Source organism: Caballeronia sp. TF1N1, from assembly GCF_022878925.1.
Lineage (GTDB): Bacteria > Pseudomonadota > Gammaproteobacteria > Burkholderiales > Burkholderiaceae > Caballeronia.
In genome coordinates this window covers 515,725-571,645 of sequence record NZ_CP084627.1, presented here as the reverse complement: position 1 = coordinate 571,645, position 55,921 = coordinate 515,725, and the positions used below count along the sequence as shown (strand labels likewise).

The following is a 55,921-nucleotide window of genomic DNA, read 5'->3' as shown; positions in this document are numbered from 1 at the left end:
GAACGCACGCAATGGTATTTCCAGCGCTACGTATCGCATCTTCCGGCAGGCGGCGAAATCGTTCTGTTCGATCGAAGCTGGTATAACCGCGCGGGAGTAGAACGCGTGATGAACTTCTGTACTGACGCCGAATACGAAGAGTTTTTCCGTTCCGTGCCCGAGTTCGAAAAGATGCTCGTGCGTAGCGGCGTTCAGATCATCAAGTACTGGTTTTCTATTACCGATGACGAACAGGAAGTGCGCTTCGAGGCGCGTATTGAAGATCCGCTAAAGCAGTGGAAGCTGAGTCCGATGGACCTCGAAAGCCGACGCCGCTGGGAAGCCTATACAGCCGCTAAGGAAGTCATGCTGCAGCGTTCGCACATTCCCGAAGCGCCGTGGTGGGTGGTTCAGGCCGTCGACAAGAAGCGTGCGCGGCTGAACTGCATGCATCATCTGTTGAGTCAGGTGCCGTATCACGAGATCGAGCACTCTGCGATCACGCTGCCCGAGCGCGTATTCAATCCGGATTATTTGCGGCAGCCCGTGCCGGAGACCATGTACGTCCCGGAGATTTACTAAAGCGCTTTAGCAGCAGTGACTGCACCCGATGTGTTCCTGACGGTGCAGCGTGCGGCGAATGGCAAACTGATACGCTTGCTGCGAACCCTTGAACACCATCACGAACATGACTTGCGCGAGGTTGAAGTCAAGGGTGACCATCAGGCGCATGAGTAGCAGCAGTGGCAGCACCACGGCTGGTTGATACAGTTGTCGGGCAATTAATGCTTTCATCTTTAGCTCCCATTTCCATATAAGAATTTTAGGGATTTGCAGGCCCGGGATAAATGGCCCGCGGATGAAGACATATGTTCCCCGATACGAACAATAAGGCCCTGCATTCTGCAGGGCCTTGAAGACACATTACTTCTGCGCGAGACTCGGCTCAGGCACCGGCGCGGGCATCGCATCGCCCCAGCCGCCGCCTAATGCACGTATCAAGTTGACTGTGGATACCGCCTGCGTTCCCGCAAGCTGCACCGAAGTACGCTGCGATTGCAGCACAGTGCGCTCCGCATCGATCACATCGAGATAATTGACCGCACCTTCCGTGTACTGCGTTCGCGAGAGTTGTGCCGCGCGCACCGAAGCCTTGACCGCATCTGATTGCGTAGCCGTCTGATCTTCGAGAATGCGCAAATCGGACAAATTGTCTTCTACCTCACGAAATGCAACGAGCACTTGTTGCCGATAATTCGCGGCGTCCTCTTCATAGATTGCACGTGCATTCGCGAGATTGCCCTTGCGACGGCCGCCATCGAAGATTGGAATATTCAGCGCCGTTCCCGCGAAAGGACCCAGCAGGAATGTTCTGCTCGACCATTTGAAGAGATCGCCAAGCGTTGCCGACTCGAAGCCGCCTGCGCCCGTCAACGTGAGCGAAGGGAAGAATGCAGCCTTCGCTACGCCTATGCGTGCATTTGCTGCGGCCATCGAACGTTCAGCAGCAGCAATGTCAGGACGACGTTCGAGCAAGGTTGAAGGCAAGCCCGGCGGCACGCGAACCGTCACTGGCTTGAGCGGATTCGCCGCCACGCTGAATTCAGCCGGCGTCTTGCCGAGCAGCACCGCAAGACTATGCTCGGACGATGCGCGCAGACGTTGCACGGTCATCGCATCCGAGCGCGCGGTCGCGAGCTCGGACTTGGCGCGCGCCACATCGAGTTCACTGATGTCGCCTTCATCGAAACGGCGCTGCACGAGTTTCAACGCTTGCTCGCGCAACGTCACCGTGCGCGTGAAGACATCGTTCTCCGCATCGAGCTCGCGCAGATTGAAGTAGTTCTGCGCGACGTCCGCTTGCAAGGCCAACTGCACCGAGCGGAAAAGCGCTTCGCCTTGTTGCGTGTCGGCGTTGGCGGCTTTGACGGAATCCGAAACGCGGCCGAACAGATCGACTTCATACGATGCGCTCGCCTGGGCACGCCACAACGTTTGTGCAGGCACGTTGGCATCCGCCGGCAGGAACTGCGATGCCGGCGAGAACTTCTCACGCGTCGGACCGAAGCCTGCATCGAGCGTCGGGAACAGACCCGCACGCGCAGTCTGGTTGATTGCGCGCGCTTCCTTCACGCGTGCCGCTGCTGCCTTGAGGTTCTGGTTCGCTTCCTGCGCCTGACGTTCGAGGTCGTTGAGCGCGGGATCATCGAACAAGGTCCACCACTCGCCGCGCATCATTTCTTCGGAAGGTTGAGCCGTTTTCCAGGTGCCCGTTTCCGAAGGAGCAAGCGCCCTCGTATCGCTGGTTCGTTGCGGCGTTTCCTTGTAAGCGGAAGGCGAATGCACATCCGGCTTTTCGTAAGTGGGCGCGAGCGAGCAGCCCGCGACCACCAGCAGCGCCGCCATCAAACTTGGAAGGCCCAGCCATCGTTTCATATGCAACTTGTTCATGTTTGACCTCATTGCGCCTCGTAAGAGCCGCCGATACCCCGCATCTGCGGATGCGAGCCGTGCTTGTCCGTCACATGCTCCGTGCGCGAGAGCTTGCGCAGGATCACGTAGAAGACCGGCGTCAGCATCAGACCGAAGAGCGTGACACCCAGCATGCCGAAGAACACCGCAACGCCCATTGCATGACGCATCTCCGAACCCGCACCCGAAGACAGTACGAGCGGGACCACGCCCATGATGAAGGCGATGGATGTCATCAGAATCGGGCGCAAGCGCAAGCGGCTTGCTTCGATCGCGGCCTGCACGATCGAGCGTCCCTGCATCTCCAGTTCGCGGGCGAACTCCACGATGAGAATCGCGTTCTTCGCCGACAAGCCCACCAGCACCATCAAACCAATCTGCGTGAAGATGTTGTTGTCGCCATCCGTAAGCCAAACACCGAGCAGCGCCGACAGAATGCTCATCGGTACGATCAGGATCACCGCGAGCGGCAGGGTCAGGCTTTCATACAACGCTGCAAGCACGAGGAACACGAGCAGCACGCTGATCGGGAACACCCACAAAGCCGCATTGCCCGCGAGAATCTGCTGATACGTGAGATCGGTCCATTCGAACTTGATCCCGCGCGGCAACACTTCTGCGGCGATTCGCTCCGCCGCTGCCTGCGCCTGACCCGATGAATAGCCAGGAGCCGGACCGCCGTTGATGTCAGCTGCCGTGTAGCCGTTGTAGCGCACCACCATTTCCGGACCATAGGTCGGCGTCACCCTGACGAGCGACGAGAGCGGCACCATGTCGCCATTCGCGTTGCGGGTCTTCAGCAAGCCGATATCTTCAGGGTTCGCGCGGAACGGGGCATCGGCCTGCACGCGCACTTGATACACGCGTCCGAAGCGGTTGAAGTCGTTCACGTAGAGCGAGCCGAGATACACCTGCATCGTGTCGAAAACATCTGTCACAGATACGCCAAGCTGCTTGGCCTTGACGCGATCCAGATCGACGTTCAGCTGCGGCACGTTGATCTGATAGCTCGAGAACGTCGGTCCGAGTTCAGGCGTCTGCGAGGCACGCTTGATGAACGCCTGCGTCGCATCCGCGAGCGCTGCGTAACCGAGCGCACCACGGTCCTCCAGTTGCATCTTGAAACCACCGAGCGTACCCAGCCCGAGAACCGGCGGCGGTGGGAACACGGCGATGAACGACCCCTTGATACCCGCATACTTCTGATTCAGCGCACCCGCGATCGCATTGGCGGAAAGTGCCTTGTCATTCACGCGGTTCTTGAAGGGCTTCAACGTCACGAACACGATCCCCGCGCTCGATGAGTTCGTAAAGCCGTTCACCGACAAGCCCGGAAATTCCACTGCGCTTTCCACGCCCGGTTGCTTGAGCGCGATGTCGCTCATCTGCCGAATCACGCCTTCGGTACGGTCGAGCGATGCGCCATTGGGCAATTGCGCGAAGCTGATCAGATATTCCTTGTCCTGCGCGGGCACGAAACCGCCCGGCACAATCTTGCCCATCAAAACCGCACCTGCAAGCAGCACCGCATACAGCACCATCATCACGGCCTTGCGGTTGATGACGCTCTTCACGCCCTTGCCGTAGGCATCCGAACCGCGATGAAAGACCTTGTTGAACTGACGGAAGAAGCCGCCGAACACACGGTCCATGCCACGGGTGAGCCAGTCCTTCGGTTCATCGTGACCCTTGAGCAACATCGCAGCCAGCGCGGGCGACAAGGTCAACGAGTTGAATGCGGAGATCACCGTTGAGATAGCGATGGTCATCGCGAACTGCTTGTAGAACTGACCCGTGAGGCCCGACATGAACGCGAGCGGCACGAACACGGCTACGAGCGTCAAGGCAATTGCGATGATTGGCCCGCTCACTTCGCGCATGGCCTGATACGTCGCCTCTCGGGCAGATAACCCCGCTTCGATATTACGTTCGACGTTCTCCACGACGACGATTGCATCGTCCACCACGATGCCAATCGCGAGGACCATCCCGAACAATGACAGCGCGTTGATAGAGAAGCCGAACGCAAGCAACAGCGAGAACGTGCCGACAATCGACACCGGCACCGCCAGCAACGGAATGATCGAAGCACGCCAAGTTTGCAGGAACACGATCACCACGAGCACGACCAAAGCGATGGCTTCTGCGAGCGTATGAATTACCGCTTCGATACTGGAGCGCACGAACTGCGTCGGGTCATAGACGATCTGATACTCGAGACCCGCAGGCATATCCGCCTGCAGTTCCTTCATCGTCTTGCGCACTTCATCGGAGATTTGCAGCGAATTTGCACCCGGCTGCTGATTGATTGCGATTGCAACCGCCGACTTGTTGTCGAGCAAGGAACGCAAGCCATATTCCGATGCCGCGAGTTCGACGCGCGCCACATCGCTCAGATGCGTGACTGCACCATCGGGCGATGTCTTCAGCACGATGTCGCGGAACTCGGACTCGTTCTGCAAGCGGCCGCGTGCATTCACGTTCAATTGCAGGGGCGTATTCGGCAGCGTGGGCGAACCACCGATCACGCCTGCCGCCACCTGCACGTTCTGTTCACGAATGGCATTGACCACGTCGGTCGCCGTCATGCCGCGTTGCGCGACCTTTTGCGGATCGAGCCATACGCGCATCGAATAATCGCCCGAACCCCACAGCTGCACTTCACCCACACCCGAGATGCGTTCGAGCCGATCCTTCACGTTGATCAGCGCATAGTTGCGCAGATACGTCATGTCGTAACGGTTGTTCGGCGAGTTCAGGTGAACCACCATCGTCAGCGTCGGCGAGGATTTGATGGTGGTCACGCCAAGCCGCTGCACGTCTTGCGGCAAGCGCGGCAAAGCCTGATTCACGCGGTTCTGAACGAGCTGCGTGTTCTTGTCCGGATCGGTGCCGAGCTTGAACGTGACCGTGGTCGTGAGGTTGCCGTCGCTATTCGCCTGCGACTGCATGTAGAGCATGTCCTCGACGCCGTTGATCTGCTCTTCGATCGGCGAGGCCACGGTCTCCGCGATCACCTTCGGATTCGCGCCCGGATACTGCGCGTGCACCACGACCGAAGGCGGTACGACTTCCGGGTACTCGGAGATCGGCAGCTTGAACATGGCGATGACGCCAGCCAGCAACACGATCACCGACAGCACGCCCGCAAAGATCGGACGGTCGATGAAAAATTTGGATATGTTCATGACGAGTTCTGTCTGTTCGAGATGCTTACGAAGCCGATGCCGTTTTCACAGGCGTCGCATTGGCGTTGCTGTCCATTGCGACGTTATTGGCCTTGATCACATCGTTGGGACGCACGCGCTGCAAGCCATTGACGACGATGCGTTCGCCCGGCTGCAATCCCTTCGTAATCACGCGCAGGCCTTCATGCGTGGCGCCTAACGTAACTTCGCGGTACTGCACGCGGTTGTCCTTGTCCACCACCATGACGTACTTCTTGTCCTGATCGGTGCCGACAGCCGCGTCATCCACGAGCACGGCCGGATGTGGCGTGCCACCGCCGACCTTGATGCGTGCATAGAGTCCCGGCAAGAGCGAGCCATCCGGATTGTTGAAGCGCGCACGCACGCGGATCGTGCCCGAGGTCGTATCGAGGCGGTTATCGACGGAATCGACCACGCCTTCGCGCGAGTAACCGTCTTCGTTTGCAAGACCCAGCGAAACAGGCACGCTGCTGCCCGTATCGCGGCCGAGATAGCGCAAGTACGTCTGTTCGTCGACATCGAACGAGGCATAGATCGGCGAGACCGAGACCAGCGTGGTCAGAAGCGGCGCATTCGCACCCGTCGAGACGATGTTGCCCACCGTGAGCTCTGCACGCGATACGCGCCCCGATACGGGCGCCACGATATGCGTGTAAGCAAGGTTGATCTTCGCCGTTTCGAGCGCAGCCTGCGCGGCCTTCAGGTTGGCGACGGCCTCGCGCGCGGCGTTCTGTTTCTCGTCGTAATCGCGCTTGGCGATGGCGTTATCGGTAAGCAAGCGCTCTGCACGCGCAGCGTCGGTGGACGTATAGCCGTTACGCGCTTGCGCCGATGCAACTTGCGCCGCGGCGCGTGCGACTTCCGCTTCGTACGGACGCGGGTCGATGGTAAAGAGCGCGTCACCCTTCTTCACGAGCGCGCCGTCCTTGAAGTGCACCGCGACGATCGTGCCGGGCACGAGCGGGCGAATGTCGACATGGTCCACCGCTTCGAGACGGCCCGAATAGCTCTGCCAGTCCGTGATGGTCTTCGAGACCACCGCGGCCACGTCCACTTCGGTGGCGGTCGGGCTATGCGCGGCGGCTTGCGCCTGGTTGATGGCGTCGCCGTGACCGCGCCAGGCGGTATAACCGCCCGCGCCAGCAATGACGATCACCGCGCCTAGCGCCGCGTAAATACGTTTGCGAGTGAAGAACATGGTGAAGCTCCGGTTGCGTTGAGATTGTTTTTTTATGGTGCGTGGCGCGCTTATTTGGGGCGCGCGAGGCGTTTCTTGAAGAACGCGACGACATCGGCAAGCGCGTCGGGATGCGCGGCCAGCGCTTGATGCGAGGTCTTGCAATGACGCGTCATTTCGGTCGGCACGCCTGCGTTGATCAATTCCGCCGCGTATTTTTCCGCCTCGATATGCAGGAGGTCATGCTCAGCGCTCGCGATCAGCGCCGGCGGCAAGCCATTGAGTCGCCGCGATTCGAGCGGCGCCGCATAGGGATGCAAACGTTGCGAAGGCACGGGCAGATACGCGCGATAGCAACGCGCGCAATCGCTCATTTCCAGATCGGGGCACAGCACTTTGCGTTCATCGGCGAGGCGCGTCATGCTCGGATCGAGCAATGGCGCAAGCAGCACTTGAGCGGACAGGCGCAAATCGCCGCGATCGCGCGCTATGGCTGCAACGCACGTCGCGAGGTTGCCGCCTGCGTCATGCCCCGCCACGCCGATGCGCAAAGGGTCTGCACGTTGCGCCCGAGCATGCGCAACCGCCCACTGTGCCGCGCGATATCCGTCTTCAGGCGCGGCGGGAAATGGAAATTCAGGCGCAAGCGAATAGCCGACCGAGATGACCCAAGCGGGCGTATCTCGTGCAATGACGCTTGCAGCCACATCGGCTTCGTCCAGACTTCCACGCACGAAACCGCCGCCGTGGAAATAAAGAACGATAGGCAACACGTTGCCATCCGACGCGGGGCGGTAACTGCGCAGCGTGATCGGCTGTACGTGTCCGGCGATACGCACATCTTCGATGCACAATCTCGGACGCGCCTCCAGATCCAACAATGTTGCCATGGTTATTTTTCGTGCGCGGCCTGAGAAATAAGGCCGTCACGCATAAGTTGCGATGCTGCGAATTCTGGATGCCACGCCTTTTTTAATAAATGCCTATAATCCGGCAACACAATTCGGACGCACCGAACAATCATCGTTAATACGCACATGACTGTTCTTAGCCAGGCGCTTAATTCCGTGCGCCGCTATGCTGGTGCCCTAAGCATCGAAGGTGAGGAAACATGGATCGGCTACAAGCAATGCAGGTCTTCACACGGGTTGTCGACACCAACAGTTTTTCGCGCGCAGCGGATACGCTCAATTTGCCGCGCGCGTCGGTCACGACGATCATTCAAAACCTGGAAGCGTTTCTCAACGTGCGACTGCTTCAGCGCACGACACGCAGGCTCAATCTGACGCCCGATGGCGCGGCCTACTACGAGCGCTGCGTGCGCATCCTTGCCGACATCGAGGAAGCCGAGGGCACATTCTCGAACAACGGCAAGGGTCCGCACGGCAAATTGCGGGTAGACATGCCGGGGGCCATTGGAAGGCTCATCGTGATGCCGCAGCTTTGCGACTTTCACACACGCTATCCGGAAATCGAACTCATGCTCGGCTTCGGCGACAAGCCAGTCGACCTCATCCAGGAAGGCGTCGACTGCGTGATTCGCGTTGGAACGCTGCAGGATTCGAGTCTGGTCGCGCGACGCATTGGCGTGTTTCAGGGCGTGACGGTCGCAAGTCCCCAATATCTCGAACGTCATGGCAAGCCGCAAACGCTTGAAGACCTTCAGGACCATGTGGCCGTAAATTATTTTTCGAGCCGCACAGGGCGTGTGATGGATATGGACTTCGTCGTCAACGACGAATCCATCGAAGTGAAGATGCGCGGCATGATCGCGGTGAACGACGCCGAGGCCTATCTCAGTTGCGGTCTCAAGGGCGTGGGTCTGATTCAAGCGCCGCGCTTCATGGCGTTGCCGTACTTGCGTTCAGGCGAGCTTGTCGAAGTGCTGCCGCAATGGAGCCCTTTGCCGATGCCTATTTCCGCCGTCTATCCGCACAATCGCCATCTTTCGCCAAAGGTGCGCGTGTTCGTGGACTGGGTCGCGGAGCTGTTCGAGCGTTGCCCGTTGCTGCAAGGTCAGAAGGACGCGGAGGAGCGTTGCCTGCCCACCAGCACTGCCGCGCCCACGGTCGTGCGTCACGGTACACCGGAAGTTTCGGGTACTGAGGATGTCGTTGTATAGCTAACTATTGGCTAGCTATTTCGCTGGCAAAGCAAAGGCGTGTCTTAGGCGACACGCCTTTTTTTCGTCCCTATCGATGCGATAGGGAAAAATGCCAGCACATGCAAGCGTCGCCACATGTCCGGTGGCTAAGGCTCTTAGCGATTATTCGCCGGAATCGACAAATCTATTCGCGCATCCGGCATTTATCTGCCCCTAGCGTGGCGACTACATTTCGACCTGTCGCGAAGCGCATGCAATCCTCTTCTTAGCCGATTGCATCCGCGTCGCATCCGAAGCACAGGAAACGGATCGAAAGGAGTTGCACGCATGAAAAGCTATCTCATCACGGGTTTCTCGCTCGCGGCTATCTCAGCCGTGGTTTCGAGCACGGCATTTGCCGACGGCGGTGAAGGCATTGGTCGCGCGGGAACGTATCAGACGCAAACGACTACGAGTGAAACGCCCAAGACGCGTGCGCAAGTGCGCGCTGAACTTGCCGCTGCCTATTCGAACGGTTCGTTGCCCGCGTTGAATCGCAATACGTATCCTGATCGCAGCATGTGGGGCGATGCGGTCGCTGCTCAAAGCGAAGCGCATGCTCGCGATGCCGCTCAAGCGGAAGCGCGCAATCGCCATATCGTGGAATATGCGAACGGTTCGGTCACGCGCTAAAGAATTGCAGAGGTCATCATGTTCGAAAATACTTCGCTTGAACAATATTCGGTTCTTGAAGAACTAGCCTCTGTGACGCCGGTGTGGCGCCCGTTTGTCGAATCTCGCTCGCAAGAGACCGAGCAGGACACGAGCGAGCACGGCGAGTAGCAAATCAATCAAACGCGTGTGCCTGCCGGGCACACGCGTTTGAGCTTCAGCCGCAAGCGCCTATTTCACCGCAAGCAGTGCAGAAGTCGCAACCGTCTTTCCGGATCACCGCATTCGCGCCACATGTCGGGCATTTGCGCCCATGCATCTGCGTGAGTGTATGCGGGTCGTTCGACAAGGCATCGTCGGACGAAAAATCCGTCACGTCCGCGTGTGCCACGGTCTCGTCTTCAGTCACTAGAGCGCGTGTATGGGTCACGTCGATATGCTTGCGGGCAAGTACGCGTGACGGCACCTGACTGCCTTCGGCATCGAGAAAACCGCGTCGATGAAGAATTTGCTGAATCGCAAAGGCAAGCGCGGCGACTTCCGAGTCATGCCAGCGTGGACTGCGGTGTCCATCTAAACGCTCGACATCGCCGAGACGCACCTGACCGCGATCCCACGATACCTTGCGCATGTCCTGCAGCGTACGCGCGGCAAAGCCTCCACGCGCCGCAAGCGACAATGAACGCATGGTCGCCGTGATCCATTGCTGCGATTCGTCGCTCTGCCCCGTCGGGATAAAGAATTCGATGGGTCGCTCGATGGTCACGTCATCGCCTGCAATACGCCCTGTCACTTCGATGAACGACACCGCAAGATAGAGCGACTTCTTTCCCGCCTGCGTCAGATACTCGACCTTCTCGATAATCGCGGGCAGCTCTCCACGCGGACGATGATCGATCGCAATACGCAAAGGATCGAGATCCAGTTCGGGATCGGGCGAGTCGCTCGGTGTCTTCTTTTCCTGTGGCGTGACTGACAACACCGCGCCCAAGGTGTCGTTAGGCCGATAGGTCGCGAGTCCCTTCAAGCCACGTCGCCATGCCTCGAAGTAAAGGTCCTGAAACGCGTCGAACGGATAATCCGCGGGTACGTTGACGGTCTTCGATATCGATGTATCGACGAAAGGCTGCACGGCCGTCATCATTTCCAGATGATCTTGCGCGGACATATCGAGCGCACTCACGAAGTAATCGGGCAGCGCCTTGACGTCTCCGCCCATCTCGAGATAAAGCCTGTACGCGTGGTCTTCGACAGCGAAGGTCTGGCTGGAGCCATCGGCCATGCGCTTGGTGCGCTGATAGGTCCACGAGAACGCGGGCTCGATACCATTCGATGCATTGTCCGCAAACGCGAGACTCACGGTGCCCGTGGGCGCGATGGAAAGCAGATGGCTATTGCGGATGCCATGCGCGCCAATCTCGCTCTTGAGATCATCAGGCAAACGCGATGCGAAAGTGCCCTCTTCCAGATAACGTGCTGCCTCGAAGAGCGGAAATGCGCCGCGTTCGCGTGCGAGCTCGACCGATGCGCGATACGCTTCATCGCGCATGGTGCGTGCAACGCGCATGGCAAATTCGCGTCCTTCGTTCGAGTTATAGCGAAGACCAAGCATTACTAGCGTGTCGCCTAGCCCCGTGAAGCCGACGCCGATACGTCGCTTGGCAGCCGCTTCACGTGCTTGTTCTTCGAGCGGCCATAACGTGACATCGAGAACGTCATCGAGAAAGCGCACTTGCGTGCGCGTGGTACGCGTGAGACCGTCCCAATCGAAACCAGGAACGCCGCCGCGCGCTTGCGCAAAAGGGTCGCGCACGAAGCGAGTCAGATTGAGCGGGCCCAGGTTGCAGCAACCGTATGCGGGCAAGGGTTGTTCACCGCAAGGGTTCGTCGCGCGAATCGTTTCGACGGCGCGCAGATTGTTGTCGTCATTCATGCGCGACATGAAAACGACGCCTGGCTCGGCGACATCGTAGGTCGATCGCATGATCGTGTTCCATACGTCACGCGCACGCACTTCCCGATACACCCACAAGCCGTCGTCACGCTTCCGGATGTCCGCCGATGCCCGCTGCGCAGGCGAAGGCTCGGCCTTATGCACGAGTTGCCAGACCGCGTCGTCGGCAACGGCCTGCATGAATTCGTCCGTTACCGCGACGGACACGTTGAAGTTGTTCCAGCGTCCCTTCGTGTGTTTAGCCGCGATGAATTCGAGCAAATCGGGGTGCGTGCAGTCGAGTATGCCCATCTGTGCGCCACGGCGTGATCCTGCGCTCTCCACCGTGCGGCATGATGCATCGAACACATCCATATAACTGCATGGTCCGGATGCAGCTGAACCCGTGGAATGCACGCGCGCACCGCGAGGACGAATGGCGGAAAAGTTATAGCCCACGCCTCCGCCGCGCCGCATCGTTTCGGCCGCTTGCAGCAGCGCAACGTAAATGCCGGGCAAACCGTTATCGTCGACGCCTTGAATGGCATCGCCCACGGGCTGAACGAAGCAGTTGATGAGCGTGGCATCGATACCCGCGCCCGCCGCGCTCATGATGCGCCCGGCGCCCAATGCACCGCGCCGGAAGTTATCGACGAACTCCGCTTCGATCTTCGCGCGTAACGCTTTGGGCTCGGCCATTGCGACACCACGCGCCACGCGCAGATAAATATCTTCGACGCGCGTCTCGTCGCCCTTGGCATATTTTTCAAGCATCACGTCGATGGAAAATTGCTGCGGAGCGACGCCTGTGCTGGGGTTGTCTTCTGCCATGTTTGATCCTGTTGAATGCTTTGTCCGCTAATGCTTGACGGGGCCATGACGCGAACCGTGGGGCGCCGCCAAACGCAATGCACGACGATAGCGCGAATTCTCCCTGGCTGCTAATGAACCGTTAAACTCCTTCGATCGATCCAGCACTTTTCCTTGAGACGATCTATCGCATGAATGCGCCGCTCTTCGGTATCTCGGGCCGCTCGGGTCAAGGCAAGACCACGCTGATCGAGGCGTTGTTGCCCTGGTTTCGGGCACGCGGTCTTGTAGTCAACGTCATCAAGCACAGTCATCATTCAATCGAACTCGAACCTCCGGGCAAAGACAGCGCGCGCTTCAGGCGTGCAGGCGCGGGCGAAGTGGTGATTGCATCGCCTTACCGCTATGCAATCGTGCGCGAGTTGCGCGAGGGGAACGAGCCTTCGCTTACGGAACTCGCTGCGCGGCTGACACATGCGGACCTCACGATTGTCGAAGGATTTGCACGCGAAGCCATTCCGCGACTGGAGGTGGTTCGGCCATCGGTTGGCCGGGAGCCGCTTTATAAGACCGACGTCGCAATTCTTGCCATTGCAACCGACGATGCCTCGGCAGTCGACAGCGCGCTGCCTCTGCTGCGGCTAGACGATATCGACCGCATTGGCGCCTTTATCTGCGAGACACTGCGCATTGCCGTTTAATCTGCTTTGACGCCGTTGCGTGCGACGGCCAATGCTTCTCCGATTACATCGTCATCGCCAATATGATTCGCGAGAAGCAGCACGAGCTTGGCGTTGAGCATGCGGCTTTCTTCGTCGCTTAGTCCGTCGTGTGTGCCGATGAGCCGTTCATAGAACGCATCCGGATCGGCAAGATTGGCTTCGAGCTTGAGCTTCATGCTGGCTTTATCCATTGCAGGTAGCGCGTTGTACGGCGTTAAATATCGCATCGGCGTTGAACGCACGCCAGCGCGCGCATACGTGCTGGTCGGGGCGCAACAAGTAGAACGTGCCGGGGCGAGCATCGAATCGATGCGCCACGATGCCATCGACGTCTTCGATATCCTCGGACGACGCGGCCATGCCCTTCGGCGCAACCAGCAATAGACGAAACGACGTTAGCCTCTGTAAAAGAGCCCTGCGCACTTCCTCCGCGTCATCGCTGCTGCAGAAGTAGATTCCAATGAAGCCTTTACCATGCGTTTGTTGCAAGAGCCATGCAGCGCGGCCATTTACGCGTATGGGCGCATCCACGCATGCCGTCCCTGGCGTCATCGAACATGCGAAGCTGTCATCGGGCTGATCGGGCGTATTGAGCGGCGAGTCTTGCAGCACGGTCGGCACCGAGAGTCGCCCGCTATTGACGAGGCGTCGCGCAAAAGCACAGTCCTTCGATAGCTCCAACACCGCGTCCCGAAAGAGACGCGAGGCCGCACTCTTCGGCGTGATGAAATCGGTCGATCTCGTGGAATGACGAATGTTTTCATCCGCGGCGTATTCCCGTTCGGATGCATACGTGTCGAGTAAAGCAGGCGGAGCGTCGCCATGAACGACGAGACTGAGCTTCCATGCGAGATTGTCTGCATCTTGCACACCGCTATTCGCGCCGCGCGCGCCGAAAGGTGAGACGCCATGCGCCGCATCGCCTGCGAACAGAATTCGACCGTGCCTGAAATGCTCCATGCGCTGACATGCAAACGTATAGATGCTCACCCATTCGAGTTCGAATTCCGCATCTTCGCCAAGCAATGCCTTGACGCGCGGAATGACACGTTCGGGTGCTTTTTCCGTGACAGGGTCAGCTTCCCAGCCGAGCTGAAAGTCGATGCGCCATACGTTGTCCGGCTGGCGATGCAGCAGCACAGACTGGTTGCGATGAAACGGTGGATCGAACCAGAACCAGCGTTCCGCCGGAAACGGCGCTTTCATCTTGACGTCCGCAATGAGAAAGCGGTCCTTGAATACCCGGCCGTGACTATCGAGATCGAGAGTCTGACGAATGAAGCTGCGTGAGCCGTCGGCCGCTACGACATAGCGTGTACGTAAGGCGTATCGTCCATCGGGCGTATCCACTTGCAGTTCGACATGATCCCGATGCTGCGTTACACCGACTACACGGCTCTTCCAGCGCATATGCAAGTTATCGAGTTGTGCCGCGCGTTCGACGAGATAGCGCTCGACGTAATATTGCTGGAGATTGATGAACGCGGGATGCGCATGGCCTGCTTCGGGCAGCAAGTCGAATGCATAAATCAGATCGTCATGCAGGAACACCTTCCCGACATTCCAGCGCACACCTTTTTCGATCATCTCGTCGACGCAGCCGAGACGTTCGAAGATTTCAAGCGTGCGCTTCGCAAAACAGATGGCGCGCGAACCGGCCGATACGGTGTCGTCGCTATCGACGAGCACGGTACGAACGCCGTGTTGCGCAAGATCGATTGCAGTGGCAAGACCGACCGGTCCCGCGCCGGTCACGACCACCGGATAGACCGGGGACTCGGCGGTGTCGTGTTCCGGTGCTCGCTTGTAAGCAAAGCGGACCATGTCGTTTTTGGGTTGTCTCCTGCTATTGCCTCTTTGGGCAGACCTCAAATCTCCGTTAAGGGCATTGTACAAACGGACTTTTCTGTGCGGCTACGTTTTTTCCTGTATTTCCCTTAAGCACAAAAAAAAGAACGTCCGTTCTAAATGAACGGACGTTTTTATTGCGTCTTTAATTGCTTTCTTTAGCAAGCCGCTAAGACCGCCATAAAGCCTTCTTCAGTGAAGGGCTTGAGGTAGTAGCCGTCGAATTGTTCCTGTTCGCTGTCACGGTGCCGGTCGTCACCCGTTACCGCGACGACGCAAGCAAGCTGGCTCGGCCCGGCAGCGCGCAACCGTCTGCAAAGATCGCGACCATCGAAATCCGGCAGGCCTATGTCGATAAATATCGTGTCGTAGCGATTTTCCGACGCGAGTTCAAGCGCCCGGTGTCCATCGTATGCGACATCTGCGATATGCCCGGAGGCGCGGGCAAGCGCGCTGAAAGCGTCGCAAAGACCAACGTCATCTTCAACGAAAAGCACGCGCATGATGGATTTTTCCCAAAGCGTAAATAGCACAAGCGTCGAAGATCGAGCGCAATAACCAATAGCGCAATAAGCGGGCCTGAGGTTCGAAGCTGATGCTTTTAATCGAGCGGGTTGTCGCTCCAGGCGCTGCGTTCTTGCCAGGTATCGATATCCGCGTTAAGCGCTGCAAGCTTGGCCCGCACGGCTTGAAGCCCAATGTTGCCAAGCACGAGATGCGCGGGCGGATTTTTAGCTTCCACGGCTTCGATGATGACCTGCACCGCGCGCACCGGATCACCCGCTTGTCTTCCGCTAAGCTCGGCAATCCCCGCGCGACGGCGACCGGCGACGGCATCGTAATCGTCAATCGAACGCTGGGTCTGCTTAAGCGAGCGGCCCGCCCAATCCGTGCGAAAAGGTCCTGGTTCGACGGCCGTGACCTTGATGCCAAGGCCCTCGGTCTCGCGCGCGAGCGCTTCGCCGAGGCCTTCGAGCGCAAACTTGGTCGCAGCGTAATACCCGCTGCCCGGGTTACCAACCAGGCCGCCCACGGATGTGATGTTGACCACGTGCCCCGCGCGACGCTCACGCATGCCTGGCAATACCGCGCGAATCATCGCAGCCGCGCCGAAGAAATTGGTTTCGAACATCGCGCGTACCTCGTCGTCCTCGCCTTCCTCGACTGCGGCCAAATAGCCGAAGCCGGCATTATTGACCAATACGTCGATCTGACCGAACGCATCGTGCGCCGCTTTTACTGAAGCGGTGATGTCGTCCGGGCGCGTGACGTCGAGCCGAACCGCAATGGCTCTATCGCCTGCAGGCTCGACGATGTCGGCGACGCGGGCGGGATCGCGAGCGGCGACGACAGCACGCCAGCCGCGCACAAGCACAGCGGATGCGAGTTCACGGCCAAAGCCGGTGGAACAGCCGGTGATGAACCAGACAGGCGTGTCTTGCTTCGATGCTGACATTGCGGGTCTCCGTGGTTAGCGTTGCGCTAATCATTTTGACCGCAAAGGCCGACGCTTGCTTAACGCAGACGCGGCATGCGCAACGCGCGATGTTCGCGCGGCTCGAACAAAACAGTCGTCTCCAATTTTGCGGCCATGCGCTTCCAGCCGCAAAGGTCTTGCTCCAATGCCGCGAGGGTAACGGGGCAGTAAGTTCGTTCGGGGGTGGCGTTGCCTCCAAGAACTGCGTAGTCGCGCATCGGTTGTAGGGTTGCTTCTCGCTCGGCGATTTGCCTTGCAATCTTCGCCCGCAGGCGGATAAGGGAATCGTCCATGGCGCTTTCGGTTTGCTCGTTTGCTCAGTTGCTTTTCATTTCTTAGCCGATTCACAGCAAACCGCGCGCCTGACTTTCATTTGGCTCACAGACGCTTAAGCTCAAGCCGCTCGATCAACTGGCGATGCCGTGGATAACGCGCCCCGAGCGCGCCGGGCGCGGCCAATTCGAACTCGCTGAACTCGAACCCTGGCGCCACCGTGCAGCCGACGAGCGCGGCACCGCCTGGTTCATGGCATTCGGCGGCAAACCAGTCACCCGCGTTGACGACCGCCTGAAACGCCGCCTGCGGATCTTCAAGCGCATTGCCGAGTCGATGCGTCAGCAGTTCTCCGTTCGAATGGAGCACATGGACATCGATCGAGTCACCCGCATAGAAATGCCAGACTTCATCCGACCGAATACGGTGCCAGGCGGAGTAAGCGCCATCGCAAAGGAGGAAATAGATGGCTGTCGATGCCGAACGGAGATCGTCCTCGCCCTTGCGCGTGACTCCTGAATTCGCGCGATAGGTCTCACGAAAGTAGCCGCCCTCGGGATGCGGTTCGAGCTTGAGGCGATCGATCAACTCGCGACTGTCTATGCTGGGTATCTGCATGCGTTCTCCTTTGCCAGATGGTTGGCGCATCGCGTATTCTGCATCGGATCGGTTTGCATGCAGAACGCAAGATGCCAACGTCTCTCATCGAAGGAAGACCATGACGCTAACCGCGACCACGAAAAACGCTCTTGCTCCAACCGGCACGCTTCGCGCGGCGCTCAACCTTGGAAACCCCGTGCTCGTGCATCGCGATTCGGCGAGCAGCGAGCCCAGCGGCGTCTCCGTGGATATTGCCCGCGAACTGGCCGCGCGGCTCAGCGTCGAGATTGCATTCAATTCCTTTCCCAACGCCGCGCAATCGGTGGAGACGGTGACGGCGGAACAGGCCGATGTCGGCTTCTTCGCGATCGATCCGCTGCGTGGCGCGGGCATTGCGTTCACTGCACCGTATGTGCTGATCGAAGGGTGTTATCTGGTGCGCAATGACTCGCCGCTTTCTCGCATCGAGGATGTGGATCGCGAGGGCAATCGCATCATGGTGGGCAAAGGGAGCGCATACGACCTCTTCCTGACGCGCGAGTTGCAGCATGCTCAACTCGTGCGCACTGGACTGTCGGAGGCGGTGGTCGACACTTTTCTGCGCGACGGGATCGAGGTCGCCGCGGGCGTGAAGCAGCAACTCGAGGCCGACGCCGCTCGCACGCCCGGGGTACGGCTGATCGACGGGCGCTTCATGGTGATCAGGCAGGCAATGGGCTTGCCGAAGACTCGCGGCGATGCGGCCACGCAGTATCTTCGCGACTTCATCGAGGACATCAAACGGTCGGGCTTTATTCAGGATGCGTTCGCGCGACACGGCATTACCGGCGTCTCGCTTGCGCCGCCGGAGCAGCTTTGATGCAGGGCGAGCGTATCCAAGTGACGGTATCCGTGACCGACTGGATCGACGCATCGTTCGAGTCCGATGTGGCAGGCGGTCTCGCCGCGTTCAATGCCGGTCAACTCGGACCAAGCGATCATCGCGACCTGGCCGTTTCGCTTTATCAAGGCGACGACTTTGTAGGCGGCCTCGCGGGCTTCACCGCGTGGGAATGGCTTTTCGTCAAATGGCTCTGGGTTCGCGAAGATGCGCGCGGTCGCGGACTTGGCGCTCGCGCGCTCGACGCCGCCGAAGTCGAGGCACGCAAGCGCGGCTGCCGCGCCGCGTGGCTCGATACGCTCAATCCTGCAGCCCGCGATCTTTATGCTCGCCACGGTTTCGAAGTCTTCGGCGAACTGGCGGATTTCCATGCAGGACGTGCGCGGTACTTCATGCAAAAGCGGTTCTGAATACAGGCATTTGGCATTCAAAATGCGGCATGCCGGCATTTTGCATCATGCATTCAATCCGAGCCGATGCACCGCGCGCTTCGTGATTTCCCTGCGCTTTGCGAGCGAAGCCGCCGAGCGCTCCCGCACGTCCGCCACTACGGCGGCAGGCGCGTGATTCGGATCGCCGGCATCGAACGGCGGCGCGGGCGCGTACTCCATTTGCAGTTGAATGGCCTGCGCCTCGTGCTCGCCGACGAGTTCAGCCGCGAGCGTCAGCGCGAAGTCGATGCCCGCCGTGATTCCACCGCCCGTGAACAAGGCGCCGTCGCGCACCACGCGGGCGTGCACGGGCGTCGCATCGAATTCGCCCAGCAGTTCGTGAAAAGCCCAATGCGTCGTCGCACGCATGCCGCGCAGCAAACCGGCCGCGCCGAGAACGAGTGAACCGGTGCATACCGAAGTGATGAAGCGAGCGCCCTTGGCCTGCTGGCGGATGAACGCAAGCGTTTCCTCGTCTTCCATCAGAGCGCCGACGCCTTCGCCTCCGGGAACACAGAGCACGTCGAGCGTGGGGCATTCCGCGAACGATGTGTCGGGTGTGAGTTGCATCCCTGTACTGGAGGGAACAGGCGCGAGCGTTTTGCATACAAGATGCACTTTAGCGTCCGGCAGATGCGCAAAGACTTCGTACGGACCGGTGAGGTCGAGTTGTTGAACGCGCGGGAAAAGCAGCAGGCCGATTTGAAGGGTCATCGCTTTCTCTCTCATGGCAGGTTGAAGAATGAAGGTGGACGAATGCATCCTACGCCGCTACGCTATGGCGAGATGGTCGATCGCCCCACCTTTTACGCCAAGCGCCCTAGCTATCATGTCATCGCCGAAGCCACGCATCATCGACATACTCGCCTTTCCCGACGTCCAGTTGCTCGATGTCGCCGGTCCCTTGCAGGTGTTCGCGTCCGCGAACGAACTGGCGCGCGAGGCCGGCATGCCACGCCCTTATCGCGCGAGAGTCGTCGCGCCGGGCGGCACGGTGACAGCATCGGCGGGACTAGGGCTGATCGGCGAAGCGCTGCCCGATGCGCGCGAGCCGTGCGACACGCTCGTCATCGCGGGCGGCTGGGGCGTGCATGAAGCGCTGCGCGACCGCACGCTGGTCGACTGGGTGCGCGCGCGGTCCGCTCATGCGCGCCGCACGGCATCGGTGTGTACCGGCGCCTTTCTGCTTGCGGCGACCGGCCTGCTGGACGAACGCCGCGCCGTCACGCACTGGACGCGCTGCGCCGAGCTCGCGAGCCGCTTTCCGGCGGTGCGGGTCGAGTCCGATCCCATCTTCATCCGCGACGGCGATCTCTGGACCTCCGCGGGCGTGACAGCGGGAATCGACCTGGCGCTTGCGCTCGTCGAAGATGATCTCGGACGCGCGCTCGCGCTCGATGTCGCGCGTCATCTCGTCGTGTTTCTGAAGCGCCCCGGCGGGCAGGCGCAGTTCAGCGCCGCGCTTTCGCTGCAGAAGGACTCGGGCGAACGCTTCGGCGAATTGCATGCGTGGATCGCGGAGAATCTTGCATGCAATTTATCCATCGGAACGCTGGCGGCGCGCGTCGGCATGAGCGAGCGCAGCTTCGTGCGTCATTACCGGGCGCAGACCGGCGCAACGCCTGCTCGCGCCATCGAACAAATGCGGCTGGAAGCCGCGCGCCGTATGCTGGGCGACACGGACCTGCCGGTCAAGCGCATTGCGGCACGCTGCGGCTTCGGTTCGGAAGAAACCATGCGACGCGGCTTCGTGCGCGCACTCGGGGTTGCGCCTCAGACTTACCGCGAGCGCTTCGCCCGCGCGGCGGTATCGGCATAAAGTGCATGCAAAAGCCAATCCTGCTGCTTTTTTTGTCATCCATGCTCAAGGCTGTATGCTCGCTGCCGATACCAGAGTAAGAGCGATTGCATGAGGCGCTTCGGGCAACCGTGCGCGAGCCGCTTTGCTTAACCAACCGTCCGACGAGGCGGCCTGAGGGCCTGGAGCGCCGATGAGTGTGTTTTCCGCGTATAACGCGCCACTGCAGGCGGCTCAGGCCGCACAGGAAGACGTGACCGACGCTGGCGCGGACGATGCCGCGCCGGCGAACATCGCACCGTCCATCGACGCCTTGCTGCGGGACACTGCCGCGTCCGCTTGCCCCAACACATGGGCTTGGTATCGCGCGGGGGAGCAATTGCATCTTGAACGCCAGGGCAATGAATTTTGCATACCAGCGTGGCCAAGCGACATCGCTGAGGACCGCCTCGCGAAAGCCTGCGCCGCGCACGGCTGGCATGCATGGCCGACCGGCCGCGGCGAAAGCGTGCTCGGCTGGCTGCTCGCGCCGGTGGCATACAGCGACAATGCACATCTCGCTGAACTCGCGCGCGCACTTGGTGAACGCGTGCAGGCCGATGTCCTCGCGCGCGCGCAACTCACGCAACGCGTGTTGTATGAGATCGCGTATCTCGCCAGTTCGGTGCCCGAGCGCGCGGACTTTCTGCGTTGCGTGCACGAGCGTCTCGGCACGCTCATCGACGCCGAGAACTTCTACCTCGCGCTCTACGACCGCAAGACCGGCAAGATCACCTATCCGTATTACGTCGATGTGATCGACACGGACGTGGTCGCCGCCGAGAACTACGACATTCTCGATCCCAAGCGTCTTTCGATGACAGGGCAAGTGCTCACGAGCGAGCAGCCGCTCTTCGTGACCGCAGCCGACATCTGCGCCGCCGAACGCGCGGAGCGTTTCTATTGCATCGGCGATCGCCCCGAGTTCTGGATGGGCGCGCCGCTCAAGAATGCGTCCGACGAAGTCTTCGGCATGCTGGCCATGCAGGTCTATGACGTCTCGCGCATGTACACCGCCGAGGACCGCGCGCTGTTTTTAGTCGTGGCGCGTCACGTCGCAATGGCGCTCGACCGTATCCTGCATCGCGCGGATCTGGAAGAACAGGTCGCCCGCCGAACCTCCGAGTTGTCGAAGCTCAACGCTGCTTTGCGACATGGCATTGCCGAGCGCGAGCGTTCCGAACATCTGCAAGCAGCGCTCTATCAGATCGCGGAATTGTCGAGCCGGCCCGGCGACATGATGGAGTTCTTTCGCAGTCTGCATGGCATCGTCGGCGAGCTGCTCTATGCGCGCAATTTTTATGTGGCGCTCTTCGAAACCGAAACATGCGAAGTCTCGTTTCCCTATTACGTCGATGAGATCGTGCAGGAGCGGCCCGAGCCGCGTCGCGGCCAGCGTGGGCTCACCGAGTATGTGATTCGCGAACGCCGCGCGCGTCTCATCGATCATCAGGAAGCGCTGCGTCTCATCGCGGAAGGGGCGTTCGAAACCGATCACGACGACGTGCGCCTGCGCTCGTGGCTCGGCATTCCGCTGTTCGATGGCGATGTCGTGCGCGGCGTGCTCGCGGTGCAAAGTTACTCGCCGCTCGTGCGCTATTCGCAGCGCGATCAGGAGTTGCTGACCTTCGTATCGCGCCATATCGATACCGCCCTCTCGCGCCGCCGCGATGCCGAAGCATTGCATGCAGCCAACCTCGAGCTCGAAGCCCGTGTGCAGGCCCGTACGCGTGAACTCGACGATGTCAACGCGCGTCTGCTGTACGAGAATTCGCACGATGCATTGACCGGCCTGCCCAACCGCAGTCATCTGATGCATCGGCTGCGTGGTGCATGGCACGACTACCAGACACGCGGCGATGAGCTCTCGGTGATGTTCATCGACCTCGATCGCTTCAAGGTGGTGAACGACAGCCTGGGTCATCATTTCGGAGACATGTTGCTGGTGCAGGCCGCCGCGCGCCTGCGCGATTGTCTGCGCTCCACCGATCTGCTCGCTCGCTTGGGCGGCGACGAATTCGCAGTGCTGTCGCCCAAGGCGCCGGTACGCGACGCGGTGGCGATTGCCAAGCGCATCCTCGCGGCTTTCGATCTGCCGTTTCATATCGAAGAACATGTGGTGTTTTCTTCGTGCAGCATTGGCATCGTGAGCGCGGACACGCAGTTTCATACCGAGCCCGCCGATCTTTTGCGCGATGCCGATACCGCGATGTATCGCGTCAAGAACGCGGGCCGCGACAGCTTCGTCGTGTTCAATCAGGAGCTTCGCCGACAGGTCTCCGATCAGGTCGAACGCGAGGGCGCATTGCGTAACGCGATCAAGCGCGACGACGAGTTGCTGCCGTATTTTCAGCCTATCGTCGATGTAGGGAGTGGCCAAGTGGTCGCGCTCGAAGCGTTGATTCGCTGGCGCCAACCCGATGGACGTATCGTGGCACCCGGCGAATTTCTGCCTGCAGTGGAAGGGCTGCGTCTCATCGGTCGGCTCGACTTATACATGCTGGAACGCGTCGCCGCGATACTTTCCAATGCCAGCTTTGCGCACTGGCCGCCCGTGCATGTCAATTGTTCGAGCTATAGCATGACGCGCCCCGAGTTCGCCGACGATGTCCTTGCGCTGCTCAGGCGTTATCGCGTGTCGCCATCGCGTGTGTGTCTCGAACTGACGGAAGGCGCGCTCGTAGCCGAGCCGGATCTTGCGCGCCGCACCATGCAAAGACTCGCGGATAACGGCATGTCCGTCGTACTGGATGACTTCGGCGCGGGCTTTTCGTCCCTGAGCTATGTGCATCAGTATCAGTTCAGCGGCCTCAAGATCGACAAGTCGTTTATTCTCGAACTGACCGAAAGCCCTCGCAGTCGCGCGATCGTGCGAGCTATCGTGCGAATGGCCGAGTCGCTCGATCTCACGCTTGTCGCCGAAGGCGTCGAGGACGCGGCCACGCTTGCAGTGCTACGCGACATGGGTGCAGCGCAGGCGCAAGGCTACTTCTTCGACAAGCCTTTGCCACTAGAGTCGCTGACGCGCAGCGCGCTTGCGCCACGCACTACTTCAAGCGCCATTCTCTGATTCTTGAGCATTGGATCAGGGCATGCCGCCAAGCGAGGGCGAGATGATGCTGCCCGGTTCACCTTCCGGCACGCCGGTGTCGGTCGTCATAGCGCGCATCGATACAGGCGCGTGATTAGTGGTGCACGTCTGCAACGAGTCGTTGCCAAGGCACTGCATGAACGCGTCAGCGCGATCCTTTGTATCGAACATGTACAACGTGTCTTCGACTTTCACTTCGAGATCGGAAATACGGTCCGCTTCAATTGACATGCTTCGCTCCTTCGAGTGGATAAACATGTCAATCGGCTAGCATCAAGTGCGCCTGGCGCACGCTGACCTTAGGTACAACGGTTGCTGCTCTATCAACTTGGTTCACGAAACGACAAGGCGACTAAAGGAAACCGTAATGACATCCGCGCAAACAAATAACGACTTGCATGAAGAGCCGCGTACACCCGGCGGCAATCGTCTGAACAAAATCGAGCCGTCCGAGGCAGACAGGGTAATCCCTCGGCCCGGAGAAGCGCTAGAGCAGAACCCCGTCACGGACCCTGACAAAGTAGGTACATCCCCTGACGATTCAGGAAACCGGCCAAGACCGCTATAAATAAATTAAATGATCTTGCGGGCAATTTCCAATGATGCAGACGCCTAAGACGCGTTAGGATTAAAGCGCGTCGAATTTTGGGCGCGGATTCGCACGGCGCTAAATCAAGCTTAGAACCGCGCATCGGTCTTGCAACCGCTTGGCCGCTTTAGCAAAAGGAGGCTTTATGAAATGGGAAACCCCTAGCTTTACCGATATGCGCTTTGGCTTTGAAATCACGATGTACATCGCCACGCGTTAATCGCCAAGCAGAAAACGGCCGCACAAAGCGGCCGCTTTCTTTTCAAGGCTTGAGCGACTCGTGCTACGTTGCACCGTCACCTTCGCTTTTTTGTGGGCCAAGTCCTCCCTTTCCTGCCGGTTCAGGTCGGCTGCCTGAACCCAAAGGCACTTCCGCCGTTTGATGCGGATCTTCGTCAAGCCGCCTATTTTCAGGCTCTATCTCTCCCGCATTAGGCTGACGCACTCCTTGCTTTGGATCGCCTCCTGTCGCTGAACCGGGACCCGGCAGATTGCCGATAGAACCGCCACCGCTTGCTCCGCTGCCAGCATCGCCAAGCGGCTTATCCGTGCTCTTATGTTCGCTGTCGCTAATCGTCATTGCTTGCTCCCGTTAAAGACTGTCGGTGCCAACAACCCGAGCAACGCGCATTCCACTTCGAACCTTCAGCTCGCGACAGTCGATCCGATCACGTCATTAGCCACCGCGTCGACCGCCTGCTTGACGATGCCGACTATCTCATCCACTTCGGCACGCGTCGTGACGAGCGGTGGCGCAAAGCCGAGAATATCGCCGTGCGGCATGGCTCGCGCAATCACACCGCGCTCCAGAGCCGCTGCCGATACCTTCGGCCCGACCTTGAGCGCCGCATCGAAAGGTTTGCGCGCGTCTTTATCGGCCATGAATTCGAGCGCGGCAAGCATACCCGCGCCACGTACTTCGCCCACTAACGGATGCGAATCGAATGCCGCGTGAAGCTGCGCATGCAGATAAGCTCCCGTTTCCGCCGCATTCTGCGTGAGGTTTTCACGTTCGAGAATGTCGAGGTTGGCCAGTGCAGCAGCCGCGCAAATGGGATGACCCGAATAGGTCCAACCGTGTCCCATCGGACCATGCTCTCGCGAGCCCTTGTCGATCACATCCCATACACGTTCGCCCACGATCACGCCCGACAGCGGCGCATAAGCGCTCGTGAGGCCCTTGGCCACGGTGATGAGATCCGGCTTGATGCTGTAATGCTGCGCGCCCATCTTCGAGCCGAGACGTCCGAAGCCGCACACGACTTCATCGGAGATCAAGAGGATGTCGTGCTTCCTGAGCACTTGCTGGATAGCATCCCAGTAACCTTCCGGCGGCGCGATGATGCCGCCCGTGCCCATGACCGGTTCGGCGATGAACGCAGCGATGGTATCCGCGCCTTCCTTCGCGATCAGCTTCTCGAGTTCTTCCACGCAGTATGCGGTGAACTGCGCTTCACTCATACCAGCCGGTGCCTTTCGATACCAATGCGGACAAACCGTATGCTTCACACGATCGATCGGCAAGTCGAAGTGCTGATGAAAGCTCGGCAAGCCAGTGAGGCTGCCCGTGACGATGCCCGAGCCATGATAGCCCCGTTCGCGCGAGATGATCTTCTTCTTGTTCGGGCGACCCAGTACGTTGTTGTAGTACCAGACGATCTTGACCTGCGTTTCGTTGGCATCGGACCCGGACATGCCGTAGTACACCTTCTTCATGCCTTCCGGTGACCACGCGACGATGCGCGACGACAACTCGATGATCGCATCGGTCGAGTGACCGACATAAGTGTGATAGTAAGCGAGCTTCTTTGCCTGCTCATAGATGGCTTCGGCCACTTCGGTTCGACCGTAGCCGATGTTCACGCAATACAGCCCTGCGAATGCATCGATATAAGTCTTGCCCTGATGATCTTCGATACGAATGCCCTTGGCGCCCGTCACGATCTTGCCCGGCAACGCGCCGCTTGCATGATCGTGCGCGTGCGTGGACGGATGCATGAAGTGCGCGCGATCTTCCGCGAACAAGTGTTCAAGCGAATGCTGTTCCTGGCTCATGTGCTTCTCCTTGAAGCGCTATGCGTGTTCTTAACGTGGGTTGAATCAGGCTGCGCTCGAAAGCGGCAGACCCAGATTCCCTAAGCAAAAATATTTCGTTTCGACGAAGGGTTCGAAGCCCTCCGCGCCACCTTCGCGGCCGAGACCCGATGCCTTCATGCCGCCAAAGGGAATGGGCGCGCCCGTGAACTTGACGCCGTTCACCGAGACCATTGCGAAGTCGAGCCGTCGCACCAATTGAAAGATCGTGTCGATGCGCGTGGCGCAGATATAGGCGGCAAGGCCGTATTCCGTATCGTTGGCGCGTGTCACGGCTTCGTCGAGCGTATCGAACGGAGAGATCGCGGAGATGGGCGCGAAGTTCTCTTCATCGTAGATACGCATGCCAGCTCTAGCATCCGCGACAACGGTCGGCTCATAGAACCATCCACCGAGCTCATGCGCGTTGCCGCCAACAGTGATGCGCGCGCCTTGCGCCTTTGCGTCTTCGATACGCGCAACGGTCGCATCGAAAGCGGCCTGATGCATGAGCGGACCGACATCGACATTCGCTTCGAACGCGCTGCCTACCTTCAGTGCCTTGACCGCTTCGGTATAACGTTGCACGAACGCTTCGTACAAGGGGCGCGCCACGAAGATGCGATTCGCGGCGCAACAATCCTGACCCGATGTCTGAAACTTCGCCCCAATCGCAACGCGCACCGAATGTTCGAGATCTGCGTCCTCGGTCACAATGAACGGCGCATTGCCGCCAAGCTCGAGCGCAAGCTTCTTGATGCCTGCCTGCGCCACGGCCTTTGCCACGAGACCTCCAACGCGCGTCGAACCGGTGAAGCTCACCGCACGCACGCGAGTGTCGCTCACGAGCGCTTCCATGGTCATCTGCGGCTCGCCGATCACGACGTTAAATACGCCTGCGGGAAAGCCCGCCTCTTCCGCGAGTTGTGCAAGCGCCATCGCTGAAAAAGGCGTTTCGTGCGCAGGCTTGATGACAGCCGTGCAGCCCGACGCAATAGCGGCCGCGGCTTTGCGCGTGATCATCGCCACGGGAAAATTCCATGGCGTGATGAGCGCCGCAACGCCGACTGGCTCCATGACCGTGCCGAGATGCGCGCCATCGATATGCGTTGGAATGGTGCGTCCTGTAAGGCGTTTTGCTTCGTCGGCAAACCATTCGATAAAGCTCGCGGCATATGCGATCTCGCCCTTCGCTTCGGCGAGCGGCTTGCCTTGCTCCAGCGACAAAATGCCTGCAAGGTCGGACTGATGACGCAAGATCAGTTCATGCCAGCGCATGAGAAACGCGCTGCGCTTTTTCAGAGGTGTCCAGCGCCAAGCTTGAAACGCGCGGTCGGCGGCTCCGACGGCGCTGACGATCTGTTCGCGTTCGAGCATCGGCACATGCCCGATGACCTGCTGATCGGCGGGATTGACCACCGGGATCGACGCGGCATTGTTGCTATGTACCCAACGGCCGTCGACATAGCACAGCGACTTGAAGAGAACCGGATGTCCTAACAGCATGATGTTCGCTCCTATCGGTTGATTCGCTCTTGACTCGGATTCGATGGAGTCACTTTAAGCTCATGCCGCCGCGGAATTTTTCGTTATCGCTTGCCACGCCTGATGTTTTTTCTGTTTCATGCTCGCGACTCAAACTTGCGCCCACTCGGGCGGACCACCGCAATCGTCCTTGATGACCTTGGTCACGATATACGTGAAGTACTTTTCGATGCCGAGTTCCTCGACCAGCATCGAGTCGATGAAGCGCTGGTAGTGGTCTATGTCCCGCGCGACTACATGCAGCACGTAATCGACACCACCACCTGTCGCCACGCACTGCACGATCTCGGACGCTTGTTGCACGCGGTCTTCGAAGCGTCTCATGTCTGACGCGGTATGCCGCGAGAGCGTAACCTCCACGACGATACGGCTTCCCTTGAACGCCGACGTCCAGTCGATATTCGCCCGATATCCCTTGACTATCCCGCTTTCTTCGAGCCGCTTCACGCGCTCCCATGCAGGTGAGATCGACAGGTTCACCTTCTCCGCCAGACGCGACTTCGTAATGCGTCCGTCGCCCGCGAGGATGCGCAAGATAGCCAGATCGTATCGGTCGAGTTTGGTCAAGTCAGATCGTCACCGGTATGTTGCGTTCGACGATGTCGGCCACGACAGCCACCGTGTCACCTGTCTGTACGAGGCCAGGAAAGTGCCTTGCCGCAAGCAGTCCCGTACGCTTTGCGCGATATTCGACCGGCGTCGCGCCAGAGCGCGTGATGTCATGAACACGCGCGAGCACGTCGCCCTCGGCCACCATGTCGCCAAGATCGCGGCACATTTCCAGCAAGCCCGCATGTTCGCTCGTCGTATAGCACGCGCCATCGGGCATATCGAGCAGCGTGGTCGTGCGCGCTTCGCCAATCACGCTTTCTTTGTCGGTGATGCCCGCATGGGCGAGGAAGCCATACACGCCGCGTTCCGCGATGGCGACGCTAGCAGCAGTGGATGAACCGCCGCCACCGAGTTCGGTGGAGACGAACACCTTGCCCGCCTCTTCGGCTGCGCTGTCGTATAAACCGACGCTATCGAGTTCGAGCATGCGCATTGAATAAGGTGCGCCGAACGCGCGCATGGCGGCTTCGCAGCGAGCCTGTTGCCGTGCATCCGCCAACACGTGAGTCGCCGCGAACGGAAGAAAATCGAGCGTACGCCCGCCTGCATGAATGTCGAGAACGTAGTCCGCCAAGGGCAGCAAATGACGCTGAAAGTAATCGGCTATCTTCTGCGTCACCGTGCCATCGGGATGGCCCGGAAAGCTGCGATTGAGATTACCCGCGTCGATGGGCGACGTGCGCGTACCCGCGCGAAACGCCGGGTAATTCATGAACGGCACCACGATCAAGCGGCCATTGATATCGCCGGCCTTCAACGTCGATGCGAGCTTCGACAACGCGATCGGCCCTTCATACTCGTCACCGTGATTGCCGCCCGTGAGCAACACGGTCGGTCCGTCGCCGCGCTTGATGACCGTGACCGGAATCATTACCGCACCCCACGCCGAATCGTTGCGCGAATACGGCAGTTTCAGGAAGCCGTGTTGTTCGCCGTCGGCTTCGAAGTCGACGGTCGGACTGATCGGTGACGCGCGCATCGTACTACTCCTTCACGAACAATTTGCGAGGCGTATTGCAGAAAGTCTCGACGCCGGTATCGGTAATTAGGATGCTTTCCGTGATCTCGAGACCCCAGTCATCGAGCCATAGTCCCGGCATGAAATGAAACGTCATGCCGGGTTCGAGGACCGTCTTGTCCCCCGGCCGCAAGCTCATGGTGCGCTCGCCCCAGTCGGGCGGATAACTCGCACCGATGGGATAACCGCAGCGGCTATCCTTCTCGATACCCGACTTGCGCAGCACCGCGAAGAACGCATTGGCGATGTCCTCGGTCTTGTTGCCCGGCTTCGCAGCGGCGAGTCCTGCTTCAATGCCTTCGACTACCGCCTTCTCGGCATCGATGAAATGCTGCGGCGGTTTGCCGAGATAAACCGTGCGCGATTGCGGACAGTGATAGCGCTTGAAACATCCGGCGATTTCGAAAAACGTCCCGGCATTCGCAGTGAACGCGGAGTCGTCCCATGTGAGATGCGGCGCCGCTGCATCCGAGCCAGTGGGCAAGAGCGGCACGATAGCGGGATAGTCGCCACCATAGCCTTCGACGCCCGTGATGCCCGCGTCATAGATTTGCGCGACGAGGTCGCACTTCCTCATGCCAGGCTCGACCTTGTCGAGAATGCGCGCGTGCATCTTCTCGACGATGCGCGCCGCCACACGCATGTATTCGATCTCGCGCGGCGATTTCACGGCACGCTGCCAGTTGACGAGCGCGGTCGCGTCCTTGAACTTCGCGTTGGGCAAGTGCTGAACGAGCGACGCATATGCCTTCGCACTGAAGTAGTAATTGTCCATCTCCACACCGATATGCTTCTTGTCCCATCCGCGCGCGACGATGACTTCAGTCGAGAGATAGTCCATCGGATGACGAACCTCAGACTGCACGTAGTGATCCGGATATCCGACGATATTCTCGTGCGCCATGAACACCGTGCGCTTCGCGCCATTCGCGTCTTGCCCGCGACCGAACCATACCGGCTCGCCATCCATGGCAAGCAGCACGCATTGATGCACATAGAATGACCAGCCGTCGTAACCGGTGAGCCATGCCATGTTGGTCGGGTCCGTCACGATCATCAGGTCGATACCTGCTTTCTCCATTGCGCGTCGCGTCTTCGCCATGCGCGCGTCGTACTCGCCGCGATCGAACGGCAAGCGCACGACCGGCGCTTCGCCTCGCTTCTCTTGCTTGATTTCGGACATCGTCCCCTCTGTCAAAGCGTCACATCGTTGTGAAAGATGCTTCCTGCACGCGTCGCGCGTGCTCTTGCAAACGCAAGTGCTGCAATGGCCGTGTCCTGCGCGCCGGTGCCGGTGAGATCGCATACGGTGATGTCGTCATCGCTCATGCGGCCTTGCACTTGCTGCGCGATGATCTGTCCCAATTCGGCGAACGATGCATCGGCGGCGATAACCCCTGCGCTTATCGCGTGATGCAGTTCGCCAAGCACACGCGTTTGCTGCAAGCGGTCGCACACGTAGCGCGCCGCCTCGAACACGTCTGGCGCAATCTCGTTCTTGTGCTCGGCATCCGAACCCATCGCGGTGATATGCAAGCCCGCATGAAGATCGCGGGCGTGAATCAACGGCTCGCGGCTGGGTGTCGTGGTGATGGCGATATCCGCATGCCTGAGCGCGTGGCTCACGCTATCGGCGACAGCGCATTCAAGGCCCGCCGCTTCACAATCGCGCGCGTAGTGCAACGCGCGCTTGCCGTCGCGTGCCCACACGGTCACGTGATCGATGTCGCGTACCAGTCGCAACGCTTTGAGTTGAAGGCGCGCCTGTTCGCCCGCACCGATGATCGCCACGCGTTTGGCGCCATGTCTTGCGAGCCAGCGTGCGGCGACAGCACCCGCTGCCGCCGTGCGTACCGCCGTGAGATAGCCGTTGTCGAGCAGCACGGCTTGCGTCAGTCCCGTGCGCGCCGAAAGCACGAGCATGAGACCGTTCAAGCTCGGCAAACCCAGAGAGGGATTGTTGAAGAAGCCAGGACTAACCTTGATCGCAAAACTCAGAAGACCCGGCAAATAAGCGGTTTTTATGTCGACTTCGCCAGCGTGTTCGGGAATGTCGAGGCGAAGAATCGGCGGCATCGCCACCGCTTCTGTCGCAAGCGAACGGAAGGCAGCTTCGATCTGTGCGATCGCATCGAGGTCGAGCGGCACGAGTTCGCGCAGCTCCGCTTCGCCTAGCAAGATGGTGGAACGATCGATTGAAGACGTCATCAAAGCGCTCCAATCAGGCGGCGGTGCGTATCGATATCGATGTTGCAACCGCTCACGACGATAACCACTGGCCCACCTTCACGCGGCCTGATGGCACCATCCAGCACAGCCGCGATGCCGACGGCCGCTGCGCCCTCCACCACGAGCCGCTCTTCGCTATATGCATGTGCAATGCCGCGAGCAATCGAACGCTCATCGAGGAGCACCATGCGATCGATCAGTTCACGTGTCATCGCGAACGTATGCTGGTTGTCGAGACCGATACCGCCGCCGAGCGAATCCGCCAGCGTTTCGAGTTCATCGACGAGAACGGGTTTGCCCGCCTCGAGGCTCGCATGCATGGCGGCGCCGCGTTGCATGGATACGCCGATCATTTCGATGCCTGGCCTCAAGCCTTTTGCCGCGAATGCCACGCCGCTGAAAAGACCGCCGCCCGACAGGGGCACGACGATAGCCCATACATCGGGAAGCGCTTCGATAATCTCCAGACCGATGGTGCCCTGCCCTGCAATGACGCGCGCATCGTCGAAAGGCGGTACGAACGCATAGCCTTCTTCGCGCACCAGGCGTTGCGCTTCGACTTGTGCATCGTCCTGGCTCTTGCCTGCAATCACGACGCGCGCGCCGAGCGCCGCGACCGCATCCACCTTGTTCACTGGCACAAGCGATGACATGCACACTGCGGCCTCGATACCCAGCGCGCGCGCCGCATGCGCGACCGCACGGCCATGATTACCCGTCGATGCCGTCACGACACGCTTGCACCCTGCTTCCGCGAGTTGCGCCAATGCGTTGGTCGCGCCGCGCAACTTGAAGCTGCCGGTAGGCTGAAGCGTTTCGAGTTTGAGGTAGACAGGTGCGTCTACAACGCCCGAGAGTGTCGCCGACTGCACGAGCGGCGTGACGAGCACACGCCCTTCGATGCGTTGGCGTGCGCGATAAACATCGTCGAGCGTGAGTGCGGACATGGCGCGATTGCATTGAGCAAGTGTCGATGCAACCGAGTCTAATGTCCTAAAAAATCGTTTTGAATTGTCCTAGTTCATTTCCGCGCATGCGAGATTAGTTGAAGTCGTGCACGTGCGGAAATTGCTCGAAGACTTCGCGAATGGTCTCTATGGCCGTGCGAAAGCTCGCCTCGCCCACTTCGGCGCCCACGCACAGACGCACCGCATTGGGCCGCTCAGCGCCGCGCACGAGAAACGGATCGGGCGATGTCACCGCGATATTGCGGTTGCGCAGTTCGCGCGTGATACGTTCCGCTTCCCATTCATCCGGCACGCGCAGCCACGCAGAGAGCGCGTTCGGATGGCTGCCGAGCACATATTCTCCCAGCACTTCACGCACGACACCCTGACGCATCGAAAGCCGTTCGCGTTGTATCTGCACGAGACGTTGCGCCGTGCCATCCATGATCCAGCGTGCGGTGACTTCGGCTATCGGCGAGGTCGCCATCCAGCTCGATACGCGCAACACGCTTTCCGCGCGCAAGGCAAGACGCCGTGGCACGGTCATGAAGCCCGTGCGCAAGCCGCTTAACACTGACTTCGTCATGCTCGTGCAATAGAACGCCAGTTCGGGGATCAGGCTTGCTATCGGCGTCTGCGCCTTGGCGGGCAACGCGCCGTAGACATCGTCTTCGATGACATACACGCCGTATCGCTCTGCAATGCGCGCAATCGCGCGCCGGCGCGAGTCGGTCAAGATGGCGACCGTGGGATTATTGAGCGTCGGTGTGCAGACCAGTGCGCTTACGCGCTCGCTGTCGCACATTTCCTCGAAATGTTCGGGACGTATGCCATGTTCGTCGATTTCCAGTCCCTTGAGCGTGAAGCCGAGCACGTTTGCGGAGCCTATGACGCCGTGATCGGTGAGGCTCTCGCAGAGCACGGTATCGCCCGGTCCGACAATGGAAGCAAGCGCCAGAAAGATGCCGTGCGCAGCACCATTCGTGACAAGGAGCGTCTCAGCGGTCGCAGGCATGTTGAGCGATTCGAGCCAAGCAACACCCGCTTGCCGATGATGCTCGAAACCCGCAATCGGACGAAACGCGCGTATCCAGGGCTGATCCTCGATGGTTGCAAGCGTCGCGCAGACCTTGCGCCACATTGCATCGTGTTCGGGCGTATGGACGATACGCGCAATCGAAAAGTCGACCACGGAGCGCTCGGCCGTATCGAGCATGTAGTTGGACATGGTCTCCGTCACGCGCGCCGCGACGAAGCTGCCGCGCCCGACTTCACAGCGAATCAGCCCCTGGCGCTCGAGTTCTTTATAGGCATTGGTGACCGTCTGCACGCTGATTTCCAGGTCCGCCGCGACCTCGCGTTGCGGCGGCAAGCGTGCGCCTGAAGCCAGTGTGCCGTTCTCGATATCCAGCGCCATCGCCTTGACGAGCCGCTTGTATTTCGACTGTACGCCTTGCACGGTGCGTACGGCCTCGCGCCATCGCTGATTCAATTTCCACTCCTCGTGCGCTTGACTCATGCGCAATAGTGGCGCAAAAGCTCCTTGAAAAATAATTGTCCTAGAGCAATCGGAACAAATATATGGCTTTGTATTCTGCATCGGTGGCTGCGCGGTAAAGCCTGTGAAGACCGCTTCCTATAAGGGTTTTCTCCATGACCGATCTAGCCGCAGCCTTCAAGGAACGCGCGCAATCGACCATACGAACGCTACCAACGCTATAAACGGAAAACGCTATGAAGACCAAACGACTGTCTGGAATGCTGGTGGCCGCATGCGTCGCCGCGGCGAGCTTGAGTGCCTTCAGCGCGGGCGCTGCCGCGGAAACCACCTTGCAACGAATTCAACGCACCGGCGAGGTGCGCATCGGCTATGCGAACGAAACGCCCTTCGCCTATACGACGGCCGACGGCACCGTGACGGGCGAATCGCCGGAAATCGCCAAGAAAGTATTCGCCAAACTGGGCGTCAAGAAAGTCGATGCGGTGCTGACCGAATGGGGCGCGCTCATTCCGGGCCTCAAGGCAGGCCGTTTCGATGTGATTGCAGCGGGCATGTACATTACGCCCGAGCGCTGCAAGCAGGTTGCTTTCGCGGATCCGCAATATCAGATTCCCGACACGTTGCTGACGCTCAAGGGCAACCCCAAAAACCTTCACAGTTACGCCGATGTCGCCAAGCAAGGCGACACGAAACTCGCAGTAATGGCCGGCACGGCGGAACTCGGTTATGCACGCGAGGCGGGCATCAAGGACGATCAGATTCTTCAGGTGCCCGATACCACCGCGCAATTGCAGGCCGTGCGCGCACGCCGCGCCGATGCAGCCGTTGGCACCTCGCTCACCATGAAGGGTCTTGCGACGAAGGGCGGCCCGCTAGTCGAAGCAACAAGCCAGTTCAACGACGACCCGAAGCATACGGGTTATGGCGCCCTCGCCTTTCGCCCCGAAGATACCGATCTGCGCGATGCGGTCAACAAGGAACTCCATGCCTGGCTCGGCACGGACAATCATCTGAAAACGGTGGGGCCGTTCGGCTTCGACAAGACGAATCTGACCACGAAGAAAGCGCCTGAACTTTGCGGCGGTTGAGCAAAGATACATTCAGTACAGGCGCGCGTCGCGTCGTTCATTTAGCGAGGAACCGTCATGAGTGATCTCAATGAGCTACTGCCGCTGATGTGGAAAGGCACGCTCGTCACGATCCAGATCGCCGTGCTCAGCATCATGCTTGCGATCGTCATGGCGGGCATCGCAACGACGCTGCGCGAAGCGCCTTATCGTGCCCTGCGCTGGCTTGGAAATGTCTATGTCGAAATCTTTCGCGGCACGTCCTTGCTGGTGCAATTGTTTTGGCTGTTCTTCGTGCTGCCCTTGCCGCCCTTCAGTATTCAGTTGACGCCCTTTACCGTGGCCATCGTTGGTTTGGGTTTGCATTACGGCGCTTATGGCTCCGAGATTCTGCGCGGCGCATTGCACTCGGTGGCAGGCGGACAATACGAAGCAGCACTGGCACTCAACATGCCGGCACGGGTCAGGCTACGCCGCGTCGTGTTGCCTCAAGCCATGATCAACGCACTGCCGCCCGCCACGAACCTCATGATCGAATTACTCAAAGGGACGTCGCTCGTGTCGCTGATCACGCTTTCGGACCTGACGTTCCGCGCGCGACAACTCGATGAAGCGACCTTCAAGACAGCGGAAATCTTCGGGCTGACGCTGCTGATCTACTTCGTACTGGCGCAGATCATCGTCACGGTGATGCGTCACTTCGAGCGCCGTGTAAGCAGTCACGTCGCCGTTCGTCGCGTCGTGCCGAGGGCCGCATCATGACGACATTCGGTCAACTCTTCGATGTGAAATACGCGCTGCATATCCTGCCGGAACTGCTGCACGCCGCGACATACACCATCGGCATCACGCTCGTGGGGTTTGCCATCGCGCTGGTGCTGGGCCTCATGCTCGCAATACTGCGACGCAGCGAGATCGTTTTCGTCTCGAAGGCGACGGCTTTCTTCATCGAGTTTATTCGCAGCACGCCGCTTTTGATTCAGGTGTATGTGCTCTTCTACGTTGCGCCGCTTTATGGACTCACCATGTCGGCGTTGATGGCGGGCACCATCGGCATTGCCGTGCACTATGCGTGTTACGTGTCGGAGGTTTATCGCGCAGGACTCAACGGCGTCGCGCGTGGACAATGGGAAGCGGCCTGTGCGCTGTCGTTGTCGCCCTGGCGCACGTATGGCGGCGTGATTCTGCCGCAGGCCATTCGTCCCGTGATTCCCGCACTCGGCAATTACCTCGTCGCCATGTTCAAGGACACGCCCGTGTTGTCGGCCATTACCGTCGTCGAACTGATGCAGCAGGCGAAGAATATCGGCTCGGAAACCTTCCGCTATCTCGAACCGATCACCATGACGGGCGTCTTCTTTCTGATCATCAGCGTGACCTTCGCTTCGGGCGTGCGTCACCTCGAACGGCGGGTCAGGTTGCCATGATTTCGCGCGGAGACACGATGGCTAACCCGGCGGATGGCGCACGGTAATGGAAATCAAGGAGCAACAGATGAAACGAGACCTCGACCCGTCGTTAGGCGAAGCCGCCGACGCGCAAGCCAATACGCCGATGGTGCGCTTTCGCAACGTGACGAAGCGATACGGCGCGCTTACCGTACTCGATGGACTCGATCTGGATATCGCGCGTAACGAGAAGGTCGCGATCATCGGGCCGAGCGGCTCGGGGAAATCCACGCTGCTGCGCGTGTTGATGACGCTCGATCCCTTGACCGACGGCGTGATCGAAGTCGATGGCGAGTCTCTCACGCATGAGATGCGCGGCGGCAAGCTCGTACCCGCGTCGCAACGACATGTGCGGCAAGTGCGCAGCAAGATCGGCATGGTGTTTCAGAGCTTCAACCTGTTCCCGCACATGACCGCGCTCACGAACGTCATTGAAGCGCCTACGAGCGTGCTAGGTCTTTCGAAGAAGGAAGCAATCGAACGTGGACGCGAGTTGCTATCCATGGTCGGTTTGTCGGAAAAATGCGGTCACTATCCTTCGCAATTGTCGGGTGGACAGCAGCAACGCGTAGCCATCGCGCGGGCGCTTGCCATGCGCCCTAAAATCATGCTCTTCGACGAAGTGACCTCCGCGCTCGATCCCGAACTCTGCGGTGAGGTCCTCAATGTCATTCGGCGCTTAGGCTCCGAACATAACCTCACCATGTTGATGGTCACACATCAGATGGGCTTTGCAAAAGACTTCGCGGATCGCGTCTGCTTCTTCTCAGAAGGAAAGATCATCGAGCAGGCCGCGCCGCAACAGTTCTTCACCGCGCCGCAACATGAACGCACCAAGCAGTTTTTGCGCGCGGTCACTGAGGCGCTCTAATCCAAGCATTCAGTTGGCAAGCGGTCCGGGAATTGCTTCCTGCTCCGGGATAGACACCGGAGAGTGCAATGTCCCCTTCCCAACATAAGGTCGCTCGCGTGGACGACTTGCCCACCGGGCACGGCACGCGTGTGTGCATCAAGCACGATGCGAGCGAAACACCGATTCTTCTCGTGCGCGACGGTCAGGCCGTGCACGCCTTTTCACCCGACTGTCCGCATGCAGGCGCGCCGCTCGAAGAAGGCGCGATCTGCAACGGCCGCATCGTTTGCCCGTGGCACAAGGGCACGTTTGAAATCAGTGATGGCAGTCTCGTCGAGCCGCCGGCGCTCAAAGGTCTGACGCGTTATCCGGTCACCGTGTCGAATGGCGATGTATTTGTCTCGCTCGGTGCCGAAGCGCCGAAGACGCAAGACGAGCATGGCGCGGATAAGACCATGCTCATCGTCGGCGCGGGCGCCGCAGGCGCCGCGGCATGCGCGGCGCTGCGCGAAGCCGGCTTCAGCGGGCGTATCGTGCTCGCTGGCGACGATGCACGCGAGCCTTACGATCGCACTTCGCTAAGCAAGTTCGTGCTGTCAGGCGACATGCCGCCCGACGATGTTCCGCCCCTTCTCGACGACGATTTCTTCGACGCTCAAAAGATCGAACGCGAATTGACACGCGCCGTGCGACTCGACGCGAGCAACAAGCAAGCCGAATTCGCCAGCGGTCGGACAGTCGATTACGACGCCGCGCTCGTTTGCACGGGCGGCACGCCCAAGCCGCTCAAGGCGCCGGGCTCGAATCTGAAGCATATCCATCTGCTGCGCAATCGCGAACATGCAAAAGAGATTCTTGCATCGCTCGATGCAGTGCAATCACCTGTGCGCGTCGTGATCGTCGGGGCGAGTTTCATCGGTCTGGAAGTGGCTTCGTGTCTTCGTAAGCGCAAAATTGAAGTCACTGTCGTCGCGCCCGGCAAGGTGCCATTCGCAAAGCAGTTCGGTACGCGCATCGGCGAGATGTTCAAGCGCATGCATGAACAAAACGGCGTGACGTTCCATATGGATACGCATGTCAGCGCGTTCGAAGGCGACGACGCCGTGCGCGAAGTGCTGCTCGAATCCGGCGAACGGCTACAGGCCAATGTCGTGATTGCGGGAACGGGCGTGACGCCGGCTACGGACTTCATCACTGGCGTCACGATGGGCGACGACGAAGGCATGGAAGTCGATGCGTCGATGCTTGCCGCGCCGAGTCTCTACGCAGCGGGCGACATCGCGCGCTTTCCGTTGCCACGTGCCGGTGCAATGGGTCGCATCGAACATTGGCGCGTCGCCCAGCAACATGCGCGCGTGGCGGCGTACAACATGGCGGGCATCGCACGCGAATACACCGGCGTGCCTTTTTTCTGGACCTTTCATTACGACAAGAACTTCGAGTATCTCGGCCACGTCAGCGAACCCGAGCGCGTCGAAATAGATGGCGATCTCGATCAGCAGCAGTTCATCGCTTACCTGCTGAAAGATGGCGAGGTTCGCGCGGTGGTCGGATGCGGGCATGAAGCCGCCATAGGCCGGCTTGCCGAAGCCATGCGCGAGCCGATCACGCTCGATGCCGCACGGCGCGTTGTGAGTAGCTAAACGGTCGATGGCGCGCCGCCCCATTGCTCGACACAACGCAGAAATTATTTGGCTTAAGAGGAATAGGCTATGGCAACTCGAAAGACCAAGACGAGGACGAGCAAGGCGAAGCCTCGCGGCAAGTCGAACAGCACGCGTCAGCGACACGGCCTCGCTACCACCCGTAAAAAGTCGACAGCGAAACCCTCGCCCAAACGCTGGTCGCATCATGTGATGGAGACTAGCGACGCAATGGATATCGAGGGAAGTATCTTCAAGACCGGTAACGCGGACGAGATCGCGGATTCGTTGAAGCGCTCGTCGACCAGAAGCAAGCGTCGCAAGGGCTCGCCGTTTCAATCGGCCATGGCGATGCTGAATTTTTATATCAACCGCGCCGGGCGCAATTTGCCGAAGTCACGCCGCAGCACGCTGGAGCGCGCCAAGAAGCGGCTGCGCGAAGCATTCGGACGCAAGCCTTGAAACACGGGCTCGCGCAATGCGAGCCACTGCAACACGATCGATCAAGGCTGACGTTGTCCGCCGTTATATCAACGGCTAGTGCTGCGTATTCGTCTGAGCATCGGGGCGCACCTGATCGGGAGACCGTTCTATCGAGGGAACGACTCTTGCTCGCTCGTGGATTACCTACCGCAGCAGACAGGAGACACCATGATTGAAGACCCACCGCTCAGCCCCGGCGACGAAGCCGAACCCGGCGTGCCCGGAACCGGCGAAGACCTGTGTCCGGCCTGCAACGGCTCGGGCAAGCTCGACGGCGAGAAGTGCGACACATGCGGCGGCACGGGCAAGGTGACGCAAGGTATTGGCGGCGGCTGAGACGACTCTCAGCGTTGCAGTCCCTGCCAATCTCCTGGAGACCAGCTTGAACCTGCACCCTCTCACGCGTACCGCTGCGCTGCTCGTGGCGCTTGCGGCCACGAATACTGCTGCAATGGCCGACGACTACGCGCCTGGCTTCGGCCCGGACCCTTCCCTGCCCGCGCCGCATAAGTCGATGTTGCCAACCGTGAACATCGCGCCTGCCAAGCCCTGGCAGCAAGGACAAATGCCCATTGCGGCCGCAGGGTTCAACGTTACGCCTTACGCAACCGGTCTAGATCATCCGCGCTGGCTCGCCACGCTTCCCAACGGCGATGTGCTCGTCGCGGAAAGCAATGCGCCCGCGCAGCACGATACAAACGCGGGCATCAAAGGCCTCGTGATGAAGAAGGTGATGAAGCGCGCGGGCGCGGCGGTGCCGAGTCCTGATCGCATCGTCCTCTTGCGTGACTCGGACGGGGACGGCATAGCGGAAACGCGCACGGTGTTCATCGACAAGCTGCATTCTCCGTTCGGCATGGTGCTAGTCGGTGACGATCTCTATGTCGCCGACACGGACGCCGTCATGCGCTACAAGTACGAACCGGGCGCCACGCAGATCACGACACCGGGAGAGAAGTTCATCGACTTGCCTGCTGGCCCGATCAACCATCACTGGACCAAAAACATCATCGCGAGTCAGGACGGCAAGCGGCTTTACGTGACGGTCGGCTCGAACAGCAACGCCGCGGAAAACGGTATCGATGCCGAAAGCGGCCGCGCGGCGATCATGGAAGTCGATATCGAATCGAAGCAGACACGCCTCTTCGCCACGGGCTTGCGCAACCCGAACGGCATGTCGTGGCAACCGCAAAGCGGCGCGCTATGGACCGTGGTCAACGAGCGCGACGAACTCGGCGACGACCTCGTGCCCGACTATATGACCTCGGTCAAAGACGGCGCCTTCTACGGCTGGCCGTACAGCTATTACGGCCAGCATGTGGATGACCGCGTGAAGCCGCAGCGCGATGAGCTCGTGCTGTCGGCAATCCCGCCGGACTATGCACTCGGTGCGCATACGGCATCGCTCGGACTCACGTTTTACGATGCCAAAGCGTTCCCGCAGCATTACTGGAGCGGCGCGTTCATCGGTCAGCATGGTTCGTGGAATCGCAAGCCGAGGAGCGGCTATAAGGTCGTGTTCGTTCCGTTCGATGACGGCAAGCCATCCGGTCCACCCGAAGACATACTGACAGGCTTTCTCTCCACCGATGGCCACGCGCTCGGCCGTCCCGTCGGCGTCGCGGTGGACCACAGCGGCGCGTTGCTCGTCGCGGATGATGTCGGCAATAGCGTATGGCGCGTTGCGCCGGCTGCGAAGTAAATGGCCGCGCGCAAGCCCAAGGCGAAGGCCGTCACATCGAGCTTGTTCGCGCTCGCCGAACGGCAGATCGTCGGCCTCTACGACGCCGGCGTGCTTTCGCCTGCCGTGTTGCATCAGGTGATCGCGGCTTACGCGAACAGCGCGATCGACTGGAGCGAAGCCGCTTCCCTGCGTACCGTCGACGATCGCTCGGTGCACGAAGCCGTGGTGCTCACCATGATGCCGGGCCGCCCACTGCGATCGGCGCAAAAAGACTTCATGTCGGTGGTCGAGCATCTCGCGGCGGGCACCGGCGCGAGCGCCAAGGCTGCGGCGTCATCCGACGAAGCGCCCGAAGACGACGAAGCGCTGCTCGATCAGCTCGGTGGCAAAAGCAAAAGCTCGAGCGGGACGGCATCGCGTTCATCGAAGGCAAGCGATGAACCAAGCCAACGCAAGTCCGCAGGCTTCAATCCGCTCGTCGGCGCGCGCGGGTTCTCCACTCACGACAAGGGCTAAGACACCCGCCCGGCGTCTTCAGTGCGGCACGCCCGGTGCGACCACATCGACGAGATCGTCCATGTCGAAAGGTTTCGCGAGAATCGGCACATTGAGATGCCTCGCACGGTCCAGTTCGTCCGCATAGCCTGTCATGAGAATGAGCTTCTGCGCGGGCAGTCGCTGCGTGATCTGCTCGGCCAGATCGACGCCGTTCATGCGACCGGGCATTTGCACATCGGAGAGAATCAGGTCGAAGCTGTAGCCTTCGCCGAGCAGCGCAAAAGCGGCATCCGCGCTCTCTTCGTGATGAACGACACAGCCCAGCACTTCGAGCACGGCCATCACGCCGGCGGCGACATCGACGTTGTCTTCGACAACGAGTACGGTCAAGCCACGCAGCGGATGCTCTTCGTCGTTGAACGATGGCGCCGGGCGCGGCGCTTCGGCCTTCGGCACGGGCGCCACGCTCACAGGCGGAACGTGAACCGGAACGGGCACCGCCACCGATGCCGACGCGTGATGACGCGGTAGATAAAGCCGCACGGTCGTGCCCGAGCCCGGCACGCTCGTGATACGCGCGGTGCCGCCCGCCTGCTCGCAAGCCGCGAGCACCTGCGTCAAGCCGAGGCCCGTGCCCGCGCCGCGCTCTTTCGTCGTGAAAAGCGGCTCGAAGGCGCGACGCAATACCTCTTCGTTCATTCCTTCGCCGTTATCGGTCACGGAAATGAGCACGTATTCGCCTTCGGGCAAGTCGCTTTCGCCGTTGCGCACGCGCGCGTTCTGGCAACGGATGACGAGACGCCCGCTATGCAACATGGCCTCGCTTGCATTGACGGCGATGTTGACCAGCGCCAGCTCCAGTTCGACCGGATCGGCCCTTACCCGCCACAAGTCCGGCGACAATTCCACCTTCACCGAAACGGACGGCGGCACCGCGCTCTTGACGAGATCGAGCGTGGTCTTGAGCCAGTTGGATGGATCGAGCAGCTCCTGCTTTTGCGGATGCTTGCGCGCCACGCTCATCAGGCGGCGCGCAAGCGATTCCGCGCCCGCCGTCGCACGCTCCACCGCGATGACTTCGCTTTCCACGCCGTTGAAGTGCTTGCGCCGCGCGAGTTCCATGTTCGAGCCGACGACCATCAGCAAGTTATTGAAGTCGTGCGCGACGTTGGCGACGAGATTGCCAAGCGCGCCCATGCGCTGCAATTGCCTGCTCGACGCCTCTATCGACAGCCGCGAAGCGACTTCCGACTGCCATTGCTCCCACGCCACCTGTTCGGCGTTCAGACGGCGAATGGAGAACGCAATCAAGAGCCACACGGCGATGCAAGGCAGCGCCGCGATGGCGGCCACGAGCCCGAGGTGCTGACGCCAGCGCATTTGCAAGGCGGAAGCCGCGTAACCCGTCGCCACGTAGAGCGGAAAGTCGCCGACGCGCCGATAGGCAATGAGCCGCTCGACGTTATCGACCGTCGAACTCATGCGCGCTTGTCCATAGACTTCGTTATTGCGAAAGGCGTTGGTGAAGGGCGTGTTGTTGGCGGGCTGCGCGTCGACGTCGCTCAAGGGATAACGCGCGAGAATGCCGCCATCGCGCCGGTACAAGCCGATGACGAGCGCGCTGTCGCTCGCCGCGAGTTCGCGATAGAAGTCGACGAAATAAGCGCGTTTCAGGGCGATCGACACGACGCCGAGAAAGCGTCCGTCTCGACTGATGCGGCCCATGGTCGTGGTGAAGACATCGGACTTCGCGACCTTGCCGCGCAGCGGCAGCGAGAAGTACGCGACGGGCGCGACTTCGCGGGCGGACAGAAAGTCGTCACGATCTGCAATCGATACGGCGGGCGCGGGATAGAAGCGGCTGCTGACCAGCAGAACGCCATTCGCGCCGAACACGGAGATGGCCGCCACTTGGGCGAGCGTCCCGCTCATGCTGTCGAGCGTGCGATGCAGCGCTTCCTGGCGGCCCTGAATATTGGCGTCGTCGCTGTCGCCCAGTAAATCGACGATGCGCGTTTCCAGTTGCTGGTTGAGATCGACCACCTTAATGGCATGTTCGTTCGCAACGCGCGAGAGGCGCTCGGTAAGTTCTTCGGCGTCCGAAAAGCGGCGCTCGTAGTCGTAGTAGCCATAAATACTGAGGCAGACTAACGGAATGACGACCGAGCCGGCCAGCACGAGCATCAGCACCCGGCGCGTCAGGGCGAAGTTACGCGTGGGTAGCGGCAGATCGAATGTCGCGGTCTCTGTTGAGTTCAAGCGTTTCGCCCTGCGATGAAATCGACGGGTATATCGTAACCGGTGCGCGCCCGCCGTCCAAGCGGACGCGGTTCAGGCGTGGCGAAGCGCGCCCTTGCGCCAGTCGTCCTGAGGTGTTATTGGCAGTACGCGTTTGTGATGCGTCGCGTCGTGAAAGCGATAGATGGTCTTGTAGACTTCGTCGGATACGCGCTTGCCTTCGAGGAAGTCGTCGATGTCTTCGTAAGAGATGCCGTAGCTGTCTTCGTCGGGCTTTTGCGGCGTGAGCGTTTCTAGATCGGCGGTGGGCACCTTCATGGCGATTTCGTCGCTTGCGCCAAGCGATCTGGCAAGCGCGCGCACGCGGCGTTTATCGAGGCCGTAAAGCGGCAGGACATCCGCGCCGCCATCGCCGTATTTGGTGAAGAAGCCCATCACGGACTCCGCCGCGTGATCCGTGCCGATCACCACGCCTACGCGCGCGCTCGCCACCGCGTATTGCGCGATCATCCGCTGGCGCGCCTTGATGTTGCCGAGCACGAAGTCCTCGTGCTTCTCGTCCATGTAGCGCGCGCCCGAGAGGTTGAGCGAAGCGAGCATGGCGTCCGCTGCGGGCTTTACGTTGACCACGAGCGTCTCGTCGGGCCGGATGAACGCAAGTGCGCGCTGGGCGTCGGCTTCGTCGCGCTGTTCACCGTAAGGAAGGCGCATGGCGATGAAACGCGCATCGGCGCCGCGCGCGCGCAAGCGTTCGACCGCGAGTTGCGCAAGACGCCCCGCCGTCGACGAATCCACGCCGCCGCTGATGCCGAGCACATAGGTCTTGAGCTTCTGCGCTTCCAGATAGTCGGCGAGAAACGCGATGCGGAATTCGGTTTCGGCGGCTTCATCGAACGACGGCGAAACCTTGAGTTCCTCGATGATCGATTGCTGACGCGCGGCGTAATCGGAATCGTTGGTCATATTCGCGGCCCGGAAAGTTTGCTGTCCTGCTGTCCCTTTGGAACACGCGCTCATGCGCCCGGCTCCGCTTTGAGTTTTATCACATCGGCACGCGTTTGACGGGCTACGCAAGCGGTTTTAACGACTATGCTTGAACGACAAGTAAGCAGCCCGCGGCACCATTGCCATGGATTCCGTCTTCAAAAGCCGTCGCGACGCAGGCCGTGTACTGGCCGCGTATCTTCGCGACTATGCCGACCGCGACGATGTCACCGTGCTCGCGCTGCCTCGCGGCGGCGTGCCGGTCGCCTTCGAAGTCGCGGATGCCTTGCGCGCCGCACTCGACGTGCTGGTCGTGCGCAAGCTCGGCGTGCCCGTGCAGCCCGAACTCGCGATGGGCGCCATCGCGTCCGGCAATGCCTTCTATCTCGACGAACGCATAGTCGCCGCCGCCGGCGTCACCGAAGACGCGCTTGACGGCGTGATCGCCCAGGAGCGCGCCGAACTCGAGCGGCGCGAGACGCTTTATCGCGGCGAACGGCGGCCGCTCGATATGAATGGACGCGTGGCGATCATCGTGGATGACGGCCTTGCCACCGGCGCGACCATGAAAGCGGCGGCGCTGTCGTTACGTCATGCGGGCGCCGCACGGCCCGCGCGCATCGTGGCGGCGTTGCCCGTCGCGCCACTGAGATCGGAAGCGCGTTTCGAGGAGGCCGTCGACGACTTCGTGTGTGTGCTGCGTCCGCCGCACTTTTTAGGCGTCGGCCAGTTCTACGCCGATTTCGATCAAACCAGCGACGACGAAGTGCGCGCCCTGCTCGCCGCCGCGCGCTCAACGTAACCAGGGCGCATCGCTCACTTCCGCACTGAGTTCGTACTTCGCACGCGCCTGTGCAAGCACGGAGCGGTCGACGGTTCCGTCATCGGCAAGCGCCTTGAGCGCCGCGACCACGATAGCCACACGGTCCACTTCGAAGAACGCGCGCAACGCCTGGCGCGTATCGCTGCGGCCAAAGCCGTCCGTGCCGAGCGTCACGTAACGGCGCGGCACGTAAGCACGGATGAGTTCCGGCACGGCGCGCACGTAATCGGTGGCCGCGATCACGGGTCCATTGGATGCCGCGAGCGCGCGCGTGACGTAGGGCTCGAGCGCGTTGTCCTCGACATCGGAAAGGCGTGCAATGCGTTCGGCCGACGCGCCATCGCGGTGCAACTCGGTATAGCTCGTCACGCTCCACACGGCGGCTTCTATGTTCCAGTCGTCCTTGAGCATGGTGCGCGCGGCGATGGCTTCGTTGAGGATCGCGCCGGAGCCCAGCAACTGGACCTGCGCCGCGCTTTCTTCACCGCCGATGCAATACATGCCGCGCAGGATGCCGTCGCGCGTCGCGTCGTCGAGGGCGTCGTTGGGCGCGGACGGTTGCGCGTAGTTTTCGTTCGTCACGGTGACGTAGTAGAAGACGTCGTTTTGCCGGACCATCATTTCCTGCATGCCTTCATCGACGATCGCGGCGACTTCGTAGGCGAACGCGGGATCGTAAGCGCGGCAGTTCGGAATGGTCGATGCGCTCAGATGGCTCGTACCGTCCTGATGCTGCAAGCCTTCGCCGCCGAGCGTCGTGCGCCCCGCCGTCGCGCCGATGAGAAAGCCGCGCGAACGCTGATCCGCCGCAGCGAAGATGATGTCGCCAATGCGCTGAAAACCGAACATCGAGTAGTAGATATAGAACGGCAGCATCGGCAGATCGTGCACGCTGTAGGACGTTGCCGCCGCGATCCATGACGAGATCGCGCCCGCCTCCGAGATGCCTTCCTCGAGAATCTGCCCGCGCGTGTCTTCGCGGTAATAGAGCATCGAGCCCATGTCTTCTGGCTCGTACAACTGCCCGAGCGGCGAATAGATGCCAACCTGCCTAAAAAGGTTCGCCATGCCGAACGTGCGCGCTTCGTCGGCGACCACCGGAACCACGCGCGGGCCGATCGCGGCGTCTTTCATGAGGCTTCCGAGCATGCGCACGAAGGCCATTGTCGTGGACATTTCCTTGCCCTTGGCATCGACCGCGAACTGCGCCCAGGTGTTCAACGCGGGCGGCGTGAGCGCCTGCGACGCGCGTGCGCGCCGGCGCGGCAAGTAACCGCCGAGCGCTTTACGGCGTTCGTGGAGATAGCGCATTTCCGGCGCATCGTCGGCGGGCTTGTAGAACTTGACGTGCTCGACGTCGGCATCGGACAAAGGCAGCCGAAAGCGGTCGCGGAACGCCTTCAACTCCTCGAGATCGAGCTTCTTCTGCTGATGCGTCGTCATGCGGCCCTGACCGACCGTTCCCATGCCAAAGCCCTTCATCGTCTTGGCGAGGATCACGGTCGGCTGACCTTTGTGCGCGAGCGCTTTGGCGTAGGCCGCGTGGAGTTTGCGGACATCGTGACCGCCGCGCCGCAAGCGGTCGATGTCCTCGTCCGACATATGCGCGACGAGTGACGCGAGTTCCGGGTTCTGCCCGAAGAAGCGTTCGCGGTTGTAACGGCCGTCGTTGGCGGAGAAAGTCTGGAACTGGCCGTCGACGGTATGGGCGAAGGCACGCAGCAAGGCGCCGGTGCGGTCGCGTTCGAAGAGCGCGTCCCAGTCCGATCCCCACAGCACCTTGATGACGTTCCAGCCCGCGCCCGTGAATTGCGCTTCGAGTTCATCGACGATACGGCCGTTACTGCGGACCGGTCCATCGAGCCGCTGCAGATTGCAATTGATGACGAAGACGAGGTTGTCGAGCTGCTCGCGCGCCGCGAGCGACAGCGCGCCGATCGACTCGGGCTCGTCCATTTCGCCATCGCCGAAAAAGCCCCACACCTTGCGGCCTTCCGTTTGCAGCAGATTGCGGTTCTGCAGGTAGCGCATGAAACGCGCTTGGTAGATCGAGTTGATCGGACCGATGCCCATGGAGCCCGTGGGAAATTGCCAGAAGTCGGGCATCAGCCACGGATGCGGATACGAGCACAAGCCCGGCCCCGCGATCTCTTGCCGGTAATGGCGCAAATGGTCTTCGCTGAGAAAGCCTTCGAGATAGGCGCGCGCATAAACGCCCGGCGACGAATGCGGCTGAAAATAAACGAGATCGCCGCCGTTTTGCGCATCCGCCGCGCGGAAGAAATGATTGAAGCCGACTTCGAACAAATCCGCCGCCGACGCATAACTCGCGATATGCCCGCCGAGTTCGCCATAAGCGCGGTTGGCGCGAACCACCATGGCGAGCGCGTTCCAGCGCAGCACGGCGGCAAGGCGCTCCTCGACATCCAGGTTGCCGGGATACTGCGGCTGCTGCGCGAGCGCAATGGTATTGCGATACGGCGTGGCCCGCGCCCGCGCCGACTCCACGCCGACCGACCGCGCATGTTCGGCGAGCCGGTCGAAGAGATACTGCGCCCGCTCCTTTCCCACGTGCTTGACGACGGCATCGAGCGCGTCCAGCCACTCGGCGGTTTCGTCGGGGTCTGTGTCTTCACGGCCCTTGGCAAGAGAAAGAAGCTGGTTGGTTCCGCTCGATAAATCGGTCATGACGCGACTCCGGGTCGTTGCGTGCGCAAAGAGAGGTTTTACACAGCATATCCAGTGCTTCGCAAAATGTGCGTCTCATTTGGCTGGCTTCGCGCTTTCCTGTAGTGTAGATATTCTTCGAAAGTGCTCAATAACGGAATATTTCGACCATGAGTTCGCAGACACGGCAGCGGCTGGATCGTATCGATATCGGCATATTGAATCAGTTGCAGCAAAACGCGCGCATCACGAACGCGGAACTGGCGCGCGCGGTGAATCTTTCGGCCACGCCGTGCTTCAACCGCGTCCGCGCGCTGGAAAAAGCCGGGCTGTTTCGCCAGCACGTCACGTTGTTGAGCCCGGAAGCGCTCGGCCTCAGCATCAACGTGTTCATTCAGGTGAGTCTGGAAAAGCAGATAAAGGACGCGCTCGCGCGCTTCGAGCAGGCGATCAGCGAGCGGCCGGAGGTGATGGAGTGCTATCTGATGACGGGCGACGCCGACTATCTCTTGCGCGTCGTCTTGCCCGACGTGGCCGCGCTGGAACGCTTCATTCTCGAACGCCTGACGAAGATGCCGGGCGTGGCCAACATCCGTTCGAGCTTCGCGCTCAAGCAGGTGCGCTACAAGACGGCGTTGCCGTTGCCCGCATCGGGACTGACGCTGCCTCAATCCGGCGACGACGAAGCCGAGTGGACATGAGCCTACCCGCTTAACTCCGTATGCAACGCCAGATACTCCTGCGCGAGCTTGTGACGCGGTTCGAGATAGATCATGGGCCGCGCGTGCTGGTGGCTCTCGCGAATCTTCACCGAGAGCGACAAGTGCGAATCCAGCACCGGCAAATGTTCGCCGCGCAATTCGTCCACGAGTCGTTGCGGCAGGCTGGCGCGCGGCTGAAACTGATTGATCACGATGCCTTCCACCATCAGTTCCGGATTGTGGTCGTGCTTGATCTCCTGCACGTTTTCGAGCACGGAATACAGCGCGCGGCGCGAGAAGTCGTCGCAATCGAAGGGAATGAGGCAGCGGTCCACGGCGATCAGCGCCGAGCGCGTGAAGAAGTTCAGCGCGGGCGGCGTGTCGATATAAACGGCGTCGTAGTTTTCGAGCCCTTTGAGCGCATCGCGCAACTTGTAGATCTTGTAGCGCGACTCGAGCTTGCTCTGAAGCGCGTCCAGGTTCGGATGCGACGGCACGATGTCGAGATTTTCGAACGGCGTCGAGTGGACGAACGAGTCGAAAGTCGGCTCGCGAAAGCTGTAACTGAGCGCGGATTCGAAGAACGTCGCCAGATTCGGGCTGGCATCCTTGGCGTCGGCGCCAAGCAAGTATTGGCTCGCGTTGCCTTGCGGATCGAGGTCGATCACGAGCGTGCGCAGACCGCGCGATGCGCTGATGGCTGCCAGATTGCAGACGATGGTGGACTTGCCTACGCCACCTTTCTGATTGAAGACGACACGGCGCAGCATCAGGGATTATTCCTCGGGATTGTGAACGGTCGTTTGCTTTCGCCGGGCGGCGGAGTTTGCGGATGAAGCCTAGGCGTTGATCTTAGCGCATCGGGATTTTTGAACTCGCGCACGCGCCGCCCGAGACCGATTCGTCCTTTGCGGTAACGCGGCCTTCCGACGTCGCGCGCGATTTGCCTCTAACATGCTAGCGGACCGGGTGGCTTCGGCATACGCCTAGCTTCCCGCGCGAACGCTCCGTTGGCCGTCACAACAACTTTTGAGGAGACACGCATGACCACGATCAAGAATCTCACGGTACGAGACATTCGCTTTCCCACCTCGCGCTCGCTCGACGGCTCCGACGCGATGAACGCCGCGCCCGACTATTCGGCCGCCTATGTGATCCTCGAAACCGATACGCCGGACTTAGCCGGACATGGCCTCACCTTCACCATTGGACGCGGCACGGAAATCGTCGTCGCGGCGGTGCATGCGCTGGCCCCGCTCGTCGTCGGCAAGCGGCTCGAAGACATCGCCGCGGACATGGGCGGCTTCTGGCGAACCTTCACGGGCGATAGCCAACTTCGCTGGATCGGTCCGGACAAGGGCGCTATTCATCTCGCGACCGCGGCGGTGGTCAATGCCGTCTGGGACTTGTGGGCCAAGTCGGAAAAGAAGCCGGTGTGGAAGCTGCTCGCGGACATGAGCCCGGAAGAACTCGTGCGATGCCTCGACTTCCGCTATGTCACCGACGCGATCACGCCGTCCGAAGCGCTCGCCTTGCTCAAGCGCAATCAGGAAACGCGGGGCGAACGCGAACAGGAAATGCTCGCGCAGGGATTTCCGGCGTACACCACGTCCGCAGGATGGCTCGGTTACGACGACGACAAGATTCGCCGTTTGGCACGCGAAGGCGTTGCCGAAGGTTGGACTCACTTCAAGCAGAAAGTGGGCGGCAGTATTGACGAAGACATTCGACGCGCGCGCATTCTCCGTGAGGAGATTGGTCCGCACCGCAAACTGATGATGGATGCCAATCAGGTCTGGGAAGTCGATGAAGCCATTGCGAACATGCGCCGGCTCGCGGAGTTCGACCCATGGTGGATCGAAGAACCGACCAGCCCCGACGACGTGCTCGGTCACGCCGCCATTCGTCGCCGTGTCGCGCCGATTGGCGTTGCAACCGGCGAACATTGTCAGAACCGCGTGATCTTCAAGCAGTTGTTGCAAGCGCAGGCTATCGACTTCTGCCAGATCGACAGTTGCCGGCTAGGCGGCCTGAACGAAGTGCTCGTGGTGCTGCTGATGGCCGCGAAGGCCGGGGTGCCGGTTTGTCCGCATGCAGGTGGTGTCGGCCTCTGCGAATACGTGCAGCATATTTCGATCTTCGATTACATCTGCGTGTCGGCTTCGCTTTCTAACCGGGTGCTCGAATATGTCGATCATTTGCATGAGCATTTTCTTGATCCTGTCGTAATCAAAAACGGCCGATATATGCCGCCTCAAAAGCCGGGGTACAGCATTGAAATGCACGCGGCTACGCTTGAACGATTTGAATTCGGCAAGGGTGAGGCGTGGCGCGAGTAGTACCGCGCAGGTGGTAACCGTAGACTTAAAGCATTACAGCAAGGGCGCACTCATGCGCAGCCCTTGCTGCGTCACAACTAGAGGCGGTAAGCGTTAAAGCTTATGCCGTGATCGTGATGTTGACCGTCGAGGTCGAGCTGGAGGACGTCGAGCCCTTAGAGTCGCCGCCGGCGATGTTGGAGTACACGAGTGCTGCGCGATCGATCTTTTGCATGATATTTCCTTGATACAGATATGAACAAAACAAATACGAGATGATTAAGCCGACTTGATCCAATGTGCAGTTTGTCCCGCTGTTGCTACAAGCTGCGACTATGGTTTCGCGAGGCCCAGTACTAATTTTGGCCGCTGCTAATGTTGATGGTCACCGAGGTGCTCGACGACGAATCAGCCCCACCCTTGGCGGCGCCGCCAGCGATGTTGGCCTGAACGAGCATGGCGCGATCGATCTTTTGCATTTTTATACCTCTCAAAACACAAGATTAAAAGGAATCATCCATTGGAAAATCACGGGACACTAAAGTGATCCGATATCTTCTGAAATGGATGAATTCTTACTTGCCCCCACATTTAATCTTGAGCTGCAAGCTCAGTTCAAATGTTGGTGAACAAGTTAAAGAAATTTTATAGAGTCAACCGGCAAAAAGACACACCGAATAATCCTAACAATTCGATTTTCTCGATTTATTTGCTTTGAAGATTGTATGATTGCGTTTTCGCATGAAGCGTTTTTATCAAACTGCTAATAGGCAATAACGATAGGCCATTGAAGCGACTTTCGAGTGCCAATGAAAAACCTCCTTCCATTACATGCGCCTTCTTGGCAAACCGTCGTGGCACGCACCGCTCAAGCACTGTCATGCGGCGCGTTGCGTTCCTTCGATACCGTGCAGCACGTCATTGAAGACGGCGGCGTGCGCTTTCTCGTCCGGCAAGTCGCGAATCTCGCCCGGAAGGAAGAACAGTCGAAGCTCGCCGCCAAATCCATCGCCGATGCCGCAAGCCCGTGGCGCGATCCCTTTTCGCCGTGCGAGGAAGCGCTCTTCGTCGGCGATATAGGCGAGCGGCACTTTCTCTTGCTCAATAAATTCAACGTGCTCGCGCATCATCTGCTCGTCGTGACGAGCGCGTTCGAACCTCAGGAAGCGCTGCTTTGCGCCGACGACTTCGCCGCGCTCTTTGCATGCCTTGCGCAGTTCGATGGCCTGAGCTTCTATAACGGCGGCTCGGTCGCGGGATCGAGTCAGCCGCATAAGCATCTGCAAATGGTGCCGCTGCCGCTCGATGGTCACGCGTTGCCAATCGAAGCGCTCATCGAAGCGGCGCGCGGCGAAGGCGTCTTTCGTGCGCCCGGTCTTGGTTTCGCGCATGCCGCCGCGTGGCTCGACCTCGGTGTTCAAACCGGGCCGGCACGCATCCACGAAATCTATCTCGAACTACTCGATGCCATCGGCGTGAAAGCGCTCGATGTCGCCGGCAGCACGCATCAATCGGCGCCTTACAACCTGCTCGTCACGCGGCGCTGGATGCTCGTCGTGCCGCGCGGCGTGTCGCACGTCGAAGGCGTCGCGGTGAACGCGCTCGGCTTCGCGGGCTCGCTATTCGTGCGCGACGACGCACAGCACCTGATCGTCGAATCGCTCGGCCCGATGGCCTTGCTTGCACGAGCCACGTGCGCGCCCTGAGCAGCGCCATCTTGAAAAGCGCGGGCTTGCCCCGCATGTCCGCTTCCAGACGTTCATCTGGAGTCCAGCAATGGGAAGCCGACCTCAATTCATCGACGATCTTGCGCGCGGTGCGCAGGACGCCACACCTTCGCCGAATGCCCTGACGCTCGACGATACCGCTCTACTCGATGCCTATTCGCGCACCGTGATCGGCGCGCTCGAACGCGTGCAGCAGGCGGTGGTTTTCATCTCGGTCGAGCGCGATATCGACCATAACGGCGCGCGGCGCGTGGCCGGCGGCACCGGTTCGGGCTTCATCTTCACGCCGGATGGCTATTTGCTGACCAATAGCCACGTCGTGCATGGCGCGACGCGAATCACGGTCACGCTCGCCGATGGCGGCCGCTTTCACGCCGATCTCGTCGGCGACGATCCGGGCAGCGATCTCGCGGTGCTGCGTATCGGTTCGCCGGAGCCGCTGCCGCATGTCGAACTCGGCGATTCGGGCAGCTTGCGCGTCGGGCAGATCGCCATCGCGGTCGGCAATCCGCTCGGGCTTGCGCAGACCGTCACCACGGGCGTGGTATCCGCGCTCGGGCGTTCGTTGCGCTCCACTTCAGGCCGCATGATCTACGACGTCATTCAGACGGACGCGGCGCTCAATCCCGGCAATTCGGGCGGACCACTCATCAATTCGGCGGGACAGGTGATCGGCGTCAACACGGCGATCATTTCCGGCGCGCAGGCCATTTCCTTTGCCACCGCAATCGATACGGCCAAGTGGGCGATCATGCAGATTTTCGCGCATGGCCGGGTGCGGCGCGCTTATATTGGCGTGGCGGGCACGACGACGCCCATTTCGCGGCGCGTGCAACGCTTCTTCGCGCTGACGGTGACGAGCGGCGTGCATGTGATGGAGATCGTCAAGGGCAGCCCGGCTGCGCTCGGAGGTTTGCAGGTGGGCGACCGGATCGTCGCGGTGGACGATGTCGGCGTCGATAGCGTCGATGGACTTCAGCGCACGCTCGATGCTTCGCGTATCGACAAAGCGGTCAAGGTATCGGTACTGCGCAATACGCAGAAACTCGAACTCGATGTGACGCCCGTCGAGCAACACGGCTAAACGAAGATCTGCGGGCGGCGAACCGGCGCCGCTCGCCATGTTGCAGCTTACGGCAAGGCAAGTCTCTCTTCCCTTCAGCGCGCTTTCTCTGTGCGCAAACCCACCCAGCGTAACTGCTCGGGCCCACCGTTTGCGCTAGACACAACGACCATCGATGACTATGTGCGCCAACAGGCGGTGGTCCAGGCGGCGCTGCGGCTAAATACGTGCAGCGACCAAAGAGCAGGCGCACCCACGGTTAAACCGTCGGACGACCTGCCCCTGTCGGGGGAAGGTCCAGGTTCAAGAAACCGGGAAAGAGGATTGCCATGACCACGAACAATAAGACGTATTGCGCGCCGCGCCGCCAAGCATTTCGATGCACCGGCCAGCAACTCGATGCCATCGTGCGCTTTGCCGAAGAACGCAAGCTCGACAACCTGCCGTTGCAGTTCGTCGTCGCCGAATATTCGCGCTGTCTCGCGAAAGCTGCTTGAGGCGCTTCACTCGCCGTTGGATATCACGCGTTCTTTCAGCACCCAAATGGCGGTCGGCACCGCGTAATAGGCGCTCACATTGCCGGTAACGAGCTTGCCGGTTAGACGGATGCGTGCATTCTCCGTCGGTATGGCGTCGATGACCTGCACCGTCGATACATTCGACTGTTGTGGCGCGGCTCGTCCCGAAGCCTGGCTCAGCACGCATATGGGGCGCGCGAGCGTAAGCACCCATGCTGGCTTGGCGTCGGCTTCGGCTTGTCGTGGCGCCTGGCGTGCGGCCGTGCCTTCGAGCGTCACGACGTCGCCATCGCTATAACAAGACGCCGCGCAAACCGGACCAGCAGCAATCGCGCACAGCAGAAGCATGCATACGCGGGCATTCGCCATCATCAAACCTCGTCAAGGGCGCGTCGCGTGACGCATGAGTACCGCTCTCCAAGCCCACACACTTTATGCGATGACGCTTAGGGTCGCAACCCGGACGGTCCCGAGTATGCCCGCCCGTGAGGCTTTCGATTTGTCATGCGGGAATGCCCATTGCTGACTTCATATGAAGAATGAGTCTCGTGCATGCCGGCAAATCGAATTCGAATCAAATGCGGCATTGCATGTCCAACAATCAGTTGCTTGAGGCTTGCTCAACCGCATGCCTTTGGAGGAAGCGACGATGAATCAAATCATAGTTGGTGTGTTCGCTTGTTATCGTGATGGGCATGAAGCACTGCGCGCCTTGCAACTTGCAGGACTGAGCCGCGACGATACGCACTTATATCGTTCGGGTCACGACGACGTCGAAATCGGTGCCTTCCCGCTTCCTGCCCACAGTGAAGACGACGCGGAATACGTCGCGCACGGTGAACATCAAGGTGTAATCGGCGCGCACAACCGCTTCGTGCCGAACGAGCCTGCGGCGAGAAAGATAGATGATGTGCCGCAAATGCCGGAGATGCGCGAGCGCACGTTACTTGTAATTCGCATCTCGGATGACATCAAACCTGCTTCGGTCAGCGAAGTTCTGCACGAACATGGGGCCGTCGCGGTGAAGGACCCGGCGGGCCATTGGCGCTTTTCGCCCTATCGAAACGCGGCGCGCGTCTGAACCAAATCAATGTATTCGCCGATGGAGTTTCGAGGAATCCGGCGCGACCGCATTGCGCTCCTTGTCTTCGGCCTCCTTGGCCTCTTTATCGGCTTCTTCCCGACCTTGGGCTTCGTG

The 55,921-nt window shown here is 60.2% G+C and carries 55 protein-coding genes (2 of these 55 running past the window's edge); 25 read left to right on the top strand and 30 right to left on the bottom strand.

What is annotated here, in order from left to right:
* Positions 1-561, top strand: partial view of a polyphosphate kinase 2 gene (gene ppk2 / locus LDZ28_RS16610; protein WP_244829486.1) — the 3' portion only. It extends 336 nt beyond the left edge of the window; 561 of the gene's 897 nt are visible here — the last part of the coding sequence; its start codon lies beyond the left edge, outside the window; the stop codon is at positions 559-561.
* Positions 562-567: 6 nt separating this feature from the next.
* Here the strand turns inward: ppk2 and LDZ28_RS16605 are convergent, their stop codons facing one another.
* From LDZ28_RS16605 to LDZ28_RS16585, 5 genes are all read right to left on the bottom strand, one after another.
* Positions 568-774, bottom strand: coding sequence for a hypothetical protein (locus tag LDZ28_RS16605; RefSeq protein WP_244829485.1), 207 nt, complete (start codon positions 772-774; stop codon positions 568-570).
* 129 nt (positions 775-903) lie between these two features.
* The gene (locus tag LDZ28_RS16600; protein WP_244829484.1) at positions 904-2,430 is read right to left on the bottom strand and encodes an efflux transporter outer membrane subunit; all 1,527 of its coding nucleotides are present in this window, start codon (positions 2,428-2,430) and stop codon (positions 904-906) included.
* An 8-nt stretch (positions 2,431-2,438) separates the two neighbouring features.
* On the bottom strand, positions 2,439-5,639 hold the full coding sequence (locus LDZ28_RS16595) for an efflux RND transporter permease subunit (RefSeq protein ID WP_244829483.1): 3,201 nt from the start codon (positions 5,637-5,639) through the stop codon (positions 2,439-2,441).
* A 25-nt stretch (positions 5,640-5,664) separates the two neighbouring features.
* Positions 5,665-6,858: an efflux RND transporter periplasmic adaptor subunit gene (locus tag LDZ28_RS16590; protein WP_244829482.1), complete on the bottom strand. Its 1,194-nt coding sequence runs from the start codon at positions 6,856-6,858 to the stop codon at positions 5,665-5,667.
* A 50-nt stretch (positions 6,859-6,908) separates the two neighbouring features.
* Entirely contained in the window at positions 6,909-7,727 is an 819-nt protein-coding gene (locus LDZ28_RS16585; RefSeq protein WP_244829481.1) for an alpha/beta hydrolase, read from the bottom strand.
* Positions 7,728-7,948: 221 nt separating this feature from the next.
* Between LDZ28_RS16585 and LDZ28_RS16580 the strand changes: the two genes are divergently transcribed.
* Positions 7,949-8,959: a LysR family transcriptional regulator gene (locus LDZ28_RS16580; RefSeq protein WP_244829480.1), complete on the top strand. Its 1,011-nt coding sequence runs from the start codon at positions 7,949-7,951 to the stop codon at positions 8,957-8,959.
* A 309-nt stretch (positions 8,960-9,268) separates the two neighbouring features.
* Positions 9,269-9,613 (top strand): DUF4148 domain-containing protein, encoded by a 345-nt coding sequence (locus LDZ28_RS16575; protein WP_244829479.1) that lies wholly within the window; start codon positions 9,269-9,271, stop codon positions 9,611-9,613.
* Between the two features lie 196 nt (positions 9,614-9,809).
* Here LDZ28_RS16575 and LDZ28_RS16570 read toward each other — a convergent pair whose 3' ends face one another.
* On the bottom strand, positions 9,810-12,356 hold the full coding sequence (locus LDZ28_RS16570; RefSeq protein ID WP_244829478.1) for an adenosylcobalamin-dependent ribonucleoside-diphosphate reductase: 2,547 nt from the start codon (positions 12,354-12,356) through the stop codon (positions 9,810-9,812).
* A gap of 170 nt (positions 12,357-12,526) precedes the next feature.
* Between LDZ28_RS16570 and mobB the strand changes: the two genes are divergently transcribed.
* Complete coding sequence (gene mobB / locus LDZ28_RS16565; RefSeq protein WP_244829477.1) at positions 12,527-13,036, top strand: molybdopterin-guanine dinucleotide biosynthesis protein B; 510 nt, start codon at positions 12,527-12,529, stop codon at positions 13,034-13,036.
* Here mobB and LDZ28_RS16560 read toward each other — a convergent pair.
* The 6 genes from LDZ28_RS16560 to LDZ28_RS16535 all read right to left on the bottom strand — a co-directional run bounded on the left by LDZ28_RS16560 (position 13,033) and on the right by LDZ28_RS16535 (position 17,273).
* Positions 13,033-13,248, bottom strand: coding sequence for a DUF2783 domain-containing protein (locus LDZ28_RS16560; protein ID WP_370652196.1), 216 nt, complete (start codon positions 13,246-13,248; stop codon positions 13,033-13,035). The two genes, mobB and LDZ28_RS16560, sit on opposite strands and share 4 nt — an antisense overlap.
* Positions 13,241-14,881 (bottom strand): FAD-dependent oxidoreductase, encoded by a 1,641-nt coding sequence (locus tag LDZ28_RS16555; RefSeq protein ID WP_244829476.1) that lies wholly within the window; start codon positions 14,879-14,881, stop codon positions 13,241-13,243. Before LDZ28_RS16555 ends, LDZ28_RS16560 begins: the two co-directional genes overlap by 8 nt.
* Positions 14,882-15,063: 182 nt before the next feature.
* On the bottom strand, positions 15,064-15,408 hold the full coding sequence (locus LDZ28_RS16550; RefSeq protein ID WP_244829475.1) for a response regulator: 345 nt from the start codon (positions 15,406-15,408) through the stop codon (positions 15,064-15,066).
* Positions 15,409-15,506: 98 nt separating this feature from the next.
* A complete protein-coding gene (locus LDZ28_RS16545; protein ID WP_244829474.1) occupies positions 15,507-16,361 on the bottom strand; it encodes an oxidoreductase in 855 nt (284 codons plus the stop codon).
* Between the two features lie 59 nt (positions 16,362-16,420).
* The gene (locus tag LDZ28_RS16540) at positions 16,421-16,675 is read right to left on the bottom strand and encodes a hypothetical protein (protein WP_244829473.1); all 255 of its coding nucleotides are present in this window, start codon (positions 16,673-16,675) and stop codon (positions 16,421-16,423) included.
* Between the two features lie 85 nt (positions 16,676-16,760).
* Positions 16,761-17,273 (bottom strand): cupin domain-containing protein, encoded by a 513-nt coding sequence (locus LDZ28_RS16535; protein WP_244829472.1) that lies wholly within the window; start codon positions 17,271-17,273, stop codon positions 16,761-16,763.
* Between the two features lie 100 nt (positions 17,274-17,373).
* Here LDZ28_RS16535 and LDZ28_RS16530 point away from each other — a divergent pair, with 100 nt between their 5' ends.
* Entirely contained in the window at positions 17,374-18,114 is a 741-nt protein-coding gene (locus LDZ28_RS16530) for an ABC transporter substrate-binding protein (RefSeq protein ID WP_244829471.1), read from the top strand.
* The gene (locus LDZ28_RS16525; RefSeq protein ID WP_244829470.1) at positions 18,114-18,545 is read left to right on the top strand and encodes an N-acetyltransferase; all 432 of its coding nucleotides are present in this window, start codon (positions 18,114-18,116) and stop codon (positions 18,543-18,545) included. The genes LDZ28_RS16530 and LDZ28_RS16525 overlap by 1 nt, the downstream gene beginning before the upstream one ends.
* 45 nt (positions 18,546-18,590) lie before the next feature.
* Here LDZ28_RS16525 and LDZ28_RS16520 read toward each other — a convergent pair whose 3' ends face one another.
* Positions 18,591-19,280 (bottom strand): DJ-1/PfpI family protein, encoded by a 690-nt coding sequence (locus LDZ28_RS16520; RefSeq protein ID WP_244829469.1) that lies wholly within the window; start codon positions 19,278-19,280, stop codon positions 18,591-18,593.
* A gap of 115 nt (positions 19,281-19,395) precedes the next feature.
* On the opposite strand from LDZ28_RS16520, the gene LDZ28_RS16515 reads away from it, so the two are divergent.
* Both LDZ28_RS16515 and LDZ28_RS16510 read left to right on the top strand, forming a co-directional pair.
* A complete protein-coding gene (locus LDZ28_RS16515) occupies positions 19,396-20,385 on the top strand; it encodes a GlxA family transcriptional regulator (protein WP_244829468.1) in 990 nt (329 codons plus the stop codon).
* Positions 20,386-20,557: 172 nt separating this feature from the next.
* The gene (locus LDZ28_RS16510; RefSeq protein WP_244829467.1) at positions 20,558-23,473 is read left to right on the top strand and encodes an EAL domain-containing protein; all 2,916 of its coding nucleotides are present in this window, start codon (positions 20,558-20,560) and stop codon (positions 23,471-23,473) included.
* A 15-nt stretch (positions 23,474-23,488) separates the two neighbouring features.
* On the opposite strand, the gene LDZ28_RS16505 is transcribed toward LDZ28_RS16510, so the two are convergent.
* The gene (locus LDZ28_RS16505) at positions 23,489-23,725 is read right to left on the bottom strand and encodes a hypothetical protein (RefSeq protein ID WP_244829466.1); all 237 of its coding nucleotides are present in this window, start codon (positions 23,723-23,725) and stop codon (positions 23,489-23,491) included.
* Between the two features lie 503 nt (positions 23,726-24,228).
* On the opposite strand from LDZ28_RS16505, the gene pqqA reads away from it, so the two are divergent.
* Entirely contained in the window at positions 24,229-24,303 is a 75-nt protein-coding gene (gene pqqA, locus LDZ28_RS32775) for a pyrroloquinoline quinone precursor peptide PqqA (RefSeq protein WP_008353049.1), read from the top strand.
* Positions 24,304-24,366: 63 nt separating this feature from the next.
* Here the strand turns inward: pqqA and LDZ28_RS16495 are convergent, their stop codons facing one another.
* The 9 genes from LDZ28_RS16495 to LDZ28_RS16455 form a co-directional block, all read right to left on the bottom strand.
* Positions 24,367-24,663, bottom strand: coding sequence for a hypothetical protein (locus tag LDZ28_RS16495; RefSeq protein WP_244829465.1), 297 nt, complete (start codon positions 24,661-24,663; stop codon positions 24,367-24,369).
* A 65-nt stretch (positions 24,664-24,728) separates the two neighbouring features.
* On the bottom strand, positions 24,729-26,138 hold the full coding sequence (locus LDZ28_RS16490; RefSeq protein ID WP_244829464.1) for an aspartate aminotransferase family protein: 1,410 nt from the start codon (positions 26,136-26,138) through the stop codon (positions 24,729-24,731).
* Between the two features lie 45 nt (positions 26,139-26,183).
* A complete protein-coding gene (locus tag LDZ28_RS16485) occupies positions 26,184-27,662 on the bottom strand; it encodes an NAD-dependent succinate-semialdehyde dehydrogenase (RefSeq protein ID WP_244829463.1) in 1,479 nt (492 codons plus the stop codon).
* Positions 27,663-27,791: 129 nt separating this feature from the next.
* Positions 27,792-28,268 carry an Lrp/AsnC family transcriptional regulator gene (locus LDZ28_RS16480; RefSeq protein WP_244829462.1) on the bottom strand — a complete coding sequence of 159 codons (477 nt, stop codon included), beginning with the start codon at positions 28,266-28,268 and terminating at the stop codon, positions 27,792-27,794.
* 1 nt (position 28,269) lies between these two features.
* Complete coding sequence (doeB, locus tag LDZ28_RS16475; protein ID WP_244829461.1) at positions 28,270-29,292, bottom strand: N(2)-acetyl-L-2,4-diaminobutanoate deacetylase DoeB; 1,023 nt, start codon at positions 29,290-29,292, stop codon at positions 28,270-28,272.
* Between the two features lie 4 nt (positions 29,293-29,296).
* Positions 29,297-30,514, bottom strand: a complete 1,218-nt coding sequence (doeA, locus tag LDZ28_RS16470; RefSeq protein ID WP_244829460.1) for an ectoine hydrolase DoeA — start codon at positions 30,512-30,514, stop codon at positions 29,297-29,299.
* Positions 30,515-30,525: 11 nt separating this feature from the next.
* A complete protein-coding gene (locus LDZ28_RS16465) occupies positions 30,526-31,539 on the bottom strand; it encodes a cyclodeaminase (RefSeq protein ID WP_244829459.1) in 1,014 nt (337 codons plus the stop codon).
* Positions 31,539-32,507 (bottom strand): hydroxyectoine utilization dehydratase EutB, encoded by a 969-nt coding sequence (eutB, locus tag LDZ28_RS16460; protein ID WP_244829458.1) that lies wholly within the window; start codon positions 32,505-32,507, stop codon positions 31,539-31,541. The genes LDZ28_RS16465 and eutB overlap by 1 nt, the downstream gene beginning before the upstream one ends.
* Before the next feature lie 94 nt (positions 32,508-32,601).
* A complete protein-coding gene (locus LDZ28_RS16455) occupies positions 32,602-34,026 on the bottom strand; it encodes a PLP-dependent aminotransferase family protein (RefSeq protein WP_244829457.1) in 1,425 nt (474 codons plus the stop codon).
* Positions 34,027-34,241: 215 nt separating this feature from the next.
* On the opposite strand from LDZ28_RS16455, the gene ehuB reads away from it, so the two are divergent.
* The 9 genes from ehuB to LDZ28_RS16410 all read left to right on the top strand — a co-directional run bounded on the left by ehuB (position 34,242) and on the right by LDZ28_RS16410 (position 41,702).
* Entirely contained in the window at positions 34,242-35,096 is an 855-nt protein-coding gene (gene ehuB, locus LDZ28_RS16450; RefSeq protein WP_244829456.1) for an ectoine/hydroxyectoine ABC transporter substrate-binding protein EhuB, read from the top strand.
* Between the two features lie 57 nt (positions 35,097-35,153).
* Positions 35,154-35,837, top strand: a complete 684-nt coding sequence (gene ehuC, locus LDZ28_RS16445) for an ectoine/hydroxyectoine ABC transporter permease subunit EhuC (protein ID WP_244829455.1) — start codon at positions 35,154-35,156, stop codon at positions 35,835-35,837.
* Positions 35,834-36,502, top strand: a complete 669-nt coding sequence (ehuD, locus tag LDZ28_RS16440) for an ectoine/hydroxyectoine ABC transporter permease subunit EhuD (protein ID WP_244829454.1) — start codon at positions 35,834-35,836, stop codon at positions 36,500-36,502. Before ehuC ends, ehuD begins: the two co-directional genes overlap by 4 nt.
* A 67-nt stretch (positions 36,503-36,569) precedes the next feature.
* Positions 36,570-37,394, top strand: a complete 825-nt coding sequence (ehuA, locus tag LDZ28_RS16435) for an ectoine/hydroxyectoine ABC transporter ATP-binding protein EhuA (RefSeq protein WP_284503357.1) — start codon at positions 36,570-36,572, stop codon at positions 37,392-37,394.
* 68 nt (positions 37,395-37,462) lie between these two features.
* Positions 37,463-39,019 (top strand): FAD-dependent oxidoreductase, encoded by a 1,557-nt coding sequence (locus LDZ28_RS16430; RefSeq protein ID WP_244829453.1) that lies wholly within the window; start codon positions 37,463-37,465, stop codon positions 39,017-39,019.
* Between the two features lie 69 nt (positions 39,020-39,088).
* Positions 39,089-39,481 (top strand): DUF3175 domain-containing protein, encoded by a 393-nt coding sequence (locus tag LDZ28_RS16425; protein WP_244829452.1) that lies wholly within the window; start codon positions 39,089-39,091, stop codon positions 39,479-39,481.
* 189 nt (positions 39,482-39,670) lie between these two features.
* Positions 39,671-39,838, top strand: a complete 168-nt coding sequence (locus LDZ28_RS16420; protein WP_244829451.1) for a hypothetical protein — start codon at positions 39,671-39,673, stop codon at positions 39,836-39,838.
* 115 nt (positions 39,839-39,953) lie between these two features.
* Positions 39,954-41,204 carry a sorbosone dehydrogenase family protein gene (locus LDZ28_RS16415; protein ID WP_244829691.1) on the top strand — a complete coding sequence of 417 codons (1,251 nt, stop codon included), beginning with the start codon at positions 39,954-39,956 and terminating at the stop codon, positions 41,202-41,204.
* Complete coding sequence (locus tag LDZ28_RS16410; protein WP_244829450.1) at positions 41,205-41,702, top strand: hypothetical protein; 498 nt, start codon at positions 41,205-41,207, stop codon at positions 41,700-41,702.
* Between the two features lie 18 nt (positions 41,703-41,720).
* Here LDZ28_RS16410 and LDZ28_RS16405 read toward each other — a convergent pair whose 3' ends face one another.
* The gene (locus LDZ28_RS16405) at positions 41,721-43,943 is read right to left on the bottom strand and encodes a hybrid sensor histidine kinase/response regulator (RefSeq protein ID WP_244829449.1); all 2,223 of its coding nucleotides are present in this window, start codon (positions 43,941-43,943) and stop codon (positions 41,721-41,723) included.
* 72 nt (positions 43,944-44,015) lie between these two features.
* Complete coding sequence (gene nadE / locus LDZ28_RS16400; protein WP_244829448.1) at positions 44,016-44,885, bottom strand: ammonia-dependent NAD(+) synthetase; 870 nt, start codon at positions 44,883-44,885, stop codon at positions 44,016-44,018.
* 166 nt (positions 44,886-45,051) lie between these two features.
* Between nadE and LDZ28_RS16395 the strand changes: the two genes are divergently transcribed.
* Positions 45,052-45,708, top strand: coding sequence for a phosphoribosyltransferase (locus LDZ28_RS16395; protein ID WP_244829447.1), 657 nt, complete (start codon positions 45,052-45,054; stop codon positions 45,706-45,708).
* Here LDZ28_RS16395 and mdeB read toward each other — a convergent pair.
* Positions 45,700-48,417: an alpha-ketoglutarate dehydrogenase gene (gene mdeB, locus LDZ28_RS16390; RefSeq protein ID WP_244829446.1), complete on the bottom strand. Its 2,718-nt coding sequence runs from the start codon at positions 48,415-48,417 to the stop codon at positions 45,700-45,702. The two genes, LDZ28_RS16395 and mdeB, sit on opposite strands and share 9 nt — an antisense overlap.
* A gap of 149 nt (positions 48,418-48,566) precedes the next feature.
* Between mdeB and LDZ28_RS16385 the strand changes: the two genes are divergently transcribed.
* Positions 48,567-49,097 (top strand): Lrp/AsnC family transcriptional regulator, encoded by a 531-nt coding sequence (locus tag LDZ28_RS16385; RefSeq protein WP_244829445.1) that lies wholly within the window; start codon positions 48,567-48,569, stop codon positions 49,095-49,097.
* Between the two features lie 2 nt (positions 49,098-49,099).
* Here the strand turns inward: LDZ28_RS16385 and LDZ28_RS16380 are convergent, their stop codons facing one another.
* Positions 49,100-49,864, bottom strand: a complete 765-nt coding sequence (locus tag LDZ28_RS16380; protein WP_244829690.1) for a ParA family protein — start codon at positions 49,862-49,864, stop codon at positions 49,100-49,102.
* 276 nt (positions 49,865-50,140) lie between these two features.
* On the opposite strand from LDZ28_RS16380, the gene LDZ28_RS16375 reads away from it, so the two are divergent.
* On the top strand, positions 50,141-51,436 hold the full coding sequence (locus LDZ28_RS16375; protein ID WP_244829444.1) for an L-fuconate dehydratase: 1,296 nt from the start codon (positions 50,141-50,143) through the stop codon (positions 51,434-51,436).
* A gap of 335 nt (positions 51,437-51,771) precedes the next feature.
* On the opposite strand, the gene LDZ28_RS32665 is transcribed toward LDZ28_RS16375, so the two are convergent.
* Positions 51,772-51,894, bottom strand: coding sequence for a hypothetical protein (locus LDZ28_RS32665; RefSeq protein WP_255784623.1), 123 nt, complete (start codon positions 51,892-51,894; stop codon positions 51,772-51,774).
* A gap of 330 nt (positions 51,895-52,224) precedes the next feature.
* Here LDZ28_RS32665 and LDZ28_RS16370 point away from each other — a divergent pair, with 330 nt between their 5' ends.
* The 3 genes from LDZ28_RS16370 to LDZ28_RS16360 all read left to right on the top strand — a co-directional run bounded on the left by LDZ28_RS16370 (position 52,225) and on the right by LDZ28_RS16360 (position 54,702).
* Positions 52,225-53,121, top strand: a complete 897-nt coding sequence (locus LDZ28_RS16370) for a DUF4922 domain-containing protein (RefSeq protein WP_244829443.1) — start codon at positions 52,225-52,227, stop codon at positions 53,119-53,121.
* 70 nt (positions 53,122-53,191) lie between these two features.
* Positions 53,192-54,226: a S1C family serine protease gene (locus LDZ28_RS16365; protein WP_244829442.1), complete on the top strand. Its 1,035-nt coding sequence runs from the start codon at positions 53,192-53,194 to the stop codon at positions 54,224-54,226.
* A gap of 308 nt (positions 54,227-54,534) precedes the next feature.
* Positions 54,535-54,702 carry a hypothetical protein gene (locus tag LDZ28_RS16360; protein ID WP_244829441.1) on the top strand — a complete coding sequence of 56 codons (168 nt, stop codon included), beginning with the start codon at positions 54,535-54,537 and terminating at the stop codon, positions 54,700-54,702.
* Positions 54,703-54,708: 6 nt separating this feature from the next.
* Here the strand turns inward: LDZ28_RS16360 and LDZ28_RS16355 are convergent, their stop codons facing one another.
* Entirely contained in the window at positions 54,709-55,095 is a 387-nt protein-coding gene (locus LDZ28_RS16355; protein WP_244829440.1) for a hypothetical protein, read from the bottom strand.
* A 244-nt stretch (positions 55,096-55,339) separates the two neighbouring features.
* Here LDZ28_RS16355 and LDZ28_RS16350 point away from each other — a divergent pair, with 244 nt between their 5' ends.
* The gene (locus tag LDZ28_RS16350; RefSeq protein WP_244829439.1) at positions 55,340-55,804 is read left to right on the top strand and encodes a hypothetical protein; all 465 of its coding nucleotides are present in this window, start codon (positions 55,340-55,342) and stop codon (positions 55,802-55,804) included.
* A 6-nt stretch (positions 55,805-55,810) separates the two neighbouring features.
* On the opposite strand, the gene LDZ28_RS16345 is transcribed toward LDZ28_RS16350, so the two are convergent.
* On the bottom strand, positions 55,811-55,921 hold the 3' portion of the coding sequence (locus LDZ28_RS16345; RefSeq protein ID WP_244829438.1) for a hypothetical protein. It continues 66 nt past the right edge of the window; only the last 111 of its 177 coding nucleotides appear in the window; its start codon lies beyond the right edge, outside the window; it ends in the stop codon at positions 55,811-55,813.

What these genes read in the sequence shown, in the direction of transcription:
- LDZ28_RS16605 (WP_244829485.1), bottom strand. Translation starts at nt 774, where the DNA reads ATGAAAGCATTAATTGCCCGACAACTGTATCAACCAGCCGTGGTGCTG.
- LDZ28_RS16600 (WP_244829484.1), bottom strand. Translation starts at nt 2,430, where the DNA reads ATGAACAAGTTGCATATGAAACGATGGCTGGGCCTTCCAAGTTTGATG.
- LDZ28_RS16595 (WP_244829483.1), bottom strand. Translation starts at nt 5,639, where the DNA reads ATGAACATATCCAAATTTTTCATCGACCGTCCGATCTTTGCGGGCGTG.
- LDZ28_RS16590 (WP_244829482.1), bottom strand. Translation starts at nt 6,858, where the DNA reads ATGTTCTTCACTCGCAAACGTATTTACGCGGCGCTAGGCGCGGTGATC.
- LDZ28_RS16585 (WP_244829481.1), bottom strand. Translation starts at nt 7,727, where the DNA reads ATGGCAACATTGTTGGATCTGGAGGCGCGTCCGAGATTGTGCATCGAA.
- LDZ28_RS16580 (WP_244829480.1), top strand. Translation starts at nt 7,949, where the DNA reads ATGGATCGGCTACAAGCAATGCAGGTCTTCACACGGGTTGTCGACACC.
- LDZ28_RS16575 (WP_244829479.1), top strand. Translation starts at nt 9,269, where the DNA reads ATGAAAAGCTATCTCATCACGGGTTTCTCGCTCGCGGCTATCTCAGCC.
- LDZ28_RS16570 (WP_244829478.1), bottom strand. Translation starts at nt 12,356, where the DNA reads ATGGCAGAAGACAACCCCAGCACAGGCGTCGCTCCGCAGCAATTTTCC.
- mobB (WP_244829477.1), top strand. Translation starts at nt 12,527, where the DNA reads ATGAATGCGCCGCTCTTCGGTATCTCGGGCCGCTCGGGTCAAGGCAAG.
- LDZ28_RS16560 (WP_370652196.1), bottom strand. Translation starts at nt 13,248, where the DNA reads ATGGATAAAGCCAGCATGAAGCTCAAGCTCGAAGCCAATCTTGCCGAT.
- LDZ28_RS16555 (WP_244829476.1), bottom strand. Translation starts at nt 14,881, where the DNA reads ATGGTCCGCTTTGCTTACAAGCGAGCACCGGAACACGACACCGCCGAG.
- LDZ28_RS16550 (WP_244829475.1), bottom strand. Translation starts at nt 15,408, where the DNA reads ATGCGCGTGCTTTTCGTTGAAGATGACGTTGGTCTTTGCGACGCTTTC.
- LDZ28_RS16545 (WP_244829474.1), bottom strand. Translation starts at nt 16,361, where the DNA reads ATGTCAGCATCGAAGCAAGACACGCCTGTCTGGTTCATCACCGGCTGT.
- LDZ28_RS16540 (WP_244829473.1), bottom strand. Translation starts at nt 16,675, where the DNA reads ATGGACGATTCCCTTATCCGCCTGCGGGCGAAGATTGCAAGGCAAATC.
- LDZ28_RS16535 (WP_244829472.1), bottom strand. Translation starts at nt 17,273, where the DNA reads ATGCAGATACCCAGCATAGACAGTCGCGAGTTGATCGATCGCCTCAAG.
- LDZ28_RS16530 (WP_244829471.1), top strand. Translation starts at nt 17,374, where the DNA reads ATGACGCTAACCGCGACCACGAAAAACGCTCTTGCTCCAACCGGCACG.
- LDZ28_RS16525 (WP_244829470.1), top strand. Translation starts at nt 18,114, where the DNA reads ATGCAGGGCGAGCGTATCCAAGTGACGGTATCCGTGACCGACTGGATC.
- LDZ28_RS16520 (WP_244829469.1), bottom strand. Translation starts at nt 19,280, where the DNA reads ATGACCCTTCAAATCGGCCTGCTGCTTTTCCCGCGCGTTCAACAACTC.
- LDZ28_RS16515 (WP_244829468.1), top strand. Translation starts at nt 19,396, where the DNA reads ATGTCATCGCCGAAGCCACGCATCATCGACATACTCGCCTTTCCCGAC.
- LDZ28_RS16510 (WP_244829467.1), top strand. Translation starts at nt 20,558, where the DNA reads ATGAGTGTGTTTTCCGCGTATAACGCGCCACTGCAGGCGGCTCAGGCC.
- LDZ28_RS16505 (WP_244829466.1), bottom strand. Translation starts at nt 23,725, where the DNA reads ATGTCAATTGAAGCGGACCGTATTTCCGATCTCGAAGTGAAAGTCGAA.
- LDZ28_RS16495 (WP_244829465.1), bottom strand. Translation starts at nt 24,663, where the DNA reads ATGACGATTAGCGACAGCGAACATAAGAGCACGGATAAGCCGCTTGGC.
- LDZ28_RS16490 (WP_244829464.1), bottom strand. Translation starts at nt 26,138, where the DNA reads ATGAGCCAGGAACAGCATTCGCTTGAACACTTGTTCGCGGAAGATCGC.
- LDZ28_RS16485 (WP_244829463.1), bottom strand. Translation starts at nt 27,662, where the DNA reads ATGCTGTTAGGACATCCGGTTCTCTTCAAGTCGCTGTGCTATGTCGAC.
- doeB (WP_244829461.1), bottom strand. Translation starts at nt 29,292, where the DNA reads ATGCGCGCGTCACCGATCAGTCCGACCGTCGACTTCGAAGCCGACGGC.
- doeA (WP_244829460.1), bottom strand. Translation starts at nt 30,514, where the DNA reads ATGTCCGAAATCAAGCAAGAGAAGCGAGGCGAAGCGCCGGTCGTGCGC.
- LDZ28_RS16465 (WP_244829459.1), bottom strand. Translation starts at nt 31,539, where the DNA reads ATGACGTCTTCAATCGATCGTTCCACCATCTTGCTAGGCGAAGCGGAG.
- eutB (WP_244829458.1), bottom strand. Translation starts at nt 32,507, where the DNA reads ATGTCCGCACTCACGCTCGACGATGTTTATCGCGCACGCCAACGCATC.
- LDZ28_RS16455 (WP_244829457.1), bottom strand. Translation starts at nt 34,026, where the DNA reads ATGAGTCAAGCGCACGAGGAGTGGAAATTGAATCAGCGATGGCGCGAG.
- ehuB (WP_244829456.1), top strand. Translation starts at nt 34,242, where the DNA reads ATGAAGACCAAACGACTGTCTGGAATGCTGGTGGCCGCATGCGTCGCC.
- ehuC (WP_244829455.1), top strand. Translation starts at nt 35,154, where the DNA reads ATGAGTGATCTCAATGAGCTACTGCCGCTGATGTGGAAAGGCACGCTC.
- ehuD (WP_244829454.1), top strand. Translation starts at nt 35,834, where the DNA reads ATGACGACATTCGGTCAACTCTTCGATGTGAAATACGCGCTGCATATC.
- ehuA (WP_284503357.1), top strand. Translation starts at nt 36,570, where the DNA reads ATGAAACGAGACCTCGACCCGTCGTTAGGCGAAGCCGCCGACGCGCAA.
- LDZ28_RS16430 (WP_244829453.1), top strand. Translation starts at nt 37,463, where the DNA reads ATGTCCCCTTCCCAACATAAGGTCGCTCGCGTGGACGACTTGCCCACC.
- LDZ28_RS16425 (WP_244829452.1), top strand. Translation starts at nt 39,089, where the DNA reads ATGGCAACTCGAAAGACCAAGACGAGGACGAGCAAGGCGAAGCCTCGC.
- LDZ28_RS16420 (WP_244829451.1), top strand. Translation starts at nt 39,671, where the DNA reads ATGATTGAAGACCCACCGCTCAGCCCCGGCGACGAAGCCGAACCCGGC.
- LDZ28_RS16415 (WP_244829691.1), top strand. Translation starts at nt 39,954, where the DNA reads ATGGCCGACGACTACGCGCCTGGCTTCGGCCCGGACCCTTCCCTGCCC.
- LDZ28_RS16410 (WP_244829450.1), top strand. Translation starts at nt 41,205, where the DNA reads ATGGCCGCGCGCAAGCCCAAGGCGAAGGCCGTCACATCGAGCTTGTTC.
- nadE (WP_244829448.1), bottom strand. Translation starts at nt 44,885, where the DNA reads ATGACCAACGATTCCGATTACGCCGCGCGTCAGCAATCGATCATCGAG.
- LDZ28_RS16395 (WP_244829447.1), top strand. Translation starts at nt 45,052, where the DNA reads ATGGATTCCGTCTTCAAAAGCCGTCGCGACGCAGGCCGTGTACTGGCC.
- mdeB (WP_244829446.1), bottom strand. Translation starts at nt 48,417, where the DNA reads ATGACCGATTTATCGAGCGGAACCAACCAGCTTCTTTCTCTTGCCAAG.
- LDZ28_RS16385 (WP_244829445.1), top strand. Translation starts at nt 48,567, where the DNA reads ATGAGTTCGCAGACACGGCAGCGGCTGGATCGTATCGATATCGGCATA.
- LDZ28_RS16375 (WP_244829444.1), top strand. Translation starts at nt 50,141, where the DNA reads ATGACCACGATCAAGAATCTCACGGTACGAGACATTCGCTTTCCCACC.
- LDZ28_RS32665 (WP_255784623.1), bottom strand. Translation starts at nt 51,894, where the DNA reads ATGCAAAAGATCGATCGCGCCATGCTCGTTCAGGCCAACATCGCTGGC.
- LDZ28_RS16370 (WP_244829443.1), top strand. Translation starts at nt 52,225, where the DNA reads ATGAAAAACCTCCTTCCATTACATGCGCCTTCTTGGCAAACCGTCGTG.
- LDZ28_RS16365 (WP_244829442.1), top strand. Translation starts at nt 53,192, where the DNA reads ATGGGAAGCCGACCTCAATTCATCGACGATCTTGCGCGCGGTGCGCAG.
- LDZ28_RS16360 (WP_244829441.1), top strand. Translation starts at nt 54,535, where the DNA reads ATGACCACGAACAATAAGACGTATTGCGCGCCGCGCCGCCAAGCATTT.
- LDZ28_RS16355 (WP_244829440.1), bottom strand. Translation starts at nt 55,095, where the DNA reads ATGATGGCGAATGCCCGCGTATGCATGCTTCTGCTGTGCGCGATTGCT.